At 64.8% G+C, this 53,649-nt stretch carries 60 protein-coding genes, 1 tRNA gene and 1 other RNA gene (2 of these 62 only partly in view); 27 read left to right on the top strand and 35 right to left on the bottom strand.

Annotated elements, in window-relative coordinates; all coding sequences use genetic code 11:
• The 3 genes from RPS27_RS11275 to RPS27_RS11265 all read right to left on the bottom strand — a co-directional run.
• On the bottom strand, positions 1 to 157 hold the 5' end (the start) of the coding sequence (locus RPS27_RS11275; protein WP_212065122.1) for an amino acid ABC transporter ATP-binding protein. 638 nt of this gene lie to the left of the window's left edge; only the first 157 of its 795 coding nucleotides appear in the window; its start codon is at positions 155 to 157; the stop codon falls past the left edge of the window.
• The gene (locus RPS27_RS11270; RefSeq protein ID WP_194404775.1) at positions 154 to 816 is read right to left on the bottom strand and encodes an amino acid ABC transporter permease; all 663 of its coding nucleotides are present in this window, start codon (positions 814 to 816) and stop codon (positions 154 to 156) included. Before RPS27_RS11270 ends, RPS27_RS11275 begins: the two co-directional genes overlap by 4 nt.
• A gap of 135 nt (positions 817 to 951) precedes the next feature.
• On the bottom strand, positions 952 to 1,797 hold the full coding sequence (locus RPS27_RS11265; protein ID WP_212065123.1) for a transporter substrate-binding domain-containing protein: 846 nt from the start codon (positions 1,795 to 1,797) through the stop codon (positions 952 to 954).
• Between the two features lie 181 nt (positions 1,798 to 1,978).
• Between RPS27_RS11265 and ffs the strand changes: the two genes are divergently transcribed.
• From ffs to RPS27_RS11240, 5 genes are all read left to right on the top strand, one after another.
• An RNA gene (gene ffs / locus RPS27_RS11260) (signal recognition particle sRNA small type) lies at positions 1,979 to 2,075 on the top strand.
• Positions 2,076 to 2,170: 95 nt separating this feature from the next.
• Entirely contained in the window at positions 2,171 to 4,009 is a 1,839-nt protein-coding gene (locus RPS27_RS11255; protein ID WP_212065124.1) for a DNA polymerase III subunit gamma/tau, read from the top strand.
• Positions 4,010 to 4,035: 26 nt separating this feature from the next.
• Positions 4,036 to 4,356, top strand: coding sequence for a YbaB/EbfC family nucleoid-associated protein (locus RPS27_RS11250; RefSeq protein ID WP_194404772.1), 321 nt, complete (start codon positions 4,036 to 4,038; stop codon positions 4,354 to 4,356).
• A 1-nt stretch (position 4,357) separates the two neighbouring features.
• Positions 4,358 to 4,960: a recombination mediator RecR gene (gene recR / locus RPS27_RS11245; RefSeq protein WP_194404771.1), complete on the top strand. Its 603-nt coding sequence runs from the start codon at positions 4,358 to 4,360 to the stop codon at positions 4,958 to 4,960.
• 30 nt (positions 4,961 to 4,990) lie between these two features.
• Complete coding sequence (locus RPS27_RS11240; protein WP_194404770.1) at positions 4,991 to 5,428, top strand: hypothetical protein; 438 nt, start codon at positions 4,991 to 4,993, stop codon at positions 5,426 to 5,428.
• 135 nt (positions 5,429 to 5,563) lie between these two features.
• Here RPS27_RS11240 and RPS27_RS11235 read toward each other — a convergent pair whose 3' ends face one another.
• The gene (locus RPS27_RS11235) at positions 5,564 to 6,922 is read right to left on the bottom strand and encodes an AmpG family muropeptide MFS transporter (protein WP_194404769.1); all 1,359 of its coding nucleotides are present in this window, start codon (positions 6,920 to 6,922) and stop codon (positions 5,564 to 5,566) included.
• Between the two features lie 141 nt (positions 6,923 to 7,063).
• Entirely contained in the window at positions 7,064 to 8,263 is a 1,200-nt protein-coding gene (locus tag RPS27_RS11230) for a DNA recombination protein RmuC (RefSeq protein WP_211415611.1), read from the bottom strand.
• Positions 8,264 to 8,433: 170 nt separating this feature from the next.
• Between RPS27_RS11230 and def the strand changes: the two genes are divergently transcribed.
• The 3 genes from def (at position 8,434) to truA (ending at position 10,763) form a co-directional block, all read left to right on the top strand.
• A complete protein-coding gene (def, locus tag RPS27_RS11225) occupies positions 8,434 to 8,958 on the top strand; it encodes a peptide deformylase (protein WP_211415612.1) in 525 nt (174 codons plus the stop codon).
• Positions 8,959 to 9,095: 137 nt separating this feature from the next.
• Entirely contained in the window at positions 9,096 to 10,019 is a 924-nt protein-coding gene (gene fmt / locus RPS27_RS11220) for a methionyl-tRNA formyltransferase (RefSeq protein WP_212065126.1), read from the top strand.
• A 6-nt stretch (positions 10,020 to 10,025) separates the two neighbouring features.
• On the top strand, positions 10,026 to 10,763 hold the full coding sequence (gene truA / locus RPS27_RS11215) for a tRNA pseudouridine(38-40) synthase TruA (protein ID WP_194404765.1): 738 nt from the start codon (positions 10,026 to 10,028) through the stop codon (positions 10,761 to 10,763).
• 75 nt (positions 10,764 to 10,838) lie between these two features.
• Here the strand turns inward: truA and dapE are convergent, their stop codons facing one another.
• The 11 genes from dapE to rpmH form a co-directional block, all read right to left on the bottom strand.
• Positions 10,839 to 12,005 carry a succinyl-diaminopimelate desuccinylase gene (dapE, locus tag RPS27_RS11210; protein ID WP_212065127.1) on the bottom strand — a complete coding sequence of 389 codons (1,167 nt, stop codon included), beginning with the start codon at positions 12,003 to 12,005 and terminating at the stop codon, positions 10,839 to 10,841.
• Positions 12,002 to 12,649 carry a DUF805 domain-containing protein gene (locus RPS27_RS11205; RefSeq protein WP_212065128.1) on the bottom strand — a complete coding sequence of 216 codons (648 nt, stop codon included), beginning with the start codon at positions 12,647 to 12,649 and terminating at the stop codon, positions 12,002 to 12,004. The genes dapE and RPS27_RS11205 overlap by 4 nt, the downstream gene beginning before the upstream one ends.
• Before the next feature lie 152 nt (positions 12,650 to 12,801).
• Positions 12,802 to 13,647, bottom strand: coding sequence for a 2,3,4,5-tetrahydropyridine-2,6-dicarboxylate N-succinyltransferase (gene dapD, locus RPS27_RS11200; protein ID WP_194404762.1), 846 nt, complete (start codon positions 13,645 to 13,647; stop codon positions 12,802 to 12,804).
• 121 nt (positions 13,648 to 13,768) lie between these two features.
• Positions 13,769 to 14,461 (bottom strand): pyrimidine 5'-nucleotidase, encoded by a 693-nt coding sequence (locus tag RPS27_RS11195; protein WP_212065129.1) that lies wholly within the window; start codon positions 14,459 to 14,461, stop codon positions 13,769 to 13,771.
• A 14-nt stretch (positions 14,462 to 14,475) separates the two neighbouring features.
• A complete protein-coding gene (locus tag RPS27_RS11190) occupies positions 14,476 to 15,618 on the bottom strand; it encodes a DUF1036 domain-containing protein (RefSeq protein WP_313754005.1) in 1,143 nt (380 codons plus the stop codon).
• Positions 15,619 to 15,644: 26 nt separating this feature from the next.
• Complete coding sequence (argB, locus tag RPS27_RS11185) at positions 15,645 to 16,532, bottom strand: acetylglutamate kinase (protein WP_194404760.1); 888 nt, start codon at positions 16,530 to 16,532, stop codon at positions 15,645 to 15,647.
• A 203-nt stretch (positions 16,533 to 16,735) separates the two neighbouring features.
• Positions 16,736 to 17,101, bottom strand: a complete 366-nt coding sequence (locus RPS27_RS11180) for a DUF423 domain-containing protein (RefSeq protein WP_212065130.1) — start codon at positions 17,099 to 17,101, stop codon at positions 16,736 to 16,738.
• The gene (gene yihA / locus RPS27_RS11175; RefSeq protein WP_194404758.1) at positions 17,101 to 17,763 is read right to left on the bottom strand and encodes a ribosome biogenesis GTP-binding protein YihA/YsxC; all 663 of its coding nucleotides are present in this window, start codon (positions 17,761 to 17,763) and stop codon (positions 17,101 to 17,103) included. Before yihA ends, RPS27_RS11180 begins: the two co-directional genes overlap by 1 nt.
• A 185-nt stretch (positions 17,764 to 17,948) precedes the next feature.
• The gene (gene yidC / locus RPS27_RS11170; protein ID WP_212065131.1) at positions 17,949 to 19,790 is read right to left on the bottom strand and encodes a membrane protein insertase YidC; all 1,842 of its coding nucleotides are present in this window, start codon (positions 19,788 to 19,790) and stop codon (positions 17,949 to 17,951) included.
• A gap of 13 nt (positions 19,791 to 19,803) precedes the next feature.
• The gene (gene rnpA / locus RPS27_RS11165; RefSeq protein WP_194404756.1) at positions 19,804 to 20,205 is read right to left on the bottom strand and encodes a ribonuclease P protein component; all 402 of its coding nucleotides are present in this window, start codon (positions 20,203 to 20,205) and stop codon (positions 19,804 to 19,806) included.
• A 27-nt stretch (positions 20,206 to 20,232) separates the two neighbouring features.
• Entirely contained in the window at positions 20,233 to 20,367 is a 135-nt protein-coding gene (gene rpmH / locus RPS27_RS11160) for a 50S ribosomal protein L34 (protein WP_008542748.1), read from the bottom strand.
• A gap of 382 nt (positions 20,368 to 20,749) precedes the next feature.
• Between rpmH and RPS27_RS11155 the strand changes: the two genes are divergently transcribed.
• From RPS27_RS11155 to RPS27_RS11140, 4 genes are all read left to right on the top strand, one after another.
• Positions 20,750 to 22,249: a HAMP domain-containing sensor histidine kinase gene (locus RPS27_RS11155; RefSeq protein WP_211415620.1), complete on the top strand. Its 1,500-nt coding sequence runs from the start codon at positions 20,750 to 20,752 to the stop codon at positions 22,247 to 22,249.
• Positions 22,250 to 22,536: 287 nt separating this feature from the next.
• A tRNA-Arg gene (locus tag RPS27_RS11150) sits at positions 22,537 to 22,613 on the top strand.
• 84 nt (positions 22,614 to 22,697) lie between these two features.
• Entirely contained in the window at positions 22,698 to 23,054 is a 357-nt protein-coding gene (queD, locus tag RPS27_RS11145) for a 6-carboxytetrahydropterin synthase QueD (protein WP_212065148.1), read from the top strand.
• 49 nt (positions 23,055 to 23,103) lie between these two features.
• Positions 23,104 to 23,997 (top strand): hypothetical protein, encoded by an 894-nt coding sequence (locus RPS27_RS11140; RefSeq protein WP_212065149.1) that lies wholly within the window; start codon positions 23,104 to 23,106, stop codon positions 23,995 to 23,997.
• Between the two features lie 14 nt (positions 23,998 to 24,011).
• Here the strand turns inward: RPS27_RS11140 and RPS27_RS11135 are convergent, their stop codons facing one another.
• A complete protein-coding gene (locus RPS27_RS11135; protein WP_212065150.1) occupies positions 24,012 to 24,785 on the bottom strand; it encodes an IclR family transcriptional regulator in 774 nt (257 codons plus the stop codon).
• A 206-nt stretch (positions 24,786 to 24,991) separates the two neighbouring features.
• Here RPS27_RS11135 and RPS27_RS11130 point away from each other — a divergent pair, with 206 nt between their 5' ends.
• Genes RPS27_RS11130 through RPS27_RS11120 form a run of 3 tightly spaced genes read left to right on the top strand, consistent with a single transcriptional unit; the run spans position 24,992 to position 28,919 of the window.
• Positions 24,992 to 25,783 carry an enoyl-CoA hydratase/isomerase family protein gene (locus tag RPS27_RS11130; RefSeq protein ID WP_313754089.1) on the top strand — a complete coding sequence of 264 codons (792 nt, stop codon included), beginning with the start codon at positions 24,992 to 24,994 and terminating at the stop codon, positions 25,781 to 25,783.
• 3 nt (positions 25,784 to 25,786) lie between these two features.
• The gene (locus RPS27_RS11125) at positions 25,787 to 27,874 is read left to right on the top strand and encodes an acetate--CoA ligase family protein (RefSeq protein WP_212065151.1); all 2,088 of its coding nucleotides are present in this window, start codon (positions 25,787 to 25,789) and stop codon (positions 27,872 to 27,874) included.
• Positions 27,875 to 27,896: 22 nt separating this feature from the next.
• Positions 27,897 to 28,919, top strand: a complete 1,023-nt coding sequence (locus RPS27_RS11120; RefSeq protein WP_249131383.1) for a tripartite tricarboxylate transporter substrate binding protein — start codon at positions 27,897 to 27,899, stop codon at positions 28,917 to 28,919.
• Between the two features lie 15 nt (positions 28,920 to 28,934).
• Here the strand turns inward: RPS27_RS11120 and RPS27_RS11115 are convergent, their stop codons facing one another.
• The 4 genes from RPS27_RS11115 to RPS27_RS11100 form a co-directional block, all read right to left on the bottom strand.
• Positions 28,935 to 29,198, bottom strand: a complete 264-nt coding sequence (locus RPS27_RS11115; RefSeq protein ID WP_212065152.1) for a hypothetical protein — start codon at positions 29,196 to 29,198, stop codon at positions 28,935 to 28,937.
• 222 nt (positions 29,199 to 29,420) lie between these two features.
• On the bottom strand, positions 29,421 to 29,861 hold the full coding sequence (rnk, locus tag RPS27_RS11110) for a nucleoside diphosphate kinase regulator (protein ID WP_212065153.1): 441 nt from the start codon (positions 29,859 to 29,861) through the stop codon (positions 29,421 to 29,423).
• 10 nt (positions 29,862 to 29,871) lie between these two features.
• Positions 29,872 to 30,357, bottom strand: a complete 486-nt coding sequence (locus RPS27_RS11105) for a hypothetical protein (RefSeq protein ID WP_249131385.1) — start codon at positions 30,355 to 30,357, stop codon at positions 29,872 to 29,874.
• A gap of 274 nt (positions 30,358 to 30,631) precedes the next feature.
• Positions 30,632 to 30,958, bottom strand: a complete 327-nt coding sequence (locus RPS27_RS11100; RefSeq protein ID WP_211415627.1) for a hypothetical protein — start codon at positions 30,956 to 30,958, stop codon at positions 30,632 to 30,634.
• Between the two features lie 278 nt (positions 30,959 to 31,236).
• Between RPS27_RS11100 and RPS27_RS11095 the strand changes: the two genes are divergently transcribed.
• Positions 31,237 to 31,902 (top strand): class I SAM-dependent methyltransferase, encoded by a 666-nt coding sequence (locus RPS27_RS11095; protein ID WP_194404745.1) that lies wholly within the window; start codon positions 31,237 to 31,239, stop codon positions 31,900 to 31,902.
• Positions 31,903 to 31,915: 13 nt separating this feature from the next.
• Positions 31,916 to 32,959: a zinc-binding dehydrogenase gene (locus tag RPS27_RS11090; RefSeq protein WP_212065154.1), complete on the top strand. Its 1,044-nt coding sequence runs from the start codon at positions 31,916 to 31,918 to the stop codon at positions 32,957 to 32,959.
• Here the strand turns inward: RPS27_RS11090 and RPS27_RS11085 are convergent.
• Positions 32,952 to 34,124 carry an MFS transporter gene (locus tag RPS27_RS11085; RefSeq protein WP_212065237.1) on the bottom strand — a complete coding sequence of 391 codons (1,173 nt, stop codon included), beginning with the start codon at positions 34,122 to 34,124 and terminating at the stop codon, positions 32,952 to 32,954. The genes RPS27_RS11090 and RPS27_RS11085 overlap by 8 nt on opposite strands.
• 198 nt (positions 34,125 to 34,322) lie before the next feature.
• Between RPS27_RS11085 and RPS27_RS11080 the strand changes: the two genes are divergently transcribed.
• From RPS27_RS11080 to RPS27_RS11055, 6 genes are all read left to right on the top strand, one after another.
• Positions 34,323 to 34,970, top strand: a complete 648-nt coding sequence (locus RPS27_RS11080) for a LysR family transcriptional regulator (protein ID WP_283818329.1) — start codon at positions 34,323 to 34,325, stop codon at positions 34,968 to 34,970.
• 77 nt (positions 34,971 to 35,047) lie between these two features.
• Positions 35,048 to 37,225: a GumC family protein gene (locus tag RPS27_RS11075; protein WP_211415630.1), complete on the top strand. Its 2,178-nt coding sequence runs from the start codon at positions 35,048 to 35,050 to the stop codon at positions 37,223 to 37,225.
• A gap of 2 nt (positions 37,226 to 37,227) precedes the next feature.
• Entirely contained in the window at positions 37,228 to 38,367 is a 1,140-nt protein-coding gene (locus tag RPS27_RS11070) for a glycoside hydrolase family 5 protein (protein ID WP_212065155.1), read from the top strand.
• Positions 38,368 to 38,451: 84 nt separating this feature from the next.
• The gene (locus tag RPS27_RS11065; RefSeq protein WP_212065156.1) at positions 38,452 to 40,011 is read left to right on the top strand and encodes a hypothetical protein; all 1,560 of its coding nucleotides are present in this window, start codon (positions 38,452 to 38,454) and stop codon (positions 40,009 to 40,011) included.
• A gap of 90 nt (positions 40,012 to 40,101) precedes the next feature.
• A complete protein-coding gene (locus RPS27_RS11060; protein WP_194408475.1) occupies positions 40,102 to 40,320 on the top strand; it encodes a hypothetical protein in 219 nt (72 codons plus the stop codon).
• Positions 40,321 to 40,330: 10 nt separating this feature from the next.
• Entirely contained in the window at positions 40,331 to 40,801 is a 471-nt protein-coding gene (locus RPS27_RS11055; RefSeq protein ID WP_374762363.1) for a hypothetical protein, read from the top strand.
• A 53-nt stretch (positions 40,802 to 40,854) separates the two neighbouring features.
• Here the strand turns inward: RPS27_RS11055 and RPS27_RS11050 are convergent, their stop codons facing one another.
• The 5 genes from RPS27_RS11050 to RPS27_RS11030 form a co-directional block, all read right to left on the bottom strand.
• The gene (locus tag RPS27_RS11050; protein ID WP_212065157.1) at positions 40,855 to 41,283 is read right to left on the bottom strand and encodes a hypothetical protein; all 429 of its coding nucleotides are present in this window, start codon (positions 41,281 to 41,283) and stop codon (positions 40,855 to 40,857) included.
• 22 nt (positions 41,284 to 41,305) lie between these two features.
• The gene (locus RPS27_RS11045) at positions 41,306 to 41,659 is read right to left on the bottom strand and encodes a hypothetical protein (protein ID WP_211415634.1); all 354 of its coding nucleotides are present in this window, start codon (positions 41,657 to 41,659) and stop codon (positions 41,306 to 41,308) included.
• 61 nt (positions 41,660 to 41,720) lie between these two features.
• Positions 41,721 to 42,224: a hypothetical protein gene (locus RPS27_RS11040; protein ID WP_212065158.1), complete on the bottom strand. Its 504-nt coding sequence runs from the start codon at positions 42,222 to 42,224 to the stop codon at positions 41,721 to 41,723.
• Positions 42,225 to 42,445: 221 nt separating this feature from the next.
• Positions 42,446 to 42,856 (bottom strand): hypothetical protein, encoded by a 411-nt coding sequence (locus RPS27_RS11035; RefSeq protein WP_212065159.1) that lies wholly within the window; start codon positions 42,854 to 42,856, stop codon positions 42,446 to 42,448.
• A gap of 77 nt (positions 42,857 to 42,933) precedes the next feature.
• On the bottom strand, positions 42,934 to 43,278 hold the full coding sequence (locus tag RPS27_RS11030; protein ID WP_194404737.1) for a DUF1236 domain-containing protein: 345 nt from the start codon (positions 43,276 to 43,278) through the stop codon (positions 42,934 to 42,936).
• Positions 43,279 to 43,678: 400 nt separating this feature from the next.
• On the opposite strand from RPS27_RS11030, the gene RPS27_RS11025 reads away from it, so the two are divergent.
• From RPS27_RS11025 to RPS27_RS11015, 3 genes are all read left to right on the top strand, one after another.
• Positions 43,679 to 43,882: a hypothetical protein gene (locus RPS27_RS11025; RefSeq protein WP_211416622.1), complete on the top strand. Its 204-nt coding sequence runs from the start codon at positions 43,679 to 43,681 to the stop codon at positions 43,880 to 43,882.
• A 146-nt stretch (positions 43,883 to 44,028) separates the two neighbouring features.
• The gene (locus RPS27_RS11020; RefSeq protein ID WP_212065160.1) at positions 44,029 to 45,348 is read left to right on the top strand and encodes an aminotransferase class V-fold PLP-dependent enzyme; all 1,320 of its coding nucleotides are present in this window, start codon (positions 44,029 to 44,031) and stop codon (positions 45,346 to 45,348) included.
• A gap of 170 nt (positions 45,349 to 45,518) precedes the next feature.
• The gene (locus tag RPS27_RS11015; RefSeq protein WP_212065161.1) at positions 45,519 to 47,282 is read left to right on the top strand and encodes a phospholipase D-like domain-containing protein; all 1,764 of its coding nucleotides are present in this window, start codon (positions 45,519 to 45,521) and stop codon (positions 47,280 to 47,282) included.
• Between the two features lie 66 nt (positions 47,283 to 47,348).
• On the opposite strand, the gene RPS27_RS11010 is transcribed toward RPS27_RS11015, so the two are convergent.
• From RPS27_RS11010 to RPS27_RS10985, 6 genes are all read right to left on the bottom strand, one after another.
• A complete protein-coding gene (locus RPS27_RS11010; protein ID WP_313754003.1) occupies positions 47,349 to 47,795 on the bottom strand; it encodes a hypothetical protein in 447 nt (148 codons plus the stop codon).
• 29 nt (positions 47,796 to 47,824) lie between these two features.
• Positions 47,825 to 48,415 (bottom strand): M48 family metallopeptidase, encoded by a 591-nt coding sequence (locus tag RPS27_RS11005; protein ID WP_313754002.1) that lies wholly within the window; start codon positions 48,413 to 48,415, stop codon positions 47,825 to 47,827.
• A gap of 28 nt (positions 48,416 to 48,443) precedes the next feature.
• Entirely contained in the window at positions 48,444 to 48,905 is a 462-nt protein-coding gene (locus tag RPS27_RS11000; RefSeq protein ID WP_212065162.1) for a DUF2846 domain-containing protein, read from the bottom strand.
• Between the two features lie 99 nt (positions 48,906 to 49,004).
• Positions 49,005 to 50,027: an LLM class flavin-dependent oxidoreductase gene (locus tag RPS27_RS10995; RefSeq protein ID WP_212065163.1), complete on the bottom strand. Its 1,023-nt coding sequence runs from the start codon at positions 50,025 to 50,027 to the stop codon at positions 49,005 to 49,007.
• Positions 50,028 to 50,151: 124 nt separating this feature from the next.
• Positions 50,152 to 50,625: a hypothetical protein gene (locus RPS27_RS10990; protein ID WP_212065239.1), complete on the bottom strand. Its 474-nt coding sequence runs from the start codon at positions 50,623 to 50,625 to the stop codon at positions 50,152 to 50,154.
• Positions 50,626 to 50,864: 239 nt separating this feature from the next.
• Positions 50,865 to 51,023 (bottom strand): hypothetical protein, encoded by a 159-nt coding sequence (locus RPS27_RS10985; RefSeq protein ID WP_212065164.1) that lies wholly within the window; start codon positions 51,021 to 51,023, stop codon positions 50,865 to 50,867.
• A 716-nt stretch (positions 51,024 to 51,739) separates the two neighbouring features.
• Here RPS27_RS10985 and RPS27_RS10980 point away from each other — a divergent pair.
• On the top strand, positions 51,740 to 52,930 hold the full coding sequence (locus RPS27_RS10980; protein ID WP_212065165.1) for an HWE histidine kinase domain-containing protein: 1,191 nt from the start codon (positions 51,740 to 51,742) through the stop codon (positions 52,928 to 52,930).
• A 159-nt stretch (positions 52,931 to 53,089) separates the two neighbouring features.
• On the opposite strand, the gene RPS27_RS10975 is transcribed toward RPS27_RS10980, so the two are convergent.
• Positions 53,090 to 53,395 (bottom strand): hypothetical protein, encoded by a 306-nt coding sequence (locus RPS27_RS10975; RefSeq protein ID WP_194408471.1) that lies wholly within the window; start codon positions 53,393 to 53,395, stop codon positions 53,090 to 53,092.
• A gap of 171 nt (positions 53,396 to 53,566) precedes the next feature.
• Positions 53,567 to 53,649: the 3' portion of a hypothetical protein gene (locus tag RPS27_RS10970; protein WP_212065166.1), read on the bottom strand. 82 nt of this gene lie beyond the right edge of the window; only the last 83 of its 165 coding nucleotides appear in the window; the start codon falls outside the window, past its right edge — the gene reads right to left on this strand; its stop codon occupies positions 53,567 to 53,569.

Below are 53,649 nucleotides of genomic sequence, written 5' to 3'. Positions count from 1 at the left end.
TGATGCAGCGAAGCAGCGTCGATTTGCCTGATCCCGAGGGTCCGATCAGCGCGACGACGCCGCCCTTGGCGACGTCGAGATTGATGTTCTTCAGGACCTCGTTGCTGCCGAAGCTCTTCCGTAAGGCTCGGATCTCTATCTTTTGCGTCTCGCTCATTCGCTCACCGCCAGTCGCTTCTCGCCGCGGCGGACGAGGATGGTGAGCGGGATCAGGATCGCCGCATAGGCGACTGCGACCGCGGTGTAGGTCTCCAGCGGCCGGTAGCTGTCATGGGCGGCGACCTGGCTCTGGTAGACGAGGTCGGGCACTGCCAGCACCGAGACCAGCGAGGTGTTCTTGAACTGGATGATCGACTGATTCATCAGCGCCGGGATCATGCGCTTGATCGCCTGCGGCAGCACGATGCGCCGCATGCTCTGTCCCGGCGTCATGCCGAGCGCGGCACCGGCTTCCGACTGCCCCTTGTCGATCGAGATGATGCCGCCGCGAATGATCTCCGAATAGAACGAGCCGCCATAGAGCGAGAGCGCCAGCGCCGAGGCCGTGATCGGCGTCATCTCGACGCCGGCGAGGATCGGCAGCGCATAATAGAACCAGATCAGCTGCACCAGGAGCGGCGTGCAACGGAACGCTTCGATGAAGGTGAGGGCGAGAAGGCGCACGGGCTTGAAGCGTGACAGGCTGCCGAACGCGCCGAACAGGCCGAACACCAGGCCGAGCACGACGATCACCACGGTAAAGCCGACGGTGACGCCAAGCCCGTTGAGAAAGAGCCAGCGATAGCTCCAGAGGATGCCGAAGTCCCACTGATACATGCGTGCTTAACTCAATCGTGGGTGCCGTTTGCACCGTCATTCCGGGGCGCGACGAAGTCGCGAACCCGGAATCCAGAGATTGTAGCGCGAGATTCCGGGTTCTCGCTTCGCGAGCCCCGGAATGACAGTGGAAACTTACAACGACACGCCCGGCGGAATGTCCGCTTCCGTCACGCCCACCAGCTCCATGTTGGTGATGATCGCATTGCGGATGAAGCCGAGGCCCTTGTTGAAGTCGATCCAGGTGTTGACGTAGTCGCGCCAGGTCTTGTCGGCCTCGCGGCGGAAGCCGGCATTGGACGTCGTCGCGAAGATCGGGGTCGGCAATACGAGCTGGCCGAGCGAGGGGTTCTTCTTCAGCACGGTCAGCGACAGCATCGTGATCAGGCACTGCGCGTCGACGCGGCCGGTCTGCAGCGCGGCGGTGGCGTCGTCGGCGGTCTTCAGCCGCGTGATCTGCGCCTTCGGCGTCAGGCGGCTGACGACCTGGTCGTGCGAGGAGCCCTGGTCGACCGCGATCTTGATGTCGGGCGAGTTCAACTCCGCCCAGCTCTTCAGCTTGAAGTCCTTCTTGCAGAGGATGGCGAAGGCGTTGTTGAAGACCGGCACCGAGAAGTCGATCACCAGCGCGCGCTTCGGTGTCGGGTTGAGGCCGAAGAAGATGTCGATCTTGTTGGCCTGCAGATCGAGCACCGAATTACCCCAGGTGGTCTCGGTGATCTCGAGCTCGGCCTCCATGTCGTCGGCAAGCCCCTTGGCAATGTCGATGTAGAAGCCCTTCCACTGGCCGCTGGACAGATCCTTCATGTAATAGGGCGCGCCGCCGCCGACCGCGCCGATCCGCATCTTCTTGGTCCGGCGGATGCGGGCGAAGGTCGATTCGTTCGGCTCGGCGGTCTGGGCCACGGCGGGCGCGGCCAGCGCAGCCGCGGTCATCGCGCCAAGTCCGACAATCGATGCAACATCACGACGTGTAACCATTGGGATCACTGCTCTTCTGGTTGGACGGGTTCCGTCAGCGTTCTTAGCAAGGTGGTCCCATCGGCGAAAGCACAGCCTATCGGCTGGGCAGGCCGGCAATTGCCCGGATGCTGGGCAGGACCAACCTGATCCGGGCGATACCCGCTTGCTTTCCGGCTCCTTTGGCCCCAAATAGGGACCGGGAGATTGGCGGTGGACGAGCCACTCGCCAACCGGGTCAGGTCCGGAAGGAAGCAGCCCTAACGAGGTCCGGATCGGGTCGCTCGTCAGTCTCCTACCTGTTTTTCGAGCGAACCAGCGCCGGCGGCACCAGCCGCCAGCGCGCTCCTTTCCGCAAAAGCCGGCCACGAGACATTTCATTGCGGATCGACTGATGACCGACGCTGGCGCCCCTCCCAACCCCGATAGCGCCGGCCCGGCCGGCAACGCGCCGTACCGGGTGCTTGCGCGCAAATACCGCCCCTCCAGCTTCGACGATCTGATCGGCCAGGAGGCCGTGGTCCGCACCGTTTCCAATGCGTTCGAAACCGGGCGCATTCCGCAGGCCTGGATCCTTACCGGCGTCCGCGGCGTCGGCAAGACCACCACCGCGCGCATCCTGGCCCGCGCACTCAACTACGAGATGCCGGATGGTTCGGTGAAGGGGCCGACCATCCACATGCCGACGCTGGGCGTGCATTGCCAGGCGATCATGGAAAGCCGGCACATGGACGTGCTGGAGATGGACGCGGCCTCGCACACCGGCGTCGACGACGTCCGCCAGATCAACGACAGCGTGCGCTACGCGCCGGCCAGCGCCCGCTACAAGGTCTACATCATCGACGAAGTCCACATGCTGTCGACGGCGGCGTTCAACGCCTTCCTGAAGACGCTGGAGGAGCCGCCGGAGCACGCCAAATTCGTGTTCGCGACGACCGAGATCCGCAAGGTTCCGGTCACGGTGCTGTCGCGCTGCCAGCGTTTCGACCTGCGCCGCGTCGAGGCCGACGTGCTGATGAAGCACCTTGCCAATATCGCCACCAAGGAAAACGTCGAGATCGAGCCGGAGGCGCTCGGCATCATCGCGCGCGCCGCCGAGGGTTCGGTGCGCGATTCGCTGTCGCTGCTCGACCAGGCGATCGCGCATGCGGCAGGCACCGTGAAGGCCGATGCGGTCAGGCAGATGCTGGGCCTTGCCGACCGCACCCGCGTCATCGACCTCTTCGCGTCGCTGGCACGCGGCGACATCGCGGCTGCTTTCAAGGAGTTCCGTGATCAGTACGATGTCGGCGCCGATCCCATCGTCGTGCTCTCGGACCTCGCCGAATTCGTCAATTTCGTCACCCGCGTGAAGATCGTGCCGGCGACCGCCGACAACGTCGCCTATGGCGAGACCGAGCGCGTGCGCGCCAAGGAGTTCGCCGCGAAGATCTCGATGCGCGTGCTGTCGCGGATGTGGCAGATGCTGCTCAAGGGCATCGCCGAGGTGCAGGCCGCGACGCGTCCCGCCGCCGCCGCGGAGATGGTGCTGGTGCGCATCGCCTATGTCGCCGACCTTCCGACACCCGACGAAGCCATTAGGATGCTGGAGCAGAACGGCGGCGGCTCGCCGGTCGTGAGCGGCGGCAGTGCTGCGCGCAGCAGCGCGCCGGCCGCGCCGATGGCCTCTGCAGCGCCGGTTTCTGCCGCGCCTGTTCGCATGCCGACATCGTCGCCATCAGCGTTCGGCGGTGGCGCCCGGCCGCAGATGGCCGCGCCCGCCCCGGATCCGCAAGGCGCCGCGCCGCAACTGCGCATCACGAGCTTCACCCAGCTCGTTGCGCTCGCGGGCCAGAAGCGCGACCTCATGACCAAGGGCGCGCTCGAAGGCGACATGCGCCTCGTCCGTTTCGAGGAGGGCCGGCTGGAGGTCGCGCTCGAGCCCAACGCCTCCAAGACCATGATCTCCGAGCTCGCAAAGAAGTTCGAGCAGTGGACCGGCCGGCGCTGGACCATCATCGTGTCGAACGAGCAGGGCCAGCCGACGCTGCGCTCGGTGAACCAGGCTGCCAAGCAGGAGCATGCGCGTACCGCTGAGGCCGATCCGCGCGTGCAGGAGGTGCTGTCGCGTTTCCCCGGCGCGAAGGTCGTCGAGGTCCGCAGGCTTGCCTCGGAGACGCCGGAAACCAATATAAACACCGACTATGGCAGTGATGATCCGCCCGACGGTTCCGACGCCGACGACGATCTCTGAGCCGACCTTTTCAAGGACAGACACCGATGGCTGATTTTCTCGGCATGATGAAGCAGGCGGCGCAGCTGCAATCCAAGATGCAGGAGATGCAGGAGCAGCTCGCCAACGTGGAAGTCGAGGGCATCTCCGGCGGCGGCCTCGTTGCCGTGCGCATGACCGCGAAGATGGACGTCAAGGCAGTCAAGATCGATCCCTCGCTGATGAAGCCGGAAGAGCGCGAGGTGTTGGAAGACCTGCTCGTCACCGCCATGGGCGATGCGCGCCGCAGGGCGGAGGCCGCGATGCAGGAGAAGATGCAAGCACTCACCGGTGGGCTCGGCCTGCCGCCGGGGCTGTTCGGCCAATAATATGGGCGCTGTTGCAGGTCCTGAAATCGAGCGGCTGGTCCAGCTGCTCGCGCGGCTGCCGGGCCTCGGTCCGCGCTCGGCGCGGCGCGCGGCGCTGCATCTGATCAAGAAGCGCGAAGCGCTGATGATGCCGCTGTCCTCGGCCCTGCAGGTCGCGCTCGACAAGGTCGAGGTCTGCAAGACCTGCGGCAACATCGACACGCAGAATCCCTGCACGGTCTGCACCGATCCGAAGCGCGATCCATCCATCATCGTCGTCGTCGCCGACGTCGCCGACCTCTGGGCGCTGGAACGGGCCAACGCGACCCAAGGGCGCTATCATGTGCTGGGCGCGACATTGTCGCCGCTCGACGGCGTCGGCCCGCAGGATCTGACCATCGACGCGCTGGTTGCGCGCGCGCATGCGGCCGAGGTGCACGAAATCATCCTGGCGCTGAATGCGACGGTCGACGGCCAGACCACGGCGCATTACATCACCGACCTGCTTCAGGACGCCAATGTGAAGGTGACGCGGCTCGCCCACGGGGTTCCCGTCGGCGGCGAGCTTGATTATCTCGATGAAGGTACGCTATCGGCAGCGATGCGGCAGCGGACCCTGTTCTAGCCATCCCATAGATCTCACGGAACGGACGACATGACGAAACTCTTCGCCACACGATTGGCATTGGTCGCGACGATGGCGATGCTGGTGACCCCGGCCATCGCCGCGCAGCAGGGTGACGACACGCCGCCGCCGTCCAAGCCCGGCAAGCCGATCAATACCGGCGACGTGCTGTCGGGCGAGCTGAACGCGATGAAGGTGCGCGACGTCAAGAAGGCGGGCAAGCGGATCGCGATGTACCAGATCACCTCCGAGCCGCGCCGCCTGCCGGCGCCGAACGGGCTGTGCAATCTGGAGACCGGGCCGGAGACCTTCCAGCTCGTCACCTCCAGCGACGCGCAGGCCACGCAGCTGAAATCGTTCGTCGGCAAGGAAATCTCCGTGAAGGTCGACGAGATCGCCTGCGCCAGCGATGCCGGTCAGATGAGCGAAGCCGTGATCACGAAGTGGAGCATCATCAGGAAGCAATAGGCGGCGTGTCTCTTCGATTCCGGTGTCATCGTCCGCGAAGGCGGGCGATCCAGTACGCCGCAGCTTCTCGGTCAATCACAACTGTCTCAGAGTACTCGATGCCGCGCCTTCGCGGGGCATGACAGCGAGTGGTGGCTACACCCTCACCGGCCCCAGCGCCTCGAAATGCCCGCGCCTCTGCAGCCAGGCCAGCAGAATCAGGCTCGGGATCGCCACCAGCACGCAGATCACGAAGAACAGCGGCCAGCCGGTCGCAGCCGCCACGAATCCGGCACCCGACGAGAGATAGGTCCGCCCCACCGCCGCGAGCGCGGTGAGCAGCGCATATTGCGTCGCCGTGTGCAGCGGGTTCTGACACAGCGCCGAGAGATAGGCGACGAAGATCACGGTGCCGATGGCGCTGGTGAAATTCTCGGCGCAGATGGCGAGCGCCAGCGCCCATTGATTGGTGCCGACGATGGCGAGCCAGGAGAAGGTCAGATTGGCCAGCGCCTGCACCACGCCGCCGATCCAGAGCGATGCCGCAAGCGGATAGCGCCGCGCGACGAAGCCGCCGGCAAATCCGCCGATCAGGGTCGCGGCGAGGCCGACGCCCTTCACGATGGCTGCATAGTCGTTGCGGGTGAAGCCGAGGTCGATCACGAATGGCGCGGTCATCGTGCCGGAGAAAGCGTCGGTGAACTTGAACAGCACGACAAAAGACAGTGCGGCGAGCGCGTCTTTCCTCGACAGGAACTCCGAGAAAGCCCCGATCGCCGCGTGCAGCACGCGCGCGAACGCAGTCTCCGTTTTCGTCGCGGCTTCAGCCCGCTCCGATTGCCCGGGCTCGGTTGCGGCCAGCGCCGTGATCGTGCCGATCAGCACCATCGCCGCCATCACCACATAGCCCCACATCCAGGCCGATTGCCGCGGAATTCCGGTGCCCTCGAAGCCGGAGACGATGAACAGCGCGCCCGCGGTCGAGACCAGCATGCCGATCCGGTAGGCGGCGACGTAAGCCGCCATGCCGGCGGCCTGCTCGCTCTCCGGCAGGCTCTCGACGCGGAAGGCGTCGACCACGATGTCCTGTGTCGAGGACGTGGTCGCCACCAGCAGCGCGCCCAGCGCGACGTAGAACGGCGAGCGCGCGGGGTCGGTCATGGCCAGCAGCAGGATCGCGACGATCAGCAAGAGCTGCGAGAACAGCAGCCAGCCGCGCCGCCGCCCGAACGCGCGGGTGAACAGCGGCACATGCAGCGCGTCCACCAGCGGCGCCCAGAGGAATTTCAGCGTGTAGGGCGTGCCGACCAGCGCGAACAGCCCGATGGTCTTGAGGTCGACCCCTGCCTCGCGCATCCACACCAGCAGCGTCGAGCCCGACAATGCCAGCGGCAGGCCGGAGGAGAAGCCGAGGAACAGCACGATCAGCACCCGCGGCTGCAGGTAAACGGCAAGACTATCGCGCCAGGAGGTCGCAGGAGCGGCGGCGGGGGAGGTCGCGTCGGGTGCGGTCATGGGGCGGTGTTAGCAGATTCTGGCCGTGATGCCTCTGCTACAAAACTCGTCATGCCCGGGCTCGTCCTGGGCATCCACGTTCCTGGTGCGGCTGTAAGGTCGTGGATGGCCGGGACAAGCTTGGCCATGACGGTGTGGGCTCTACTCCCCCGCCTGAAGCTTCCTCGGGAACAGCTCCGGCGCGCCGGTCGTCACCAGCCGCGGGCCTTCCGCCGCATCGCTCTTGCTGAAATCGAGCTCCTCGATCCGCCCGGCGCGCTTTTCGATCTTGTCGGCGGAGATCAGGATCTGGCGGACGTCCTCGTTCGCATCGGAAAAATGCTTCTGCAGTTTGACCACGCGATCCCTGAGACGACCCAGGTCGTCGCCAAGCTTGATCACTTCGGTCTGGATCTGATCGGCGGCATCGCGCATGCGCGCGTCCTTCATGATCTGCTGCATCACCTGGATCGCCAGCATCAGCAGCGAGGGCGACACCAGCACGACGCGGGCGCGGTAGGCCTTCTGGATCACGTCGTCGAAGCCGTCATGGATCTCGGCGTAGACCGATTCCGACGGCACGAACATCAGCGCCATCTCCTGGGTCTCGCCGGTGACGAGATATTTTTCGGCGATGTCGCTGACATGCTTCATCACGTCGCCGCGCAGCCGCTGCGTGGCAACGCGCTTCTCCTCGTCGGTGCGGGCGTCGTGCAGCGCCGTCATCGCCTCCAGCGGAAATTTCGCGTCGATGCAGAGCGGGCGCTGGTCCGGCAGGAACACGACACAGTCGGGCCGCTTGCCGGTCGAGAGCGTGAACTGGAACTCGTAGGCCCCCTTGGGAAGGCCGTCCTGGACGATCGCCTCCATCCGCGCCTGGCCGAAGGCGCCGCGCGACTGCTTGTTGGCGAGCACGTCGCGCAAGGTCGTCACCTGCGTGGTGAGATCGGTGAGGTTCTTGTGCGCGCTGTCGATGATGCCGAGCCGCTCGTGCAGCGCGCGCAGGCTCTCCATGGTGTTGCGGGTCGAGTGTTCCATGGACTGGCCGACGCGATGGGTCACCGAATCCAGCCGCTCGTTGACCGCTCGCGCCATCTCGGCCTGGCGTCCCGCCAGCGCCTGGGTCATGGCGTCGACCCGGCCGGAAGACTCGCTCTGGGCGCGCAGCACCTCGCTCAAGCGCTCCTCGAGCTCGTCGGCCCGGATCGCATGTGCCATCGCGAGTTCCGCGCCGCGCCGGCCGGACCGCGCGATGACGATTGCGATGGCCACCAGCAGGATGAGGACGAGGGCCCCGAAGCCGATCAGCGCATCGATGGTGCGCACTGGCCATTCGCCCAGCATGAAAATGATCTCGTTCATGGCGCCTTGTAGCCGATTCGCCGGGCATTAGCGAACGAAGGGAGAACGTAAGCGGTTAATGGTCCCCTAATTTTTATGGTTAACAAAAGACGAAGTTTTATGGTTAGCGAGGGGTTAACAGAGTTCCTGGCCGCATTGACCGCATCCGGCCTGGGGCTTAAATCGCGGCCATGGCCCTCAGAGAAATCATCATCCTGCCCGACAAGCAGCTGCGTCTGGTCTCCAAGCCGATCGAGAAGGTCACCTCGGAGATCCGCAAGCTTGCCGACGACATGTTCGAGACCATGTACGACGCGCCCGGCATCGGCCTGGCCGCGATCCAGATCGCGCAGCCGCTGCGGCTGATCACCATGGACCTCGCCAAGCGCGACGAGAACGGCGAGACCAAGCCGCTGCCGCGCGTCTTCATCAATCCCGAGATCATCGCCTCGTCCGAGGAGCTGTCGGTTTACGAGGAAGGCTGCCTCTCGATCCCCGAATATTACGAGGAGGTCGAACGCCCCGCGAAAGTGCGCGTGCGCTTCACCGATCTCGACGGCAAGGTGCACGAGGAGGACGCCGAAGGCCTCTACGCCACCTGCATCCAGCACGAGATCGATCATCTCAACGGCGTCCTGTTCGTCGACTATCTGTCGAAGCTCAAGCGCGACCGCGTGATGAAGAAGTTCGAGAAAGCCGCCAAGCGCGCGGAATAAAGCGACACGTCTCCAGCCGTCATGGCCGGGCTTGACCCGGCCATCCACGCCTTGCTTCCTTCTCGGCCAAGAACGCGGATGCCCGGGACAAGCCCGGGCATGACGGAGAACCAGAACTCTCACCCGAACGCTGCCACATGCCCCTTCGCCTGATCTTCATGGGCACGCCCGATTTCTCCGTGCCGACGCTGCTCGAGCTCGTCGCGCACGGCCACGAGATCGCAGCCGTCTATACCCGCGCGCCGAAGCCGGGCGGGCGGCGCGGGCTGCTATTGCAGCCTACCCCGGTCGAGGAAGCCGCGCGAAAACTCGGCGTGCCCGTGCTGACGCCGAAGACGTTGAAGACCGAAGAGGCACTTGCCGAATTCAGCGCGTTCGAGGCTGATGCCGCTGTCGTCGTCGCCTACGGCATGATCCTGCCGCAGGCGATCCTCGATGCGCCGAAGCTCGGCTGCTACAATCTGCACGCCTCGCTGCTGCCGCGCTGGCGTGGCGCGGCGCCGATCAACCGCGCGATCATGGCGGGCGATGCCGAGAGCGGCGTCATGGTGATGAAGATGGATGTCGGCTTGGATACGGGCGACGTCGCCATGGCCGAGCGGCTTGCCATCACCGACGGCATGACCGCGCTCGATCTGCATGATCGCCTGTCGCGGTTAGGCGCCGATCTCATGGTGCGCGCGATGGCCGCGCTCGCCCGCGGCGGGCTCCAGCTCAGGAAGCAGAGCGAGGAAGGCGTCACCTATGCCGCCAAGATCGACAAGGCCGAGGCGCGGATCGACTGGAGCAAGCCGGCGCGCGAGGTGCTGCGTCACATCCACGGCCTCTCGCCGTTCCCCGGCGCCTGGGCGGAGCTGGAGAATTCGCGCGTCAAGATCCTGCGCTGCGAGCTGGGACAAGGCTCTGGCGCGCCGGGCGCGGTGCTCGACGATCAGCTCACCATCGCCTGCGGCGAAGGCGCGATCCGCATCATCGAGCTGCAGCGCGAAGGCAAGGGCCGGATGCAGGCCGCGGACTTCCTGCGCGGCACGCCGTTGAAGGCGGGAGCGAGGTTCAACTAGTCAGCGATGCCCCGCTACAAGCTCACCATCGAATATGACGGCGCGCCGTTCTTCGGCTGGCAGATCCAGGACACGCTGCCCTCGGTGCAGGGCGCGCTGGAGGCCGCCGTGAAGGCGATGACCGGCGCGGATTTGCGCGTGCACGGCGCCGGCCGTACCGATGCCGGCGTGCATGCGCGCGGCCAGGTCGCGCATGTCGACGTCGACAAGCCATTTCCGCCGGGCCGTTTTCGCGACGGGCTCAATGCGCATCTGCGGCCGCATCCGATCGCGGTGCTGGAGGCCGAGGTCGTGCCTGATAGTTTCGAGGCGCGCTTTTCCGCCGTGAAGCGACACTACCGCTACCGCGTCATCAACACCCGCGCCAATCTCGCCCTCGACATCGGCCACGCCTGGCGCGTGCCGCGCAAGCTCGATGCCGACGCGATGCATGCGGCGGCGCAACGCCTGCTCGGCAAGCACGATTTCACGACGTTTCGCGACACCGAATGCCAGGCCAAGTCGCCGGAGAAAACGCTCGACCAGCTCGACGTGACGCGTGATGGCCGCGAGATCATCATCGTTACCTCGGCGCGCTCGTTCCTGCACAGCCAGGTGCGCTCGATGGTGGGCTCGCTCGTCTGGGTCGGCGAGGGCCGCTGGACCGCGGATGATCTCTCCGCAGCGCTTGAAGCCCGCAACCGCGCCGCGTGCGGCATCGTCGCGCCGCCGGACGGGCTGTATCTGATGAAGGTAGATTATTAGGGCCTGACACCGCCACGGCCGTCATGCCCGGGACAAGCCCGGGCATGACGGCGGAGGGCTAGGCGATATAGGGGCCTACCCAAAATACCTTGTCAAAATCCCGCGATACACCTGCGTCAGCTTCTCCAGATCGGCGACCGGCACGCGCTCGTCGACTTGGTGCATGGTCTGGCCGACCAGGCCGAACTCGATCACCGGGCAGTAGCTCGAAATGAAACGCGCATCCGACGTGCCGCCTGACGTCGACAGCTCCGGCTTGCGCCCGGTCACTTCCTCGATGGCGGACACCGCGAGATCGGTGAAGGGGCCCGGCTTGGTCACGAACACGTTCGAGTTCGAGGGCTCCCAGACGATGCGGGCCTTGATGCGGTTGCCGCAGGCCTTAGTGAGGCGCGTCTCGACCAGTTCGCGCAAGCTCGCCTGGGTGTGGTTGTCGTTGTAGCGGATGTTGAATTTGGCGCGGGCTTCGCCCGGAATCACGTTGTTGGCCTTGTTGCCGACGTCGACCGAGGTGAATTCGAGATTGGACGCCTGGAACTGCGCGCTGCCATGGTCGAGAGGCTCGTCGCTGATGGCGACGATCAGCCGCGAAATATCCGGCACCGGATTGGAGGCGCGATGCGGATAGGCGACGTGGCCCTGCACGCCGTCGACATAGAGCGTGCCGGATTGCGAGCCGCGGCGGCCGACCTTGATGGTGTCGCCGAGCGTCTCGACATTGGAGGGCTCGCCCAGCACGCAATGATCGAATTTTTCGCCGCGCTCGGCCGCCCACTTCAGCAGCTTGATGGTGCCGTTGATCGAGACGTCTTCCTCATCGCCGGTGATCAGGAACGAGATCGAGCCCGCCCCGTCGGCGCGCGGCTTGCCGCCGTTGGCGGCCAGATGCTCCAGGACAGCTGCGACCGAGCAGGCGATGCCGCCCTTCATGTCGACCGCGCCGCGGCCGTGCAGGACGCCGTCCTTCACTTCGCCGGAGAACGCGCCGACGCTCCAAGCGCTCTCATCGCCCGGCGGCACCACGTCGGTGTGGCCGGCAAAGGTGATGTGCGGGCCTTCGGTGCCGATCCGCGCATAGAGATTGTCGACGTCGGCGGTGCCTTCCTCGCTGAAGGTCACGCGGTGGCAGGTGAAGCCTGCGTCGCCCAAGGCTTTTTCGAGCACCCCGAGTGCACCGGCATCTTCAGGGGTTACCGAGGGGCAGCGGATGAGATCGCGGGCAATGGAGAGAGCATCGGTCATGCGCCCCGCTTAACATGCATGCCGCCGGGTGGGCTAGCACTGGGCGGGACAATTTCGAGCTCGCGGCTCTGGTCCCAGCCTTTCGCAGCCGGCGTTGCGGGCGTGGAATCGCTCTCGGTTTCGGCCAGCGGATCGGGGCCGAACCGGTTGGTACCCGACGTGCCGGGCACGATGAACATCTCGACGAAGCCCCACAGCCAAAGTGCGTAGCCGGCCCAGTCGAGCGGAGCGAACGCCGGAGGCAGCCGGTTCGAGAGGTGAAGCAGCAGGTTGGGGACGAAAAAGAAAAGCACGATCCACCAGCCGCTCCTGCCGCGGTCGTGGAGCCGCTTGATCGCGGTCGCCAGATAAATCCAGAGGAATAGCGGCGTGCCGAAGCCCTTCAGGATCAGCGTCACGCGGTCGGTCGAGGCCAGCAAATGCCAGGCGCCGGGATCGACCACCCGAAAGAGGTCGTCGAGCCCGAAGTCAAAGTCGAACTCGATGCCGAGCCTGGCTGCGGATCTGGTTCCGTCGAGAAGACCGATGACGGGACTGAGGTTCTCCAGCACCGCCGCCAGCAGCGCGACGATCAGCAGCGCCTGCCACATCAGGGCGCGGTTGATGCGGCCGTCGAAGCGGAAGAGGTACGAGGTCCAGTCCATGGCGAAGGCTCCGGCGGAAAGGGGCCGCCCGGAAATTGGTCGCGATGGAGGCAGAGGGGGTTCGATACGGCATCAGGCCCGTCGCCCTTCGAGGGCCGCCGAAGAGGCGGCCACCCCAGGGGACGGTTGGGGAATAGCGCTCGTGGCGCAGTTCAGTCCCGCAGCAGCTCGTTGATGCTGGTCTTGGAACGCGTGCGCTCGTCGACGCGCTTGACGATGACGGCGCAGGCGGTGCTGGGGCCGATCTGGCCGTTCTTCATCGGCTTGCCGGGCAGCGCGCCGGGCACCACCACCGAATATTCGGGGACTTCGCCCATGAAGATTTCGCCGGTCTCGCGGTCGACGACCTTGGTCGAGGCGCCCAGGAACACGCCCATCGCCAGCACCGCGCCCTTGCGCACGATCACGCCTTCGGCGACCTCGCTGCGCGCGCCGATGAAGCAATCGTCCTCGATGATCACGGGCTCGGCCTGCAGCGGCTCGAGCACGCCACCGATGCCGGCGCCGCCGGAGATGTGCACGCGCTTGCCGATCTGCGCACACGAGCCGACGGTCGCCCAGGTGTCGACCATGGTGCTCTCATCGACATAGGCGCCGAGATTGACGAAGGACGGCATCAAGACGACGTTCTTGGCGATGAAGGCCGAACGGCGGACGACCGCGCCCGGAACCGCGCGAAAGCCGGCGTCGCGAAAGCGGTTCGGGCCCCAGCCTTCGAACTTCGAGGGCACCTTGTCCCACCAGCTCGCCTTGCCGGGACCGCCGCCAATGACGTCCATGTCGTTGAGGCGGAACGAGAGCAGCACGGCCTTCTTCAGCCATTGATTGACCTTCCACTTGCCGTCGGCGCCGCGCTCGGCAACGCGCGCCTCGCCCTTGTCCAAGGTCTCCAGCGCCTGGTCCACGGCCTCGCGCACCTCGCCCTTGGTCGAGGTCGAGATGGTCTCGCGCGCGTCGAAGGCGCTGTTGATGGTGGATTCGAGGGCTGCAAGGGACATCGGGATTTCCTCTGGGAAGCGGGAATTTTGATGGATTGGGGCGCTTTTTCGGGATTTGGAGGAGCGGAGTCAAGGCATACTCCACTGTCGTCCCGGGCTCGCTTCGCGCCCCGGGACGACACTATTCGTGGGACAGCCTGCCCAAAAACCCCGTCAGATCATCCGTGACGTGATCGACATGGGCGGCGTCCCGGCCCTCCAGTTCCCAGTCTTCCCGCACCACCTCCTTCGTTCCATCAGGCACCACCAGCACGGTGGTCATGCCAAGCTGATGCGGGACGGTGAGGTTGCGGGCGAGGTCTTCGAACATCGCGGCCCGGGTCGGGTCGACCGAATGGTCGGCGAGGAATTTCCGGTAGGTCTGCGCCGCCGGCTTCGGTTCGAACTCGGCGGCAATGATGTCGAACACGCCGTCGAAATGCGAGCCGAGCCCAAGTCGTGCCAGCACCGCGTCGACATGGTCGACCGAGCCGTTGGTCAGGATCAGCTTGCGCCCCGACAATTTTGCGATGGCTTCGCCGAGCGCCGGGTTCGGCTCCAGCGGCGAGTGGTCGATCTTGTGGACGTAGGCGAGATAGTCGTCGGCGGAAACGCCATGCAGGGTCATCATGCCGCGCATGGTGGTGCCGAAGCGCCGGTAATAATCCTTCTGGATCGCCCGCGCTTCCTCGGGGCCGACATTCAGCCAGTTGCAGACGAACTCTCCGATCCGCGCATCGACCTGCTGCCACAGATTGACGTGATGCGGATAGAGCGTGTTGTCGAGGTCGAACACCCAGGTGTCGACATGGGTGAAGGCGCGGGGTGAAGTCATCAAAACCCTCTCGATCACGGCACCGCAAAGCGCAGCGTCTTGCCGCCGCTCGACATATCGACCGCGCCAAATCCCGTCGCCGCGAAGCCGCGCGCACCGCAATCGGTCTGCTCGTTGGTTTCGAACTTGGTCTCGCGCGTGCAAAGCTGCCTATCGCCGCCCCAGTTCAGCGGCCGGTCCTTCAACTTGACGGCGCGGTTGTCTGCGTCGACGGCTTCCGCGAAGCTGAAGATCTGCTTCGGGGTGCCGGTCACATCAGGATGCAGGCAGGTCTTGGGATCGATGCGGTACCAGCCGCGGCTGGTCACGGACTTGCCGTCGTCGGTCGCGATCGCCGCCATCACCTTGTGCGGCGTGTCGTTGCACCAGGTGAGGCCGGTTGCAGACGGCGTCTGCACCGCATCGACCATGGTCTTGAAGAAGTTCGGCGAGCCCACGACGTCCGACGACAAGCCGCGGCTCTTCAGGAACGCGGCCAGCGCGCCTTGCGTCTTCGGCCCGTCGACGCCGTCGATCGGCGCGGCATCATAGCCTGCGATCACCAGCAGCCGCTGGATGCCGGCAAGGCGCGCCTGCTCGTCGTCATATTCGGAATCCTCGGCGAGATAGGCAACGAGGTTGCCGTCGGCGCCTTGCGTCGGCGTCACCTGCGTGAACGCGGCGTGGGCCTGGCCGCTGCGGCATTGCCGGGCCGCCGCAATGACGAAATTGTCCTGCGCGACACAGAGCGTATCGCTGCCGCTCTGCGGGATCGGGGAGGCGCCATAGACGCCGAGCGCGCGGGCGTGCAGCAGAATGCGGTCGGCGGTCAGCGTCCCCTGCACCACCACGCGGCAGGTGGCGGGATCGATCCTGAACCAGCCGCGCGTCGCGGTCGCCGCCTTGTCGTCGATACCGATCGCAGCCTCGACCACATAGGACATGCGGTTGCAGATCTTGAGGTCGGCGAAGGCGGGGGCGGAGGAGAAGAAGAACGAGACGGCCGCGGCCGGCAGCGTCGTGAGGAAGCGGGTGAGGGCAGAGCGGCGGCGTTGCTTCGCTCCCGATCCGTCAGGCCCGGGCAAAAGCGCGGAGCGCATCTGGACGGGCAAGTCCCGGGCATCCACGTTCTCGGTGCGGGCCGAAAGATCGTGGATGGCCGGGACAAGCCCGGCCATGACGGCTTTCGTTTTTTGCTTCCGCATCACTTGTGGATCAGCGTGCCCGTGCCCTGGTTGGTGAAGAGCTCGAGCAGCACCGCGTGCTGCATCTTGCCGTCGATGATGACGACGCCCTCGACGCCCTGCTCCAGCGCGTAAATGCAGGTCTCGACCTTCGGGATCATGCCGCCGGAAATGGTGCCGTCGGCGATCAGCTTGCGGGCGTCCTTCACCGACAATTGCGGGATCAGCTTCTTCGACTTGTCGAGCACGCCCGGCACGTCGGTGAGCAGCAACAGGCGCTTGGCCTTCAGCGCGCCCGCGACCGCACCGGCAAAGGTGTCGGCGTTGACGTTCAGCGTCTGGCCATCCTTGGAGGTCGCGAGCGGCGCCAGCACCGGGATCAGCTCATAGCCGATCAGCTGGTTGAGCAGCGTGAGATCGACCTTCTCGGGGTCGCCGACGAAGCCGAGATCGATCGCCTTCTCGATGTTCGAGCCCGGATCGATGATGGTGCGCGTCGTCTTCGACGCCTTCACCATGTTGCCGTCCTTGCCCGACAGCCCCACGGCCTTGCCGCCGGCCTCGTTGATGTAACCGACGATCTGCTTGTTGACGGAGCCGGCGAGCACCATCTCGACGATCTCGATGGTCGCGGCGTCGGTGATGCGCAGGCCCGCTGCGAATTCCGATTGAATGCCGAGGCGCTTGAGCATGGTCGCGATCTGCGGCCCGCCGCCATGCACCACGACGGGATTGATCGCGGTCTGCTCGAGCAACACGATGTCGCGGGCAAAATTCTTCGCGGTCTCCTCGTCGCCCATGGCATGGCCGCCATATTTGATGACGATGGTTTCCTCGTCATACTGCTGCATGTGCGGCAGCGCTTCCGACAGGATGCGGGCCTGGTCGAGCGGGGAGATGTCGGTCATGTCGCGGTCTCGCTGGCGGGACGGTCGGTGCGCGTTCTATCCGATTGGCGGGCGGGGCGCAAAGTGTGGCTGGCATGCGATCTCGTGTCCCGGACGCGGTGCGGCGCGTAGTGCCGCGCCGCTGAGCCGGGACCCAGAAAGCAGTATGGGCCCGGTTCAGCAGCGCACCGCTAAGGCGCTGCGCTGCGTCCGGGGCACGAGACTTATTTTCTTGCCACCACCGCCGCCAGCGTCACCGCCAGCCACCCCGCGATCATCACCGTTCCCCCCGTCGGTGCCGCCATCGGAAACAGCGCATGCCCGGCATATTGCCGCAAGCTGAGATCGCCCGCGAACAGCGCGGCGCCGATCACAAAGCCGAACGCGGCGGTGAGGCCAATTCCGCCGTGCAGAAGGCCGCGCGCGAGCAGGGCGGTGGTCGCAAGTATGGCAGTTGCATGAAACAGCAGCATGGCGCTGGCCGTGGCGAGCCGGCTCGCATCCGCGCCGTGGGCGGAGGCCGCGGCCAGCGCGACGCCGGCGGCGCCCATCAAGCCGGCAAGCCCAATCAGGAGGCGATGGGCCGCCATTACTTGCTCCGCTCTTCCAAGAGCTTCGCCATCGCGGCGCGCAAGCTTTCCATGCCAGTCGAGCTGCGTGACGATGTCGCGAGCACGTTCGGGAACGCGGCGGGATGTTTGGCCAGTGCGGCCTCGGTCTCGGCGATGCGCGCTTGCAACTCGGACGCCTTCACCTGGTCGGCCTTGGTCAGCACGATCTGGTAGCTGACGGCGGAGCGGTCGAGCGTCCCCAGCACTTCGAGGTCGACGTCCTTGATGCCGTGGCGCGCATCGATCAGCACGTAGACGCGGGCGAGCGAGGCACGCCCGAGCAGGAATTTGTGGATCAGCTCGGTCCAGGATGCGACCTGGCTCTTGGGCGCCTTGGCGTAGCCGTAGCCGGGCATGTCGACGAGACGCAGGTCGGTCTTCCCGGGGACCTCGAAGAAGATCAGCTCCTGGGTGCGGCCCGGCGTGTGCGAGGTGCGCGCCAGCGCGTTGCGCCCCGTGAGCGCGTTGATCAGGCTCGACTTGCCGACATTGGAGCGGCCGGCAAAGGCGACCTCCAGCCCCGCCATCGGCGGCAGCGTCTGGATCGAGGGCGAGGCCCAGATGAACTGCCAGTCGCGGGCGAACAGCTTGCGCCCGGCCTCGATCAGCTTCGCATCTTTGTCGTCGTTCTTCTCGTTCATGAGAAGGACCTATCCTCTCGTCATGGCCGGGCAAAAAGCGCGAAGCGCGGCTTTCCAACCAAATGTCCCGGCCATCCACGTCTTGTTACTGGACAAGCTTCCAAAACGTGGATGCCCGGGACAAGCCCGGGCATGACGATGTGGAGGCATTTGCACCCGTATGACGGGGCACACTCGCGTGAGACTTACGTCGCCTTCCTCGCGAACGTCGCCTTGAGATTGTCGAACAGCTCCACCTTCACGCCGTTGCGGCGCATGATGTAGCTCTGCTGGACCACCGAGAGCAGGTTGTTCCAGGCCCAGTAGATCACGAGGCCCGCCGGGAAGCCCGCCAGCATGAAGGTGAAGATCAGCGGCATCCAGTTGAAGATGATCTGCTGCGTCGGATCCGGCGGCGTCGGGTTCAGCTTCATCTGGAACCACATCGTGATGCCCATGATGATCGGCCAGATGCCGAGCGCGAGGTAATGGCCGAACACCGGAATCGTGGTCGGATCGAACGGGATCAGCCCGAACAGGTTGAAGAGGTTGGTCGGATCCGGCGCCGAGAGGTCCTTGATCCAGCCATAGAACGGCGCGTGCCGCATCTCGATGGTGACGAACAGCACCTTGTAGAGCGAGAAGAACACCGGGATCTGGATCACGACGGGAAGACAGCCGGCGACCGGATTGATCTTCTCCTTGCGGTAGATCTCCATCATCTCCTGCTGCTGCTTCACCTTGTCGTCGGGGAAGCGTTCCTTCAGCGCCTGCAGCTGCGGCTGGACCGACTTCATCTTCGCCATCGAGGCGTAGGACTTGTTCGCCAGCGGGAAGAACAACAGCTTCACGATCACGGTCACGAGCAGGATCGAGATGCCGAAATTGCCGAAGAAGCGGAAGAAGAAGTCGAGGCCGATGAACATCGGCTTGGTGATGAAGTAGAACCAGCCCCAGTCGATCAGGAGATCGAAATGGTTCAGGCCCAGCTCCTTGTTGTAGCCGCCGTGGCCGGCCAGCGGGAAATTGAGGCCGACGACGCCCGCTTCCTTGGCGCCGGCGAACAGCCGCGCATTCGCGGTCGCGGTGCCGCCGATCGCGACGGTGACGGGGTCGAGCAGGTAATCGGTCTGGTAGGTGTGAACGTTGCCTGATGGGTTCGACGAGAAGCGCGCCTGAAGCTGCGCGCTGGTGTCGGGCAGCAGCGCCGAGGCCCAATACTTGTCGGTCATGCCGAGCCAGCCATTGGTAGCCTTGAAGTTCACCGACTTGGCTTCGTCGATCTTCTTGTAGGCATACTCCTGCAGGCCATCGAGATAGCCGATCAGGCCTTCATGCAGGATGTAATAGCCGGAGACTTGCGGCGCACCGTGGCGCGAGATCAGCGCGAACGGATAGAGGGTGACGGGCGCGTTGCCGACATTGCTCACCTCGTCCTTGACCGTGAAGAGATAATGGTCGTCGACCGCAATGGTGCGGCGGAAGGTGAGGCCCTCGCCATTGTCCCACTTCAGCACCACCGGCGTCGTCGGCGTCAGGCTGTCGCTGCCGTCCTGCTGCCAGACGGTCTGCGCGTCGGGCAGCTTCGCCGTCACGCCCGTCGCCGGCACCCAGCCGAACTCGGCGTAATAGGGTTCCGCGGTGCCCGAAGGCGAATAGAGAATGATCGGCGGCGATTTCGGGTCGACCGTCTCGCGAAACTGCACCAGCGCGATGTCGTCGATGCGGCCGCCCTTCAATGAAATGCTGCCGGCGATCCGCGGCGTGTCGATCTTCACGCGCGGGCTGGCTGCAATCGCGGCATCGCGCGCAACGACCGGCTGGGCCTGGTTCGCGGCCGGTGTCGCCGGTTGAGCTGCGCCGGGCTGCGGCGCGGCGCCGGGCGTCGCCGACGCGGTCGGCTGCGGGGTGCCCTTCTGAAGCTCGGCCTGGGCCTGCTGCTGGGCGCGCTGCTTCTCCATCGCCGGCACGTTGTAGAAATACTGCCAGGCGATCAGCACCAGGCCCGACAGGATGACGGCGAGGATGGTATTGCGGTTGTCGGTCATCATTCTCTCGTCATCAATCCGGTTTGCGGCTGGTCGCGGGAGTGGGGCCGGGTCTTGAGCCGTCGGTTTTCGGGCCGCGTCCCTTGTGCGTATGCCGCGCGGGCTTCGTGAACGCTATGCGCAGATCGTCGAGCATGGTCGTGAAGTCGCGCGAGAGCGCGTCCCTTCGTCCGACCAGCACATAATCATGATGGGGCTGCATCGACACCGGATCGAGCCGCTTCACGAGTTCGCGAAGCCGGCGCCGGATGCGATTGCGCTCGGGGGCGTTGCCGTTCTTTTTGGTAACGGTGAAGCCGATCCGGATCGGGCCGCCGTCATCGCGGGGACGGCTTTGCAGGACGAACGCGCGGCTGTTCACCCGCGCGCCATTGGCAACGGCGAGGAAATCCGCCCGCTGCCTCAGCCGATCCATGATGAAATCCCAAAAAGGGGGTCTGGCTCAGGCGCTCAGACGCTTGCGACCGCGGGCGCGGCGGGCGGCGAGAACCTTGCGGCCGCCGGCAGTGGCGAGACGGGCACGGAAGCCGTGACGGCGCTTGCGCACCAGTTTGCTGGGTTGATAAGTCCGCTTCACGGGTTTTTCTCCGCTGACCGGGCAATTTGCCTGTAGAATTGATGGTAAAGTCCGGAAGATGCGGCCCACAACGGACCCTTTTCGGCCCCAAGAGAGCCGCTCCCGGCGTCACACCGGGTCATCGCGGACAATTTGCGCGGCTTATAAGCGAGCGCCTTGTTTTCGTCAACGCCGCACAAGCGCGCGATTTTCGTGAATATCGCTGTTTGTGCGGGGTTTTTAACCCTTGAGGTGGCGGGTAGCGATATCAGCGCCTACATCCCACCTTGGCAGATTAGCGATCCGTAATTTGACCGGGGCCAGGGGCGGGCCGCATTCTCATATCCGCTAATCCTTCACCCGGCCCAATTCTTAACCCGGTCTAGGCAGCGAGGGCGATTCCGTGGCAGCGACAGACCTCCAGCCGGTCCAGGATCAGGACCAGCCGGACCAGCCGGCGGCGAGTCCCCGCGGGACGCGCGGGCTCGGGCTGTCGGGCAAGCTGCTGCTGCTGACGGTTCCCCTGGTGATGATCGCGGCCAGCCTGCTTTATGTCCCAGCCATCGCCAACTTCTGGGTCAACCGGCTCAACGATCGCGTCGCGGCGGCGAACACGGCGGCGCTGGTGCTGGATGCGGCACCGCTCGGCATGGTTCCCGATTCGCTGTCGCGCCAGATCCTGAAAAGCATCAATGCCCGCGCCGTCGCCATCAAGATGGGCCAGCAGCGCCGGCTGCTCGCCAGCGACAACATTCCGGCCGCCATCGAGCATGACATCGATTTGCGCGACATGACGGCGTGGGAGGCGATCACCGGCTCGTTCCGGATGATGCTGGAGACCGGCAACCAGGCCATCCGCATCGTCGGGCCCGGCGTCGGCAATGCCCAGTTCATCGAGATCGTCACCGACGAATTGCCGCTGCGGCAGCAGATGTACCGCTTCTCCCGCAACGTCGTGGTGGTGGCGCTGATCATCGCGGTGCTGACCGCCGGCCTCGTCTATCTCGCGCTTCATTATCTCTTCGTGCGCCCGATGCGGCGGCTGACCGCGAGCCTGGTCGGCTTCCACGAGAATCCGGAAAGCTCGGCGGGAATCATCGTGCCGAGCCAGCGCAGCGACGAGATCGGCGTCGCCGAGCGCGAATTGTCGGACATGCAGCGCGATCTGATGTCGATGCTGCATCAGAAGAGCCGGCTCGCCGCCCTCGGCCTCGCCGTGTCCAAGATCAACCACGATCTGCGCAACCTGCTGGCTTCGGCCCAGTTGCTGTCGGATCAGCTCGCCAGCGTGCCGGATCCGCGGGTGCAACGCTTCGCGCCGAAGCTGGTGCGCTCGCTCGAGCGGGCCATCGCCTTCTGCCAGTCGACCCTGTCTTACGGACGCGCCCAGGAGGCCGCGCCCGACCGCCGCATGATCCTGATCGAGCCTGTCGTGCTGGAGGTGCGCGAGACCGCGGGCCTCGCCTCCGATGCCTCGATCGCCTGGGTCGCCGCCATCGAGCGCGGGCTGGCGATCGATGCCGATCCCGATCAGCTGTTCCGGGTGCTGCTCAACCTCGTCCGCAACGCCGCCCAGGCGCTGGAGAGCCACGCCTCCGGCGACAATGGCCCGCAGCAGATCCGGATCACCGGAAAACGCGAAGGCGCCGTCGCGATCGTCGAGGTCTCCGACACCGGTCCCGGCGTGCCCCAGAAGACGCGGGAGCATCTGTTCGAGGCGTTCCAGACCTCCGGGCGTCCCGGCGGCAGCGGTCTCGGCCTGGCCATCGCCGCCGAGCTGGTCCGCGCCCATGGCGGCGATATCCACCTGGTCGAAGGCACCATCGGTGCCACCTTCCGCATCGTGATCCCGGACCGCCCCGTGGAGCTGCTCTCCATCCGCAACGAGCGGCAGAGGGCGTAAGTCGGCCAGCGGCCGAGCGGGCGGCAATTTCATTCCTTCCGTCATTCCGGGATGGCCCGAAGGGCCGGGCCCGGAATCCATAACCCCGGCTGGTGGTTATGGATTCTCGCCGCTTCGCGTCGCCACGGAATGACGGAGAGGAGAGATGAGTAAAAATCCGCGAAAATCTCCCCATCCCGGACCTTGCCAATCGGGACAAGAGCGGTTAGTCAGAGCGCTCTTTCGCACCCCCTCCGGCCCTGCCGGGGGCTGCGTCGCGGGTCCTGCCCGCGCTGTTTGCGAAACACGCGCCCGTAGCTCAGCTGGATAGAGCATCAGACTACGAATCTGAGGGTCGGACGTTCGAATCGTTCCGGGCGCGCCATTCTTCGCCGAAAGGTCAGGACAAAGCAGCATCTGGTCGCCAGACGGGCCCGAGACCGGATGGCTTCGCCGTGTGAGGAGCGGAATGAAGATATCGCAGGCGTTCAAGTTCGAGGCGGCGCATCGGCTGCCGAACGTGCCCGAGACCCATCGATGCCGCCGGCTGCATGGTCATTCCTACCGGGTCGAGGTCCAGCTGGACGGACCGGTCGACCCGCACACCGGCTTCGTCGCCGACTTCTTCGATATCGAAAAATCCTTCGCCGACATCATGGGCGCGCTGGACCACCACTGCCTGAACGACGTCAAAGGCCTCGAGAACCCGACCGCCGAGAATATCGCGATCTGGATCTGGGACCGGTTGAAGCCGAGCCTCTCACAGCTGTCGGCGGTTCGGGTCTATGAAACGGCGGATTGCTGGGCCGAATATAACGGGCAGTGACGGACAGTCGAACGTTTCCGGCACGGCATTTCGATAGTACGTTCATCTGATGCACACCATCGATCGCCTGCTCTCCAGTCTCGTTCTTTTCCTTGCCATCGCGGCTGCCCCTGCGCGCGCGGCCGAAACCTGCCCGTTCATCAGCAGCCAGGAGCTCGCCCGCGCGATGCCGGCGTTCAAATGGTCGCTGATCTCAAATCAGGACGGCCGCGGCTGCATCTATCAGGCCGGGCGCGGCGACACGATGATGCTCACCGTGTTCCGCAATCCCGACAAGGACCGCGCCAGGGAGTTGTACGCGACCTTCGTCAAGACGCTTGGCGAACGCATGAAGCTGAGCGCCGTGGCGGGGATCGGCGAGGAAGGCCAGGGCGGAACGAGCGCGGCCGGCGCGGAGCGCCAGGAGGCCGCGGTCGTCGTCTTGTCCGGCGATTACATTCTCCAGATCACCGTCTATCCGATCGGCCGGCGTGCTGACGATGCGCTGCTCGTGCCGCTCACCGAGGCCTCGCGCATTGCCATTGCCAACGTGAGCAAGAGCAGCGAGCGGTTCGGCGCTTGCGAGTGGCTCACGGCTGCCGATGCCGACGGCTTTCTCGACGCGAGCACGCTGACGGTGCAGCGCACCGGCGCGGGCAGCTGCATGATGTTCGATCGCGAGGCCAACACCATGACGGTCGCGGTGATCGCGACCTCGCGCGACACCGCCGCCGGCATGATGAAGCGCGCAGGCCCTTGCAAGCATGTCGCGATCCCCGATCTCGGCGGCGAAGCGTTCGGCGAACATTCCTGCACCAAGGGCAACGGCAACGCCGTCAACATCTTCGTCTGGAAGAACGGCAGGCAGGCATCGATCCTGTTCGCACCGGTCAAGCCGCACCCCGAGTCCGGATCGGTCGAGCGCCTGAAGGTGGTCGCGGCGCGGGTCTATGGAAAGTTGTAAGGGCGCCGATCGCTTCAGCCCGCCAGCACCTCCTTGCACTTCGCCGCAAACGCCTTGAGGTACGTGCCCATCTCGCTCGCCAGCGCATCGGACCGGTCGACATTCTGCACGCTCATGTTGAGGGCGTAGACCGGGAGCCCGTCCAGCACGATCGGCGTTGCGACGGCGAGAACGGCGGGTTGCCATGACACGGCGCAATAGCCGTCGCGCTCGACGGCGCCGATCGATCTCCTGACCTCTGCCAGCAGCGCCTTGGTGGCGGCTGCGCTGCGCCGCTTGAACTGCTTCAGCAATCGTTCGCGCTCCGTCTCGGCAAGGCCGGCGAGGTAGGCGCGGCCCAGCGACGTCAGCTCCATCGGGACCTGCTGGCCGGCGACCACGTTGCGCAGCGCCGCGCGCGGGCTGTAGCGGATCGACTCCAGGTAAACCATCATGGTTCGATCCGCGGTCGCAAGTCCGACGTTCAGCCGGCGCTTGGCGGATTCAACCCGCATCATCGGTCCGATCGCGTTGAGCACGGGCGATCCCGTCCGCATCGCGTGACCGATGCTGATGACGGATGCGGCAAGCCGGTAGGTCCTCTCGCTGCGGACTTCGTCGAGCATCCCGGAATTGACCAGCGTTCGCGTCAGCCGGCTGACCGTCGATCGCGGCAGGCCTGTTCGCTCCGCGATCTCGCCATTGCCGAGCGTATCGACACCGGGCCGGAACGCCCTGAGAATCTCGATGCCGCGCTCGAGCGACCGGTTGCCGTCAATCCCGCCCGCATATCTGCGCGCCTGCGCCACATCCAGCCTCCGTCGGCATTTCCACTTAGTGGAATTAGGGGGATGTTGCGGCAGGTGCAAGCCGCTATCACGACCGGGAGAAGAATGCCCGGCCGCAACTGGCTCGACGAGGAAACGGCACGGCCCGAACAGGCATTCGACATCCGCGCTGCGTCGCGGTGATCGATCCGACTCCAACCACGGAGCCTGCCATGTCCTATCAGCTCATGCCGTATCAGCTCATCGAATTTTCCGTCGAGGCCGGTGTCGCGACGCTCGCCTTCAACCGGCCGGAACGCCGCAACGCCATGAGCGACGAGATGCGCGCCGAATTCGCCGGCGCGCTCGAAACCGTCGCCCGCGACAAGGCGATCAAGGCCCTGGTGCTGACCGGGCGCGGCCAGGCCTTCTGTGCCGGCGGCGACATCAGCGGCATGAAGCGCCGGCTCGAAGCGCCCCAGGGCGAGGTCGCATTCAACGGATGGAGCCGTCAGCAGGGCGTGCATCACGTGCAGTCGTTGTTGCTGGGCCTTCCGAAGCCGACCATTGCCGCCGTCAACGGCGCCGCCGCGGGGCTTGGTGCGGACACCGCGCTGGCCTGCGACTTCGTCATGGCAACGGAAAGATCGAAATTCACCTGGTCCTACATCAAGCGCGGTTTGATCCCCGACGGCGGCGGGCTGTATTTCCTGCCGCGACGGGTCGGGCTCGCGAAGGCCAAGGAGCTGATCTTCACCGGCCGCGTCGTCGAGGCCGACGAGGCGCTCGCGCTCGGCATCGTCGATCGCAAGGTGGCTTCGGCCGAGCTGCTGCCGGCCGCGCAGGCGTGGGCGGCCGAGCTGGCTCAGGGGTCTCCGACGGCTCTGGCGCTGAGCAAGAAGATCCTGAACGAGACCTTCGAGCATTCCGCGCACGACATCTTCAATCTCGGCAGCCAGGCGCAGGCCATTTGCTACACCAGCACGGAGCATCGCGACGCGGTGGCGGCGTTCCTCGCGCAATCCTCGTCGAAGGACTGAGCGATGAAGGCGATCGAACGCCTGATCCGGCCGCGCAGCATCGCCATCATCGGCGCGTCCGCAGACCCCAGCAAGACGTCGGGGCGACCTGTGTCCTATCTTCAGAAGCACGGCTTTGCGGGCGCGATCTATCCCGTCAATCCCAAGGTCGCAGAGATCGGCGGCATCAAGTGCTACGCCGACGTCGCCTCGTTGCCTGATGTGCCCGACGTCGGCCTTGTCCTCGTCGGCGCCGAGCGCGCGCATATCGCGGTGCGCGAATTGTCCGAGCGGGGAGCCGCCGCCGCGATCGTTCTCGCCAGCGGCTTCACCGAGACCGGAGCGGAAGGTGCCGCGCGCCAGCACCAGCTCATGCAAGCCGCCGGATCGATGCGGGTCCTCGGGCCGAACACGATCGGTCTCGTCAATCTCACCGACAATATCGTGCTGTCGGCGTCGGGCGCGCTGGCGATGGACGACTTCCCGGCCGGGGGCATTGGGCTGATCTCGCAAAGCGGGGGGATTCTCGGCGCCGTGCTGTCGCGCGCAGCGGCGCGCGGAATCGGGCTGTCCAAGCTGGTGTCGACCAGCAACGAGGCCGATCTCGAGCTCTCCGATTTCATCGACTTCCTCGCCGGGGACGATGCGACCAAAGTCATTGCACTCTATATCGAGGCGATCCGCAATCCGCGCCGCTTTCGTGAGGCGGTGCTCAAGGCGCGCCGCGCCGGCAAGCCCATCGTCGCCTTCAAGATCGGGCGATCGGAGGCGGGTGCACAGGCGGCCGTTTCGCACACCGGCGCGCTGGCCGGCTCCGACCGCACGTACGACGCCCTGTTCCGGCAGCTCGGCGTGATCCGCGCCCGGACCTTCGAAGATCTGCTCGACATTCCCGCAGCCCTCAGTGCGGGGCGGAAGCTTTCCGGCCGGCGTGTCGCGATCCTCACCTCGACCGGCGGCGCCGGCACGATCGTATCGGACACTCTCGGCGTCGCAGGCTTTGTCACACCCGCGCCCGATGCGGAGACGGCTGCGCAATTGCGCAGCCTGCAGTCGGGCTCGCATGCCAACCTCGATCGCAATCCGATCGACGTGACCCTCGCCGGCCTGCAGCCGGATCTGCTGCGCGGCGCCATCCGCATCCTGCTCGCAAGTCCGTCCTACGACGCGCTCATCGTCATTGCCGGCTCGTCGGCCGTGGGGTCGCCGGCCCTGATGGCCGATGCCATCCATGACTGCTTGCCGCTCAGCGACAAGCCGGTCATCGCCTATGTCAGTCCCCACGCGCCCGAGGTGGTGGCTGTGCTGACCCGGCGCGGCGTCCCCGCCTACACCTCGGCCGAGAGCTGCACTGCGGCGCTCGACGGGCTGTTGCGAGCCGCAATGCCGGAGCAGGTCCAGACATCCGCTTCGCCCCCGACCGCGGCGGATGCCAGCGGCTTCCCGGCGGGATCGCTCGATGAAGCCCAGGCCAAGGCGCTGTTCGCCCGGTTTGGGATTCCTGTCGTGGCGGAGAAAGTGGTCGCAACAGCGCGCGAAGCCGAGCAGGCGGCGCGCGGCCTCGGGGGCCGTGTCGTGCTCAAGGTCCTCTCGCGCGAGATCGCGCACAAGAGCGATGTCGGCGGCGTCGCGATTAACCTGACCACTGAAGTGATCGGCGATCGCCTGGCTGCGATGGCGGCTGAGGTCGAGGGCAGGGCCGGGAAGCGACCCGAGCAGTTCCTGGTTCAGGAGATGATCTCAGGCGGCGTCGAGATCATTCTCGGCATGCATCGTGATTCCCTGGGAACGGCAATCCTTCTCGGCATGGGCGGCGTCGCGGCCGAATTGTTCAAGGACACGACGATGCGTCTGCTTCCGCCGAATGGCGGCCTCGATCTGTCCGAGGCGCGCGCGATGGCGCGCGATCTCGTCACATGGCCGTTGCTGGATGGCTTTCGGGGCCGGCCGACATGCGACGTCGAAGCGCTCGCAGAAGCGGTGGTCGCGTTCTCGCGCATGGTTGCGCAGCTCGGGGATCGACTTTCCGAGGCGGAGATCAATCCGGTGTTCGTGCTGCCGGCGGGCCAGGGCGTGAAGGCAGCGGACGGATTGGTTGTTCTCAATGTCTAGACAGAGTGGGATGGAGCGCCAGATGACCAGCAGCGGAAGCATCAATCACGACGGCGCGCGGCAGAAGAATTCCGTGCGGCGCCGGCAGAGCCTCGCCATCCTCGCCTGTGCGATCGTCGCGGGGCTCGGACTGACGCCGGCGCGCGCCGAATATCCTGATAAGATCATCAAGATCATCGTGCCCTTCGCAGCCGGCGGCGGCACCGACATCATGGCGCGAACGACGGCGCAGGAACTGCAGACGGATCTCGGCAAGTCCGTCATCATCGAGAACAAGCCGGGCGCCGGCACCATCATCGGAACCCAGACGGCGGCAACCAGCGAGCCCGACGGCTATTCGCTGCTGATGGCGACATTCGCGCACGCGGTCAACCCGAGCCTGTACAACAAGCTGCCGTTCGATCCGCACAAGGACTTTGCGGCGGTCTCGCTGATCGCGCGCTCCTTCAACATCGTCGTGGTCAACCCGGCGTCGAAGATCAACTCGATCTCGGATTTGATCACGGAGGCCAAGGCCAATCCCGGCAAGCTCAACTTCGGCACGTTCGGCACCGGCACCTCGGCGCATCTCGCGGGCGAGCTGTTCAACTCCATGGCGAAGGTCAAGATGACGGCGGTGCCCTACAAGGGCGCGGCGCCCGCGATCAGCGATCTCCTGGGCGGCCAGATCGACGTGATGTTCACCACCGTGGCGAGCGCGGCCTCGCTGGTGGCCGCAGGTCAGCTCCGGGCGCTGGCCGTCACATCCGCCGAGCGCTCGGCGGCGTTTCCGCAGTTGCCGACCGTTGCCGAGGCCGGCGTGCCCGGCTACGCCGCCGAATCCTGGTACGGCTTGTACGCTCCGGCCAAGACGCCGGCGCCGGTGATTGCGCGCCTCAATCAGGCGATCGCAAAGGCGGTTCAGTCCGGTGCTTTCAAGAAGCTGGAGGCGAACGAGGGCCTCATCATGGTCGGCAGCGCGCCGCAAGAGCTCGACCGCTATGTCGGCCAGGAGGAGGCGCGCTGGCGCAAGCTGGTCAAGGACGCGAACATCGAGGTGCAATAGGCGTGTGGCCGCGCTCTAGCGGTCCTCGCCGTCGCGCCGGCGGAAGGGATCGGCGACGTCATCGTGGCCGCTGCGGCTGCTGAAGAACATCAGGGCCATCAGCCCGCAGCCGATCAGCAGGGAGAAGAAGGCTCCGAGGCCCAGCGCGATCCAGCCATGCTTTCCCATCTCGACGCCGCTGCTGGTTTCCCAGACTGAAAATCCCCAGACGCACGTCAGGATCAACAAGGCTCCGAGCGCAACCAACAGGGCGATCTGGCCGGCACTGATGTTCTTCATGATTGTCTTCGTTCCCGTGCCTGACGAGGTCAATTGCGAAGGGCGACGAGGCGGACGACGCCCACCTCCGTGCCGCTCCGTGAGTTCGCCCCCTGGAATAGGCTAGCGATCCCTGGAGGGGAGTTCGTTGTGCTACAGCAAGTTCCATCGCAGGTCGCTCTCAAACCCGTGCGACAGGCGGGGCGCGCATCAAGGAGCGGCGCGCCCGCTAACGCGAAAGAGTCATGCTCGGTCGGATCGGTCGTTCCCTTCCGATTCGGAGACAGCAAGAACGGTCAGCCCTCTGATGTGCTTGTCCGGCGTCTCGAATGCGATGCGCTGTCCGACCGAGAGGCCGATCAGGGCCGCTCCGACGGGCGTCAGGATCGAGATCCGGCTGAGCGCGATGTTGGCCTCGTGCGGATAGACCAGCACGATCTCGCGGCTCGCACCCCTGTCATCGCGATAGGTCACTTTGGAGCCCATCCTGACCACGCCGCACAAGTCGTTCTCTTCCGCGACCGTCGCGCGGTCCAACTCGCGGGCCAGAAACTGGGCGACGCGGGGAAACAGATCCATGGTCGAATTCGCCAGCGAGCTGAGACGCCGCGATTCGTCTTTTGCGAGCTTGATCGGCGGCAACGCGGGCTGGTCCCGCCGAATCTCGGCTTCGAAGTTCTGCATTTGGTTTCTCCTATGCTGCAGTCGGTCCAGGATCATCGTCGAGCGGCCGGCTGCGCCGATTTGCGGGAAAGAGCGGAACGACGTTCGGGCTTGATCGGGTGACGTTCAAAACCCTGACGACATTCAGGCAGCCGGCGACGAAGTACGGCATTTGATCGCCGACCTGCAGGCCGATCAAAGCCGCTCCAAAGGCGTCAGGACCGAAATGCGGGCGGGATCCGACCAACATTTCCTCGGGCCAGACCAATTGCACGATGCGACGCGGAACGCCCCAGTTCGTGCAAAAGGTGACCCATGATCCGACGATCACCCGCGAACCGAGATCGTCCCATTCGTCCGGCACGATGTCGGCGCGATTGATTTCCCCCAGCAGGAAGATTCCGTCCAAATCACCTCGTTGGGCGGCGCGGCGGGCAAGCTGTTCGAGCCGCGGATATTCAGATGCGACGAGCGCAATTTTCGGAAGAGGCAGCACGGCACACTCCTTCTGCTTCAAGACGACCTCTCAGGCAGAGGTCACGAAAGCTGGAAAAGAGCCCGGACGGCGCGAACACCGTCCGGCTAACCGCCTGCTTGGAGGCGGCCGGCGTGAAGACCGAAACGCGCGGTGCGCGCGTCTATGTCGACGACATATGCCATGACATTCTGACTATAGTGATTCATTCCGCTGGAAACATTGCGGCGAAACCGCACAGCCGCGAGCGATCGGATATTTGCAGCAAGCTGCGATTGGGCAGCGAAGCGAGCCTCACGTTCCGTGGCTCGGCCTTTCACCGCAGTCCTTGCTCGTCGATCAGGATGCGGTGAATCTCGATGCGCTGCGGCAGCTCGATCAGGAATTCCGCGTCGCGCGCGAGATGATGGACCTTGGTCGGCTCGCCCCCGGTGAAGGCCGTCATGGCTGCGATGTCCGCCCAATAGGAGATGGTCGTGAACCAGGTCTCCTCGTCGCGGTCCTCGCGTAATTGCTGCACACCGAGCGCGGTCTTGCGCAGCGGCGGAATGCCCTCGGCCTGCAGATAGGCCTGGTAGGCGTCGGCGACATCGCGGCGGGTGCGACCGCGCCAGATGCGGGCGATGGTCGGTTTGGTCGGCATGGTGATCTCCCTTCGCGCCAACGCCGTGCTTCGCATCCGCGTTCCCCGCGTCTTCATGTCACTGCTGCCAGCCGCATAGGAACCTGGCCGGGGCTCCGCGCCCCGCAAAGGCTCTATCGTGCTCGGCGGGCTGCTGCCCAAGCCGTCGCAGGGCTCCCCCTCATTGATCTGTAGCAATGATGATCTCGACCACCAATGCTAGAAGAACTCGCAAGTCGCGACTCACGGCTCCCGGGCCGCTCGCGGCATCGCAACGCGCTTTGGACTCCGAGGGCTGAATGGGACGACTGCTGAATATCGTGACGCCGCTGCATACGGCGACCAAGCGCGATTACATGGGCCGTATGAACGACGACAAGATCGGCTGCTCGCTGAAGGCGCGGGAATATGAGGCCGATTATTGGGACGGCGACCGCCGCTTCGGCTATGGCGGATACCGCTTCATCGAGGGGCGCTGGGCGCCGGTCGCCAAGGCGCTGATCGAGACCTATGGTCTGAAGGACGGCTCCAGCGTGCTCGACGTCGGCTGCGGCAAGGGTTTCCTGCTGTACGAGATGCAGAAGATCCTGCCGGGCTTGAAGGTGGTCGGCTTCGATATCTCCAAGCACGGGCTCGCCAATTCGCACGAACAGGTGAGGCCGTATCTGTTCAACTATCGCGCCCAGGACGTCTATCCCTATGGTGACGACAGTTTCGACCTCGTCATCTCGCTCGGCACCTTGCACAATCTGCGACTGTACGAGCTCGAGGCGGCCCTCAAGGAGGTCGAGCGGGTCGGCAAGAACAAATACGTCATGGTCGAGGGCTACCGGAACGTCGCCGAGTTGCACAATCTCGAATGCTGGGCGCTGACGGCGGAGTCCATCCTGCACACCTCGGAATGGATCTGGCTGTACGGAAAGCTCGGTTACACCGGCGATTACGAATTCATCTATTTCGAGTGATCGGGCACGCCCCATGGACATCAAGACTGCCAAGGCGGCCATTCTCGTCGAATCGGGCAAGCCGCTGATCGTCGACGAGTTCACCTTGCCGGACAGGCTCGAACACGGCCAGGTGCTCGCGCATGTGCACACGTCGAGCATCTGCGGCGCGCAGATCAACGAGATCGACGCCGTCAAGGGCGTCGACAAGTTCCTGCCGCACCTGTTGGGTCACGAGGCGCTGGCCACGATCGTCGAGACCGGACCCGGCGTCGTGTCCTGCAAAGAGGGGGATACCGTCGTCATGCATTGGCGCCCGGGCAAGGGCGTCCAGTCCAACACGCCGGTCTATTCCTGGCGCGGCAAGCGGCTCAACGCCGGCTGGGTCACCACCTTCAATGAATATGCCGTGGTATCGGAGAATCGCGTCACCCCGGTTCCGGCTTCGATCGACCGCACCAGCGCGCCGCTGCTCGGCTGTGCCGTGACGACCGCGCTCGGCGTCGTCAACAACGACGCGCAGATCGCCATCGGCGAAGCCGTCGTCGTGTTCGGCGTCGGCGGCGTCGGATTGAACATCGTGCAATTTGCCGTGATGGTCGGCGCCTATCCCGTGATCGCGATCGATCGCCTCGACAACAAGCTCGAGATGGCCCGGCAGTTCGGCGCGACGCATCTCATCAACTCCGAAGCGGTCAAGGATGTCGCCGCCGAGGTTCGGTCGATCACCGGCGCTGACGGACCCGACAAGGTCGTCGAGACAACCGGCGTCAAGAATCTGATCGAGCTCGCCTACGAGATCACCGCGAAGAAGGGCCGCTGCATCCTCGTCGGTGTTCCCCGCGAGAAGGCCGAGATCTGCACGCTGCCGCTCCATTTCGAGAAGGTGCTGAAGGGTTCGGAAGGCGGGCAATGCCAGCCGGCGCGCGATATCCCGCGGCTGGTTCGCCTGAGCGACGCCGGCAAGGTGAACTACCGTGGGATCGTCACACACGAGTTCGCGCTCGACGGCGTCAACGACGCGCTGGACCTGATGCGCAGCGGCACGTCGGGGCGAATCCTGCTGAACATCAGCTGAGCGCGGCGCAGGCGCCGACGATATGTCGGCGCTGGCGCTGCAGCAGCCAGGCTGCAATCGCGATGTTCACGATATTCCAGGCGATGCCGTTGATCAGCGCCGACGCGTAGGAGCCGGTCGCATCATAGATCGCGCCGGCCATCCAGCCCCCCAGCGCCATGCCCGCGAGCGTGACCGAGATGGCGAGACTGATGCGAAAGCCGGCTTCCCGCGCCGGGAACAGCTCGCGGATGATCACGGCGTAGCTCGGCACGATGCCGCCCTGCGCCAGTCCGAATATAGCCGACACCACATAAAGCGAGACCAGGCCGTTGAACGGCAGATAGAGTGCGAGTGCCGTGGCCTGCATCGCCGAGCCCAGCAGCAGCGTCGGCAGGCCGCCGATGCGGTTCAACAGCCAGCCGAAGAACAGACGGCTTGCCACACTGAAGCCGAGCATGACCGCCAGCATCTCGGCGCCGCGCGCGGAGCCGTAGCCGAGGTCGCCGCAAAAGGCGACCAGATGGACCTGCGGCATCGCCATGGCGACGCAGCAGCATATGCCGGCGAGGGCCAGCAGGCCCTGGGTGACGGAAGGGGACAGGCCGATCGACTGCATCGTGTTGCCGCGGCTCGTCGCTTCGCGCGCAGCCGCCTGGACGGGCGGCCGCCGCAACAGCACCAGCGAGAGCGGCAGCATCGTTGCCAAACAAAACAGGCCGATGCCGACATGGGTCTGCCGCCAGCCGTACGAGGCGATGGTGTGCTGGACGATGGGTGGCCAAACCACGCCGGCAACGGAGCTGCCGGCCGTCGCCAGGGAAATGGCGAGGCCGCGGTGCCTGTCGAACCACAAGGAGACATCGGCCACCAGCGGCGCGAAGCTCGCCGCGCCGCCGAGGCCGATCGTGACGCCCGAGATCAGCGCGAACATTGGCAGGCTCGGCGCGAAGGCGGTGAGGACGTAGCCGAGGCTCATCAGGATCGTGCCGCCGGCCAGCGGCAGCAGGATGCCGAAGCGATCGGCCAGGCGGCCGACGACGATGCCGCCGATCATGAAGCCGATGATGGTGAGCGTGTAGGGCAGGGCCGCCGCGGCACGGGGCGCATTGAAATCGGCCTGCACTGCCGGCAATGCCACCACCAGCGACCACATGCCGACGCAGCCCAGCGTGCTGAGGGCCATGGAGACGGTGAGACGAATCCAGGAGTACGAATTTTCGATCGACGGCTTTTCGAGCGGCACTGGTTTCCTCGGGCTGCGCTAGGGTCGGCCCCGGGGTATCGCTCGCCGTCGCCGGCGACAAAGCAGGATTTCTCTTTTGTCGCGCGAGCGAAACTCATGCATCCTGCCGGTCTCCCCCCGCATCGTCCGGAGCCGGCCATGACGTATCTTCTGCCGCCACTCAATGCCCTGCGCGCCTTCGAGGCCGCCGCCCGTCATCTCAGCTTCAAGCAGGCCTCCCACGAGCTGCATGTCACGGCCGGTGCGGTCAGCCAGCAGGTCCGCCTGCTGGAGGAGCGGCTGGGGGTGCAGCTGTTCGAGCGCCGGACACGGCAGGTCATTCTGACGTCGGCCGGCGAGACCTATCTGGAGCAGGTCCGTCAGGCGTTTCGTTGCCTTGCCGAGGCCACCGCCGAGCTCAAGCCCGAGGGCGTCACTGCTATGCTGCATATCGGGCTTCACGCCAGTTTTGCCGTCGACGGGCTGCGGGCGCGCCTGGCCCGGTTCCGCCGCGCCGAGCCGCAGCTTGCCATCCGCATCAGCCAGCCGGCGGGGCTGCACGAGCTGCTCGAAGGCAAGGTCGATGTCGTGATCGCGGACAGGGTGCAGCGCTGTCCAGGCTACAAATGCGAGCCTCTGGAGCACGGCTTCCTGATCGGCCCGCTCGGAACCGCCGATTGCCCTGAGATCGAGACCCTGCGGTCCTGCCTGCTTGGCGATGTCGAGCTCGAGGGCGCCATACCCAGAGCGCCCCTGGTCGCCGGCCCAGCCAAGCCGCGCACCATGACGGCTTCGCGCCGGCCGTAACCGCCGGTTAACCATGGATATTTACGGTGTGAAAAGCCTTTGAGCTATGACAGTCAGTTGATTTCGAGTCCAACCCCATGGCGTTCGGTAGCCGCGCATCTCCGCGAAGCATCGCCCCGACGGAGCCTGCGGCTTCGTGGGAAGCGCCGCGGGCTGCGAGGCCGAAGGCCGACGCCGCTGCGCCGGCGCTGATCAAGGGGTCGCTGACCGTCTCCGGAGCACTCTCTTTCCTGCGCGAGAACGGCCGGCGCATTCTCACCCTGGCGCTGGCGCTGTTTGCTCTTGGCGTCATCGTTCTCATGGTTCTGCCGGTCCGCTATGCCGCGACGGCGCTGGTCGTGCTCGATCCCCGGGAGCTGCGCGTCACGACGGAGCAGGACGTTCTGCCGGGCATCGGCCAGGACGCCGCGGCGCTGCAGAGCCAGATCGAGATCGCCAAGTCGGACGGATTTCTCCGCCCCCTGATCGAGCAGCTCAAGATCGCCGAGGACGACGACATTGCGGGCGGTCACACCGACATGACGCGCCTGCTCGAAAAATTCCGCAGCCGCCTCGAGATCACGCGCCGCGGGCTCACCTACGTCATCGCGATCTCCTTCACTTCGAACCGCACGGAACGCGCTGCCTATTACGCCAACGCGATCGCCGAGGCGTTCGTCGCGAGCCAGGGCCGCGTCCGCACCGAGGCGACGGACGAGGCCGCCGACTGGCTCAAGGACCGGCTCAAGATATTGAACGAGCGCCTGCGCGCGTCCGAGGACGCCGTCGCCGCCTTCAGGCTCGAGCACAAGATCCTCAATGCCGGCAAGGATTCCACCACGCAGCAATTGCGGGTGACCGATCTCAACCAGCAGGTCTCCGCCGCGCGTCTTCGCACCGAGGAAGCCAAGGCGCGCTACGAGCAGGTGCAGCGCGATCTCAAGGCCAATGTCGAAGGGCCGGTGAAGCAGGATCTCCTCAGCATGCTGCGGGCGCAGCGCTCGACCCTGAACGACCAGATCGCGCAGAAGAAGGCGGTGTATGGCGACCGCCATCCCGACCTCGCGATCTCCTACAGCCAGCTCGCCGACATCAACCGGCAGATCGAGGTCGAGCGGAAGAAGAACATCGAAACCGCCAAGTCCGAATATGAAGCTCAGCTGGAGCAGCAGAACGCGCTGGAAAAGCAGCTCAAGTCGGTCGAGACGCAGATGCTGGTCGATGGCCAGGCCCTGGTGAAGCTGCAGGAGCTGCAGCGCGACGCCGACGCCAACCGCAACATCTACGAGCAGTTCCTGTCGCGGTTCAAGACCACCAACGAGCAGCGTCAGCTGCAGGCGTCGCAGACCAAGATCGCGTCACCCGCCATTCCGCCGCTGCGCTCGACACGCCCGCCGCTGGCGCTGCTGTTGGCGGCGCTGGCGATCGGCTCGCTCTTGACATCGACCGCCGCCGTCGCGGTGATGACGAGTCTGTCCGACCAGTCCGCGCCTGCTGAAGCTCCCATGCAGGCCGCGGCGGAGAACACGCGAGGCCGGCAAGCCCAGCCTCGAGTCCAGCCGCAAGTTCAGCCTCAAGCTCAACCTCCGGCCGCTGACGCAACCCGTCCCGAGGCGATGCCGCGGCTTCCGGTCTGGGCACGCATCCCCGATCTGGCACCGGCGACCGCGACCAATACCGTCTGGCAAAGGCCGATCGCGACCTCTACCGAGCTCGATCTCAGTGCCCATCTGCGGCCGCTGCTCGAGCGGATCGATCGCGTGCCGGTGCGCGGCTGCAAGGTCGCCCTCGTGCTGTCGGTCGGCAAGAGTGCCGGCGGCAACACCGTCGCGCGCTCGCTGAATCGCGCCGCCGTGAACCGCGGCATGATGAGCGTCCTGATCCGCCTGCAGGGCGAATTCGCAGGTCACCAGCCGCCGGTGACCGAATGGAACGACGGCTCGACCACGGCGGGACTTCAGTCGATCGACGAGCTGCTGAGCGCCGGCCGCAAACCCGATGCGGGACCTGAGGACGATATCCGGTCGGAGTTCGATCTGATCATCGTCCACGCCGGCAATCTCGCCTTGCAGCCCGACGCGATCGCGCTGGCGGCTCATGCGGATCTGATCGTGCTGGTGGCGCGCGCCGGCGAGCTGGGATCGGCAGCGATGCGCCGGGTGACCGCAGCATTGTCGCGGTACGAGGCCGTGCCGACGGGGCTCGTCGTCAATCATGCGCCCGCGGGCTCGCAAGCGCCGCACCCCGAGGGCGACGCATTGGGTCTTGCGGTCTAGCGATGACAGGCTCGCGCCGTCGTCTGCTGAGTGCTGCGATGCTGCTGTCGATCTGCTTCAGCCCGCCGGTCTTCGCTGAAACCTGCGTGCCCCTGCCGCAGACTGTCGCACCCGGCAGGCTCGCCGCATTGTCGCGCGGCTTCAATGCCGATGGCTGGATCAACGGCGAGGTGCCGAGCCGCGAATTGCTGCAGCAATTGCGCAAGTCGGGCATGAGCCATGTCCGGTTGCCGGTGCCGGCCGAGCGCGTGATGCCTCGCTTCGCATCGAAGGAAGAGCGCGAGGCGACGCTGCGCGCGCTCGACAAGGCGCTGAAGCAGCTCACCGCGCTCGGCTATGCCACCTCCGTCGATCTTCATCCCGGCGATCGCTTCAATCGCCTGCACAAGGAGGATCCGGACGCGGCGCTGCATCAGATGCAGGAGGCCTGGGCCGGGCTTGCCGGAGTCATTCGATCCTATCCGGCCGAGCGCGTATTCGCCGAGCTGCTCAACGAGCCCGATATCGACGCCGACAGATGGCAGACCGAGGTCGAGACGCTCGCCGCCTTCGTCCGCAAATTGCTTCCCGCGACCACGCTCATCGTCGGTCCGGTCAATTGGCAGCGCGCGGATTCGCTGCCGCGATTTCGTCCCTTGGCGGATCCTGACGTCGTCTACGCCATCCACTTCTACGATCCCATGGTGTTCACCCATCAGGCGCATTGGGATGCACAGGATCCGCTGCACGACATCATCGATCTGCCTTATCCGCTCAACGCCGGCGATCCCAAGGTTCAGGCGATCCGCCAGGATCTGCAGGCGAGGGGCGCGACCAAGGCGCTCGGCATGCTCGATGTCGCGATCACAGCCGCCAAGGACAAGCCGACGGTCGACCGCTGGCTCGCGCCCGCGCTGCAATGGCAGCAGCAATTCGCGCGGCCGATCATCGTCAACGAATTCGGCGTGTTGAAAGCCGGCGCGCCCCGGGAAAGCCGGTTGCGCTGGCTGGCGGAACTCACCGCTTATGCCAGGGAGCATTGCTGGGGCTGGGCGCATTGGGAGCTGGCGCAGGGCTTTGGCCTGGTCGACCGCAGCACCGGCGGGCCCGATCCCGACGTGATGCGGGCGTTGCTCGGCGCGACCCGGCCCGGCCGGCGCTGATCGCCCGGCGCGGGCCGCTATCGTTAACGAATCCTTACACATCGGCCCGCTATCGTCACCTCCGCGCGTTGCAAAGGACGATCGATGAGCGCCGGGGACTTGACCCAGGATCAAAGCGTGCAGGCCGAACCATCGGTGCCGGCCTTGCGCGAGATGATCGCGATGTTCTGCATCGCCACAGCCACGATCGGCTTTGCGCCGGTCCTGCATCTGGCCAATCCGGCGCTGGCCATCGCTGTCGAGGTCCTCGTCGGCATCGCCATCGTTATGACGGTCCCGACCTATGCGCCGGCCATCGCGATCTTCGTGCTGTTCTTCCAGAACCTGTTCGTCTCGATCCTGTCGCCGCTGGTGCCGCTGCCGTCCGATCTCGACTTCATCAAGGGCTACAATTTCCTCGTCTGCTCCGTCATGTGGCTGGCGACGTTCGGCCTCTACGTGCTGGGCCAGAGGAATCAGTCGCCTGAAGTGAACCGGATCATGCGCTGGGGTGTCGTCACTCTCGCCGTGGTGTCGGTGTATTTCGCGATCGGCTTCATTCAGGACGGACAGCCGGCCGCGGTCTATCTGCGCAACATCGTGCTGCCGCTGTTCCTGTTCCAGCTGTCGCTGCTGACGGCCGCCACCTACGAGGTGCGCATCACGCCGTTCCTGGTGACGCTGGCGGCCATGCTCATCCTGTGTGGGTATGTCGAGCTCGTGTTCCGCGATGTCTGGCTGGCCATCACCAACGGCTATACGTTCTGGGGCTTCGACGAGCTCAAGGCGACCCATTCGGGTGTCTGGGAGGCCCAGATGAGGGCCACCGGCAATGTGCCCGTCGATCTCAAGGACCGATTCAGCTTCGACTTTCTGAACACACCCTTGCTCGAAGGGTTCGGCCTGTCGAAGCTGCTGCGCATCAACGGTCCGAACATGCACCCGATCAGCTTCGCTTACGGGATCGGCTTTCTCGCCCTGTTCCTGTTCTCGGTGGGACGACCGCTGCTGGCCCTCGCGGCCTTGCCGCTGCTGGTTCTTTGCAGCGTGAAGGGCGCGATCATCGTGGTGATCTTCGTGGTTGCAGCCTGGATCGCGACCCGGCTGATTGGCGCCGTGCTGACCTTGTTGCTCGGCTTCCTCGGCATGATCGCCTTCGCGGTTCTGGCGATCCGCCTCGGACTGCAGATCGGCGACTATCACGTCATCGGGCTGATGGGTGGTCTGGACGGGTTCGTGCAGAGACCCTTCGGCCGGGGCCTCGGCATCGGCGGCAATTTGTCGGACAGCTATTTCTCCATCGACTGGAGCGCCGCGCAGGCGGCCGGCACGATCGATGGCGCGGTCGAGAGCGCGATCGGCGTTCTCTTGTACCAGATGGGCATCGCCGCCTTCGTGCCGCTGGCCTTCTATTTCGCGGTCGCGCTCAAGGCCTGGCGCCTCTACGCCTCGTCGGGCTATTTGACGCAGGGGCTCGCCGGCTTCGGCGTCATGGTCGTGCTGCTCAATGGATTGTTTCAGGAAGAGGCCCTGTTCGCGCCGCTCGCGCTGGGGCTCATGCTCTCGCTCACGGGCCTCGTCATCGGAAGCCATGTGAGAATGCAGGCCGTCGCCAGCGAGGACGCGGAGCCGGCGCAGCTCGCGGGCTACCAGCCCGTGACGTAAGCCGACCGTTCAGCTCGACGCGCACCGTTCAGGAACTTCCACTTTTTCCTGGCGTTGACCGACGGCCCGCACCAGCGGCCGATGCACGCGATGAAGAACTTTTCCAACGCTGAATTCTCCCCCGAGGTGATCGAGATCATGACGACCGCCCTTGAAGCTGCGGTTGCCACCCTGCCGGAGCCGGTGCACGCCTCGCACGTCAACGCGCTCGCGGAATCCATCCTGCGCACGGCTGGTGCGGGCGAGCGCAATGTCGGGAATTTGCAGCGGATCGCTCTGATGGAGCTGCAACTGGCGCCGCGCAACTGATGAGGCCGATATGAAGACGATGCTTAAGACGATCCTTGCCGCCGCCCTTGCGCTGTCTGCCACCCCCTTCGTTGCCCGGGCCGACAGCTGGAGCAGCTACCGGATTCCGGAGTCGGGGACCTCCGTCGACATTCCCGTCTCGATTTTCACGGAGATGGCCGGCAAGCCCGACGGCTATGGCCAGCAGTTTCGCACGTCCGACGGCAGAGCCGATCTCACCGTCCAGGCCGTTTCCAACCGGCAGGGCCTTTCACCGGCGCAATTTCTGGCCAGGAAGGATCCGCCCTCCGGCATCGTCTATAAGCGGATCACGCCGAATTTCTTCGTGGTCTCCAGCATCAAGCGCGACAAGATCTGGTACGACCGCTGCAATTTTACGCGCGGCTATGTGCACTGTGTGCTGGTCAATTATCCCGCGGCCGAGAAGCGGCAATGGGACCGGGTCGTCACACGGATCAGCCACAGCCTGAGCGGCGGGTGAGCAGGCTCGAAGAAAAAAGCTGCCCGGTCGAGCCGGGCAGCAGGTCGTGAGGATTAGCGCGAGGTCGTTGACGTCGTCGACATGGTCGGCTTCGAGCCCGGCACATGCGACATCGTCTTGGTGGTCGAGCCGACCTGCTCGCCGGCCTTGACCTGGGTGCGCGTATGCGAGCGGCTGAACGTGCCGCCGTCATGGGCCTGCGCCCGTGCGTTGGAGTTCATCACGGGGCCGTTGCCCTTGTTCGTGCTGACGCCGGTCTGCGTCTTGCCGTCGACGGCCGCTGCGCTTCCGCCGGCGGCGATCGACGAGCCGGTATTGCCTGTCGCCGAGGTGGACGTGCCGCCGGTGCCGACCGTGGAGGCGGAGGTGCCGCCCGCCGCGGCCGAGCCGGCGCTTCCGCCGGTGATACTCTTCTGCGCAAGAACCGGTGAAGCGGCGGCGAGCAGCAATGCGACCGCCGAGGTCGTAAGCAAGGTTTTCATGTTTCAATCCTCTCGGTGAATCTTATGGGGATGACGTCGAGATCGTGCATCCGTTGACGGTGATGGTGCTGGCACTGGTGGTGCCAGGACCGCCCGCCGTCGACGAGGAGCTCGAGACGCTGCCGCCGCCCGCCTGCACGTTCACGGACGATCCGCCCGCCGAGCTCGAGCTCGACAGCGAACCGCTCGATGCGGTGGACCCGGTGGTGCCTGAACCTGATGCACCGGCCGCGCTGATGCTGCCGTCGGCGTGCTTCACCACCGTCACTTTGCAGGTCTCGCCGGATGCCGTCTTGCCGGTCTTTTCCATGGTTTCTGCCGATGCCGCGCTGCTCATCAGGGTCAGCGCCATGATCGCAACGATTGATTTGTTCATTGCGTCTCCTCCTCAACATGGACGGAGGGAGCGGCACCTGGCCGCTCCCGGGATGATCGGACTAGTTCTTGTCCTTCTTCCACTCGTCCTTGTTGTGGCCCTTGCCCTTTTCCATGCCCATGTCGCTGGCATGGCTGCCGGACTTGCCGTCGCCCATGCCGGGCGACTTCGACCCGCCGGACTGACCAACGGTCGAGCCGCTGCCCGCCGCCGAGCCACCGGTGCCGACGCTGGACGAGCTCTTGCCGCCGCCGGCCGATGAACCACCGGTGCCGAGTGTCGAAGCCGAGCCGCTGCCTGAGCCGCTACCCGCCGCCGAGCCGCCCGTGCCCACGCTCGAGCTGCTGGTGCCGCCGCCGGCCGACGAGCCGCCGGTGCCGAGCGTCGAGGCCGAGCCCGACCCGCTGCCGCCTGCGGAAGATCCGCCGGTACCGACGGTCGAGCTGCTGGTGCCGCCGCCCGCCGACGAACCGCCGGTGCCGACCGTCGAGCTCGATTGCGCAACGGCGAGCGCCGTGCCGGCGAGCAGCGCGGCCGCAGCCGCAGAAAGCTTCAGGATCCTCATGTCGTTCTCCTCCAGGTTTTCAAAAACCAAATTGCCAAATCAGGCCCGGGATAAACTGGCAATCGCGCAAACGTTCCTGTGTCGGAAGACGCTGACACACAGATTCGTGCTCGTGCTGAGTTCCGCGGGGGCGCGGCCGCGCGCCGCGCTCGCTCATTCATTCGTTGTTCATCCGCGCTGAACGCTCGCGGCAACGAACGCGACGTGCGCCGGGGCAGAGTTCAATTCTCTGAGAATGCGCCGACCATCACCTGACGCTCGTAGGGCCGGCGGGCAGCGGCTGTACGCGCCGTTCGCTTCGCGCGAAAGCTCGTTGCTCGCACGGCGCTCGGCTGAGATGCGGGTGTGATGTTCGTTTCCGGCGTCTGCGGCGCCGCCATCGCAAACGCCTCGCTGGAATCGTCCCGCCGCTCGGTGGCAAGCAGGGGCGATGAGACCATGGTCGCGATCTCTGTGGACGTATCGAAGATGATCTTTTCGGGCCAGGCGCGTGCGGAGTGGATGCGGATGATGCTGCGGTCGACGCCGGGGCCTACGGAACTCTCGGCGAGCGGTGGCAGAGAGCGATCGAGTGCGAACAGCAGCGCGACGACGAATGCGCCTGCAAATAGAAAGTATCGAACGATGGGCATCAGGGAAGACCGCAGGGGGAATGAACAAGGTGCGATAACGCGGCGGGCCGCTCCTCCACGGCCCGCCGCGCGGGGCGTTAGTCGACCTCCTGGACGACCATGCGGGTCTCGGGATCGACCAGCATCACGTGGCTGCCCGAATAGACGTAGCGATACTTGGTGAGCGAAGGACCCCAGTCGCTCGGAACGGTCGCGAGCTCGACGTCGCGCGGCACCGGCGAGCCGATCACGATCTTCTCGCGTGTTTCGACGGGCCGGATCTTGTGCTCGGTGACGTAAGACCGGATTTTGGTGCGATATTCCGGCTCGATCTGCACCGCAGCGCCATGGCCGGCGCCGGTCGTGGTGACGACAGTGGTCTGGGCCATCGCGCTCGTCGACACGAGCAAAGCGGCGGCCGATATCAGTATGAATTTCTTCATCGCATTCTCCCTCGCCGCTGTGTGCGGCGCTGCAATGAACTCGCCATCTACCTGCTCGTTCCGCCGGCGAGGGAACGTTTGCCACTTTTTCCTGTTTTTATCGGTGGGAGCAGCTGATTGGAGGAGAGGAAAATGCCTGTGTTGATTCTCTGGGCCGTGCCCGCCATCCTGGTCGTCGGCGGCGGCATCTATCTCATTGGCCATATGCATTGAACGCGAAGGGCCCCGGTCTGTGACGGAAGAACCGGGGCCCGCGTCATCTGCCTGATTTGAAGTAGCGAGGTTGCACCGACCATCATGCCGGTGGCAGCCTTTTTCGCGATCGAGGGCCGCGGCTCGCCTTCGTAACGCAAGCTCACTTGTAATCTGTTTCACACGCAAACCCCGCCAATGACGTTAGATGAAGCAGGCCCCGCCTGCCGCGCGGCCCGGTTCGGAGCTGGCGATGATGGCTGCACTGGCAAGGGCAATATCCCGCGCGACGCGAACCAATGTCGACGTCGAAACTCTAAAGGTGCTGGTGATTTTTGCAGGCGCGGGCCTGCTGCTCTCCCTCGTTGCCGCGATGATCTACCAGCAGGCCGCGAACGCCGCCTTGTGGTGACATCACGGTCGTCGTGGCGCTTCCGCGAGCGAGCCGGTCAGATCAGGCGCACGAGGGACATCGCCCGGCATCATCGAATTGTCACCGGTTCGTCATTCGCTCTCTAACGATCGCTGGTCCTTTCGCCGCGCGTCGTGGAGGCTGATATGCATTTGACTGAGACAATGTCGTCCGACCGCCGGTCGATCCTCAAGGGCCTTGCGGCCGCAGCTATGCTGCCGCTGGCGACCCCGGCGATGGCAGCCGAGGGGCTCGTTGCGCCGCCGGCCGGTTCGGGCGTCGCGCTCGCGACCGACAAGGCCTATTGGGCGGATGTGAAGCGGCTCTATGCCGTGACGCCCGATGTCGTCAATTTCGAGAACGGCTATTGGGGCATCATGGCCGAGCCGGTGAGGCGCGAGTTCATCCGCCAGTCCGACATGATCAACTATCAGAATACCTATTACGCGCGGCTGCGCGCGGGCGCGGATTTCGATGCCGTGCGCGCCAGGGTGGCGGAGGCGGTCGGCGCCGCGGTGGAGGAGATCGCGCTCACCCGCGGCGCAACCGAAGCGCTGCAGCTCCTCATCGGCGGCTACAACCGGCTGAAGCCCGGCGACGGCGTGCTCTATGCCGATCTCGACTATGATTCGATGCAATATGCGATGAACGCGCTGAAGGCGCGCCGCGGCGCCGACGTGGTCAAGTTCGACGTGCCGGAGCCTGCCTCGCGCCAGGCGGTGCTCGACGCCTATGCCCGCGCCATCGAGGCCAATCCGAAGACGAGACTTCTGCTGTTGACCCATGTCAGCCACCGCACCGGCCTCGTGATGCCGATCGCCGAGATCGCCCGCATGGCGAAGGCCAAGGGCATCGACACCATTGTCGACGCCGCGCATTCCTGGGGGCAGATCGACTTCAAGGTGAGTGAGCTCGAGGCCGATTTCGTCGGCTTCAATCTGCACAAATGGATCGGCGCGCCGCTCGGCGTCGGCTTCCTCTACATCAGGAAGGACCGCCTCGCCGCCATCGACCGCGACATGGGCGACGAGGATTTCGCCGAGAGCGACATCCGCTCGCGGGTCCACACCGGCACGGTCAATTTTGCGACGGTGCTCACGGTGCCGACCGCCCTGGCGCTGCATCAGCAGATCGGCGCCGCGGCAAAGCAGGCCCGCCTGCGCCATTTGCGCGACTATTGGGTGAGCCGCGCCCGCGGCTTCAAGGACATCGAGATCCTGACGCCGGACGAAGCCGGCTCCTACGGCGCGATCACGTCCTTTCGCCTCGCCGGCAAGACCAGCAAGGCCGACAACGAAGCCATCGTGGTGAAGCTCCGCGACAGCCACAAGGTCATGACGGTGCGCCGGGCCGGCGTCGCCAAGGGCCAATGCATCCGCGTGACGCCGTCGCTCTTCACCGACGAGGCCGATCTCGACCGCCTCGTCGAGGCGCTAGCCGTCGTCACCGGGACGAAGACGGGGTGAGCCTGCGCGAGACGGGGAGCGGCCGCGCCCGCGTCAATTGCGTTTGACGGATTGGATCAGGGCCCAGCGGTTGCCGCAGAGATCCTCGAAAACCACCACGACGCCGCATCGCCGGCTTGCAATCAGGAATTGTGTTGATAGGATCTGTCGCTGGGCTTCGGGGGGTATGAATGAAAAATTCCTATCAGGTCACGGGCACCAATGCGAACGCGCCGTTCACCCTGAAGATTCATCGCGGCGACGGGATGCTGCTGCTCGCGATGAACTGGCGACAGGGCAAGCCACCGCGCGACTTCGTCGGCTTTGCGATCGAGTACAAGGAGCCGAAGGCAGACCGGTTCTGGCCGGTGCCCAATCGCATCGGCTTTCCCGGTCAACGCAAGAAGCCGACCGACCCGATGCTCCCGAGCACGGTTGCACCGATACAGAAATTCCGCTGGGTGCATTTCCCCTGGCATGCCGACAAGGACGGAGAATTTCTCTATCGCGTGACACCCATGTTCATGGACAAGTTGGGAACGCTCAGTCGAGGCGAACCGCAGGAGGCCTCGATCGCCCTGATGCGCGAGACCATCCCTGGCAAGCTGAACGTCGCTTTCACGCGTGGTTATGTGTCCTCGCAATCCTTTGTCGAGAAGTTCGCGCCCGACCGCAAGCTCGGCAGCCTCATTCCCGACGATGCGAAGAAGGGCTTGACGTTTAAGCCCACGAACAAGAGGGCAGAGGAGGCCTACACTTGGATGGGCTTCGAAGCGCGTGCCTCGATCCTCGAAGTGTTGGATGAGGCGATTGCCGCCAAGGCCGATGTTCGCCTGATCGCATATGACTTCAACATGCCCGAAATCCTGACCCGCCTTGAAAGGCTCGAAAAGAGGCTCAAGGTCATCATCGACGATTCCAAGGCAAAAGGCGGCGGGCACAACGCCAAGGATTCGCCTGAGAGCGTCTCCGAGAGGCGCTTACGCAAATCGGCGGGGGCCGGCAACGTCAAGCGCCAGCACATGGCGAACTTGCAGCATCACAAATCCATCGCGGTTTCCGGCAAGGGCGTGCATAAGGTCGTCTACGGCTCCACGAACATGAGCTGGCGCGGATTCTACGTGCAGTCGAACAATGCGATCATCGTCAACAGCAAGGATGCGGTCGAGGATTACTTCCAGGTTTTTGACCAGTATTTCTCGGCGGAAGCCGCCGGCGACTTTCGCGAATCCAAGGTCGCGAGGGGCTGGCGCGATCTGGGTGTGAGCGGACTCGCTGGTAAGGTCGCCTTTTCCCCGCATACCGAAGAGAACGGGCTCCTGGCGGACGTGGGCAAGGACATCGCCAAGGCGAAATCCAGTATTCTTTTTTCGTTGGCATTCCTTGGGCAGATGAAGAATGGGCCGATCGGTCCTGCCCTCGGTCGCGCCATCAAGAGCAAGAGCGTCTTCGCGCTGGGCATCGCCGATGCGCGCGTGAAGGAGGGGAATTTGGGCGTCGCCGTATTGACGGCCGACAACAAGAAGCGGGTCGTTCGTTCGGCGGCCCTGACCGGCAATGTGCCGGCTCCGTTCAGTACGGAGCCGTCGGGGCTTTCCGGCAGTGACGGTCAGCACCGGGGCACCCGGATGCATCACAAATTCGTCGTGCTCGATTTCAATACCGCGGATGCGCGCGTTTATCTGGGCTCATACAATTTCTCCGAGCCCGCCGATACCGATAACGGCGAGAACCTGGTGCTGATCAAGGATCGGACGGTCGCGACCAGCTACATGATTGAAGCATTGCGCATCTACGATCACTACCGTTTCCGCTCCGCGAGGGAAGACGCAAAAGGCAAGAGCAGGAAGGTGCTCGAGCTTCAGTTGCCACCCCAAAAGTCTTCAGAGAAGCCGTGGTGGCAGAAGGACTGGGACGATCCGACCAGCAGGAGGGACCGCGAGCTGTTCGCCTGAGGCGCGATGGATATCGATGAATCGTCATCGCGCATTGGGTTGTCGTTTGCACGTGATCCCGCACGTTCATCTGCCGACGCTGACCCAATCCTGGACCTTCTTCCGCCATTCCTCATCGAATCGCAAGGCGAGTTCGTTGGCAGCGTTTGGTGAGAGAAGCTGGTCAATTGCGGATGCTTGGACCTCGCCGACGTCGGATATGTCGGTGTATCCGAGGCTCGCCAGCCGCTGGCCCAAAGGCGGATGCGTGGAGTCGGGATCGTGCTCGCGGCCCAGACTGGCGGCGGTCATGGGGCCGGGCGCTCTTATGGCTGCGAGCTGATCCGAGATTCGCGCGAACGGCGGTGATGGCGCCTTGATTGCGCCGAGCACCTCCTTCTGCAGCGGGGCGAATATGAGATCGGTTAGACGTGTTCCAAAAACCTCCACCATCACCAGCGCGCGTGCCATCTCCCCGCGTCCAACCTGCTCGGCTGCTTCGAGATCGGCGGCAAGCTCGTTCTCCCGTGACAATGCGCGGTATTCCTTCTCGAGCCTTTCGATCAGGGAATGAGGAGGATGCGGACAATATATCCGGTAACGGTCTGCTCCGGATCGGCGTAGAAGAAAACGTTCTCCGCTGCAGTCATGAAGTCCGCAAGGTTGGTGCCTCCCGAAGTGTGCCGAAGCCGGGCGTGCGCCACTTCATGAGCGATAACGGCACGTACCGACCGCTGATCCAGGATCATCAACAATGGCAGACCAACGGTCATCGTGACGTGCTGCCCGAACAATCCGGCATACCGGCTTGCTTCCGAGATCGAAGCGTTGAAATCGGTGTCGACCAACAGAGTGCGGTTCGATCGGACAAAGCCGCGATCGAGCTCCTTCCATACGGCCCATAGCCCCGGGGCAGTCTCCTGGTCGGCCTCGAAGCTGCGATGCTTGCGCGAAGGCAGGAACAGGAGCCCGATGGCGAGAGCCATCGCGGCCATGAAGATTGTGAACACGATCGGTGCCGTGGCCAGCGCCGCAATCGTGTACCGGTCCATGATCATCAGCCAGCTGGCGAGGATCGTGCAGGCCAGCGCGACGACGGGAAGGACCGCATAGCGGCCAAGGCGCAGGATGATTTGCAGGACGAGGCGTTTCATCCGCGTGTCGGCAGCGCAGCGCCTCAGATCATGCCTTGCCGCACGAGCTGTTGCTCTGATGCAAGCTGGCGACGTCGGCGCGGCCCTGGCTTTCCGTGACCTGAATCAACGTGATTGCACCGGGCGTGATGATTCCCATCTGCGGCTGGGCGGAGAGATAGGTGGTGCTGCCGGCGCGCAGATCGACGCTCACCTTCTCGCTTCCCTGCCCGAACAGATTGCTGCTCAGCGGAAGATTATTGACCGCAACCTCGTGGCGGCCCGGAGGCAGGTCGCAGGCCAGGAAACCCGCAGCCTGACTGCCTCCAACGGAGCGTCCGTCGACCGAATAGCTTGGCTGGATCGCGAAACCCAGGGCGGATGAGCGATAGACCACCAGCCGCGCATGATTTGCCTTGACGTTATCTGTCAGAGCCGTACTGCCCATCGGCCCTGACGCACACCCCGCAAGCAAGAAAGCCGCAACGAAGATCCCCGGACGCAAGCCCATTCCAACCCCCTGATTCAGTCCAACAGTCCCCGGGGGATCATTGGCGGGGGTGGTGCGCGAAGTCAATCGCGACTTCTGGTCGTGCCGCGCCAGCTCATGTCACCGCCACCCCAACGCCGGCGCGACGTGCTTCAAAATCGACTCGATCGCATGCGCGCAGTAATCGACGCCGAGCTGGTTCGGGATCGTCAGCAGCAACGTATCGGCCTCGGCGATGGCTTCGTCCTGCTTGAGCTGCTCGATCAGCACCTCAGGCTCCGCCGCATAGCTCCGGCCGAAGATCGCGCGGGTCTGCGGGTCGATGAAGCCGATCTGGTCTTCGCCGCCGCGCTCTCCGCCGAAATAGGCGCGGTCGCGATCGTTCATCAGTGCGAAGATGCTGCGGCTGACGGACACGCGGGGCTCGCGGGCGTGGCCGGCTTCCTTCCATGCCGCACGGTAGGTGCGGATTTGTGCGGCCTGCTGCACATGAAAGGCCTCGCCGGTCTCGTCGTTCTTCAACGTCGAGCTCTGCAAATTCATGCCGAGCTTGGCTGCCCACATGGCGGTCGCATTCGAGCCGGCGCCCCACCAGATCCGCTCGCGCAGGCCTTGCGCATGCGGTTCGAGGCGCAAGAGGCCCGGCGGATTGGGAAACATCGGCCGCGGATTGGGCTCGGCAAAGCCTTCGCCGCGCAAGAGGTCGAGAAAGACTTCGGCGTGCCGCCGGCCCATGTCGGCATCGCTCTGGCCTTCGGCCGGCTGATATCCGAAATAGCGCCAGCCATCGATCACCTGCTCGGGCGAGCCGCGGCTGATGCCGAGCTGCAGCCGCCCGCCGGCGATGAGGTCGGCGCTGCCGGCGTCCTCCACCATGTAGAGCGGGTTCTCGTAGCGCATGTCGATCACGGCCGTGCCGATCTCGATCGTGCTGGTCCTGGCGCCGACGGCCGCGAGCAGCGGAAAGGGCGAAGCCAGCTGCCGCGCGAAATGATGCACGCGGAAATAGGCGCCGTCGGCCCCGAGCTGCTCGGCCGCAACCGCAAGCTCGATCGATTGCAGCAGCGTGTCGCCGGCGGAGCGGGTCTGCGATTGCGGCGAGGGCGTCCAGTGCCCAAAAGACAGGAATCCGATCTTCTTCATGCGGGCAATTTAGGGATGATCGGAACAGTTTGCGAGACGTTGGCCGAGGGAAAGATGGCGACAATGCGTGTCGCCCGTAAGTGCCTCTTGAAGCAGCAGGTCGGCTCGGCTGCTCGCGGAGTCCTCAGATTTCGCAGCGGGCCAAGTTCAGCGCTTTGAGCAAGCCGCCGAACGCCTTGAGCCGGCAGGACTCGCTCTCGCTGGCGGCCTTTGCACGCTGAACATTGGCTGTCCGCTTGACGACAGCTGCTGTTGGCTTTGGCTTTGGCTTGGACTTGGGACGTTCGGCGGTGGCAACCGGCTTCGGCTTGTTTCGCTGACGGACGATCGGCGCCGGCGCGGACGAACCGACGTGGACGTCCTGCGGAGCAACGGGGGTGCCGACCGAAGTTGGCGCCATCGGCACCGCGCTGCTTACGGCGGCAACTTCGAGGCGATCCGCCTTCTCTAGCGCATCATGCGCAGCAGAGATGCCTATGCTTTCAGCAGGCGGCTGGACGATCGCGGCGGCGCGTCGCGGTGGGGCGCTCAGCTCCATGGCCGACAGCATTCCCACACTCAACAGGATGAGGAGGCCCAACAGCGCCATTCTCAGCATCACGCGCCTCTAACCCAAGTTAGCCCCCGCGGAAAATTCTCCGCGCCAATAAGGCAACTTTGCCGGCGGCCGCCGACCTGCGGCGGATCATTTGCCGACAGGGTTAACGGCGGCAGTGATGATAGCTGGCGGGTCTTTCAGTTCGGCGAGTGGGAGCCGCGACCCATCGCTAGCGTTGACGCCGTGACGCTCCATGCCGGCGCAAGCCTGACCCGGGGGGCCGTGGCCGCGAGCGGGGATTATTTTTCGTTTTCTTCCGCTTGCTCCCGCTCCAGGGCACTGATCAGCTTCCCAATGCGCTGCGTGGTCGTGGGGCTTTTCGCAGCCCGCAGCAGGCGCTTGGATTGCTCTAAACGAGAAGCGATCTGCTCCTGGCGCGCCAATTGGTCTTCCATCATCTGTTGTCCTCCATAGAGGATGACGATTAGCAGGGCCAATGGTTCAGATCTGTTGCGTCAGCGCGCGTCGCTCCGCAGGATACCCGAGGCGCAGCAGCCACAGGAATGAGCAAGACCAAACGGCAAAGTTGAGAAAGAGGAACAATATCTCGTTATGGTTGTTGTCATGCCGGATCCTCAGACGTGGCAGGGTCGACGACAAAAAGTCAGCAGAACAAAATGGTAGGATCTCTGTCATCCCTCGCGGCTTTCGTGCTCCTCGGAGCGTCGGTGATCGCTTTGCCGGCTTTTGCTCCAAAAGTGCAGGCGGATGAGCTTCAGGCACTGGCCAAAGGGGACCGGCTCGCAATCCAAGCCGCTTCATCGGATTGCTCAGCACAGGTCTGGCCGGACCTTACCACGTCCTGCTTGCGACACGCCGGTGCTGGAACGAAGATCCAGGAAGCGCGCCTCGTGACTGCCCGGCGATAGATCGGTCGTCCGTCAATCCGCTCGCCTGAGGGATCAGCCCAACCCTCCAGTGCTTCCGTCCGATCGACCTGGTCGTGATCGGACCGTCGCGCCGAGACGAGATACCGCTGACGCAGGCGAATTGGCTGGCCTTCTCCGCTCGAGAAGCGCAGCAATGGGTGCGGACGTCGGTCAAGGGCAATCAGCCTAGAGCATTGCGCGGGTGCCGAGACCGCTCGGGCCCGCCGAGAGAGAGCGAGATCACCATGTCGACAGATCCAATCCAGGTGCCGAACGTTCTCGTCGTGGAGGACGAGATGATCCTGCGGATGCGTGCGGTCGACATCGTGGAGGATGCCGGGTTCTGTCCCATAGAGGCGATCAATGCCGACGAGGCAATCTCGGTTCTGGAGTCCCGCTCGGACATCTCGCTGCTGCTGACCGACATTCAGATGCCCGGCAGCATCGATGGCCTCAAGCTCGCCCATGCGGTGCACGAGCGCTGGCCCTCGATCAAGATCATTCTGGTGTCCGGCCAAGTGAAGCCGTCCGAGGCGGAACGGCCAGTGGACAGCAGGTTTTTCGGTAAACCGCTCAGTGTCGAGCAAATGATCACCGAGTTGCAGGCCATGGTCGGCGCGGGTGCTTTGCAGATCGTTCCGACGGCAGGCGACTGGACGCCAAGCAGGATATTTGACGCCGCGCGGACCGCTGCGCCCACCTCCCGGTCGGAGCAGGAGGCTTCCCTGTCTGCCGAGAACGACAGCCTTCGCTTGCTGCTCGAACAGGCCGAAATCGACGCACAGGCTATGATCGTTCAGGCCGGTATCGATGCCGAGCAGCGAAGCGCCGCAGACAAGTTGCAGAAGCTGATTCTCGGAGAGCTTCATCATCGCGTCAAGAATACGCTTGCCATGGTGAGTGCGATCGCGTCCCAGAGCTTTCGCGGAGCGCCGAGTATCGAGCATGGACAGAAGGCCATGGAGGGCAGGTTGCTCGCATTGGGGCGAGCCCATGATCTCTTGATGCAGGTCAGTTGGGCCGATGCGAGCCTGACCCACACGCTGAGCAGCGCAACGGAGCCCTACGACAGTCAGGGAGACCGACGCTTCCACTTCAATGGACCGGATATCCGGATTACCTCCGTCGCTGTCATTGCGCTTGCGATGACGTTCAACGAACTGTGCACCAACACCACCAAGTTCGGCGCGCTGTCGGTCCCGACAGGCCGCGTCGAGATTTCGTGGGCGATTGATGAGGCGAAGCAAAGGCTTCGCCTCGTCTGGACCGAAAGGGGCGGTCCCCCGGTCGAGCCGCCAACACGGCGGAGTTTCGGCACCCGGATGATGGGGTCTCTCGGTCAGCAACTGACCGGGCAGGTAAGCCTCGCATATGAACGGGACGGATTCGTTTACGCTTTGGACGTGCCACTCGGCTCGATCGCCACGGTCGCGTGAGCTGGCTTTTGTTCGAGCCGTGCGCGAGCTCTGTCGAAAGCGTCCGATACCCTGGCTTCCTCAGCTGGGCCGGCGCTGCTTGGCTCGCCGATCGCCTGAGAATCCAACAAAAAGGCCGCGGTTTGCACCGCGGCCTGTTGAATCCACTCGCCTCGCCGCTCAGTAGGTGCCGATTCCGACACTTACGCCCGGAGCACGGAAGCCAACGCCGCTGCGTTCCTCATAGCCGCGCCGCTCGATGTAGCGCTCACGCGGTGCATATCCGTAGGCATCGCGGCCTTCGCGGATGATGACGCGTCTTTCGCTGCGCTCGCGCCAGCACCGTCCGTCTTCGTTGCAGACCATGCGAACGTTTTGAAGGTTGCTCTCCGGCGCGGATGACGTGCTGAGGGTAAGCGGAGCTGCCGAAGCAGCCGTTACCATGAGGGTGCCGGCTGCGGCGGCCAAGACTGTGAATATTCTCATGAAGTATCTCCTGAATGAAGCTTGTGTCAGTGAGCCAATGGGCTCGAGGAACAATGGTTCCGTGAAACGTAAGGAGAAACTCTTCCACGTGCGGGTAAGCGGGAAACGGACGTGATTGCTCCGGAACGGAACTCGGAGCGAATTGGATTGCGTCGCCTACGGCGGTCCAGATCAGATGGTCGGCCAGTCGTCCGGCCGCGCGTCCTTGGCTTTTTCCTCGGCTAGGAGGCGCAACAGCGTCTGATGCCGTGCTT

The organism is Bradyrhizobium sp. WYCCWR 12699 (assembly GCF_032144035.1).
Classification (GTDB): domain Bacteria; phylum Pseudomonadota; class Alphaproteobacteria; order Rhizobiales; family Xanthobacteraceae; genus Bradyrhizobium.
This window is presented reverse-complemented; position numbering and strand designations above follow the sequence as displayed.

What these genes read in the sequence shown, in the direction of transcription:
- RPS27_RS11270 (WP_194404775.1), bottom strand. Translation starts at nt 816, where the DNA reads ATGTATCAGTGGGACTTCGGCATCCTCTGGAGCTATCGCTGGCTCTTT.
- RPS27_RS11265 (WP_212065123.1), bottom strand. Translation starts at nt 1,797, where the DNA reads ATGGTTACACGTCGTGATGTTGCATCGATTGTCGGACTTGGCGCGATG.
- RPS27_RS11255 (WP_212065124.1), top strand. Translation starts at nt 2,171, where the DNA reads ATGACCGACGCTGGCGCCCCTCCCAACCCCGATAGCGCCGGCCCGGCC.
- RPS27_RS11250 (WP_194404772.1), top strand. Translation starts at nt 4,036, where the DNA reads ATGGCTGATTTTCTCGGCATGATGAAGCAGGCGGCGCAGCTGCAATCC.
- recR (WP_194404771.1), top strand. Translation starts at nt 4,358, where the DNA reads ATGGGCGCTGTTGCAGGTCCTGAAATCGAGCGGCTGGTCCAGCTGCTC.
- RPS27_RS11240 (WP_194404770.1), top strand. Translation starts at nt 4,991, where the DNA reads ATGACGAAACTCTTCGCCACACGATTGGCATTGGTCGCGACGATGGCG.
- RPS27_RS11235 (WP_194404769.1), bottom strand. Translation starts at nt 6,922, where the DNA reads ATGACCGCACCCGACGCGACCTCCCCCGCCGCCGCTCCTGCGACCTCC.
- RPS27_RS11230 (WP_211415611.1), bottom strand. Translation starts at nt 8,263, where the DNA reads ATGAACGAGATCATTTTCATGCTGGGCGAATGGCCAGTGCGCACCATC.
- def (WP_211415612.1), top strand. Translation starts at nt 8,434, where the DNA reads ATGGCCCTCAGAGAAATCATCATCCTGCCCGACAAGCAGCTGCGTCTG.
- fmt (WP_212065126.1), top strand. Translation starts at nt 9,096, where the DNA reads ATGCCCCTTCGCCTGATCTTCATGGGCACGCCCGATTTCTCCGTGCCG.
- truA (WP_194404765.1), top strand. Translation starts at nt 10,026, where the DNA reads ATGCCCCGCTACAAGCTCACCATCGAATATGACGGCGCGCCGTTCTTC.
- dapE (WP_212065127.1), bottom strand. Translation starts at nt 12,005, where the DNA reads ATGACCGATGCTCTCTCCATTGCCCGCGATCTCATCCGCTGCCCCTCG.
- RPS27_RS11205 (WP_212065128.1), bottom strand. Translation starts at nt 12,649, where the DNA reads ATGGACTGGACCTCGTACCTCTTCCGCTTCGACGGCCGCATCAACCGC.
- dapD (WP_194404762.1), bottom strand. Translation starts at nt 13,647, where the DNA reads ATGTCCCTTGCAGCCCTCGAATCCACCATCAACAGCGCCTTCGACGCG.
- RPS27_RS11195 (WP_212065129.1), bottom strand. Translation starts at nt 14,461, where the DNA reads ATGACTTCACCCCGCGCCTTCACCCATGTCGACACCTGGGTGTTCGAC.
- RPS27_RS11190 (WP_313754005.1), bottom strand. Translation starts at nt 15,618, where the DNA reads ATGGCCGGGCTTGTCCCGGCCATCCACGATCTTTCGGCCCGCACCGAG.
- argB (WP_194404760.1), bottom strand. Translation starts at nt 16,532, where the DNA reads ATGACCGACATCTCCCCGCTCGACCAGGCCCGCATCCTGTCGGAAGCG.
- RPS27_RS11180 (WP_212065130.1), bottom strand. Translation starts at nt 17,101, where the DNA reads ATGGCGGCCCATCGCCTCCTGATTGGGCTTGCCGGCTTGATGGGCGCC.
- yihA (WP_194404758.1), bottom strand. Translation starts at nt 17,763, where the DNA reads ATGAACGAGAAGAACGACGACAAAGATGCGAAGCTGATCGAGGCCGGG.
- yidC (WP_212065131.1), bottom strand. Translation starts at nt 19,790, where the DNA reads ATGACCGACAACCGCAATACCATCCTCGCCGTCATCCTGTCGGGCCTG.
- rnpA (WP_194404756.1), bottom strand. Translation starts at nt 20,205, where the DNA reads ATGGATCGGCTGAGGCAGCGGGCGGATTTCCTCGCCGTTGCCAATGGC.
- queD (WP_212065148.1), top strand. Translation starts at nt 22,698, where the DNA reads ATGAAGATATCGCAGGCGTTCAAGTTCGAGGCGGCGCATCGGCTGCCG.
- RPS27_RS11140 (WP_212065149.1), top strand. Translation starts at nt 23,104, where the DNA reads ATGCACACCATCGATCGCCTGCTCTCCAGTCTCGTTCTTTTCCTTGCC.
- RPS27_RS11130 (WP_313754089.1), top strand. Translation starts at nt 24,992, where the DNA reads ATGCCGTATCAGCTCATCGAATTTTCCGTCGAGGCCGGTGTCGCGACG.
- RPS27_RS11125 (WP_212065151.1), top strand. Translation starts at nt 25,787, where the DNA reads ATGAAGGCGATCGAACGCCTGATCCGGCCGCGCAGCATCGCCATCATC.
- RPS27_RS11120 (WP_249131383.1), top strand. Translation starts at nt 27,897, where the DNA reads ATGACCAGCAGCGGAAGCATCAATCACGACGGCGCGCGGCAGAAGAAT.
- RPS27_RS11115 (WP_212065152.1), bottom strand. Translation starts at nt 29,198, where the DNA reads ATGAAGAACATCAGTGCCGGCCAGATCGCCCTGTTGGTTGCGCTCGGA.
- rnk (WP_212065153.1), bottom strand. Translation starts at nt 29,861, where the DNA reads ATGCAGAACTTCGAAGCCGAGATTCGGCGGGACCAGCCCGCGTTGCCG.
- RPS27_RS11100 (WP_211415627.1), bottom strand. Translation starts at nt 30,958, where the DNA reads ATGCCGACCAAACCGACCATCGCCCGCATCTGGCGCGGTCGCACCCGC.
- RPS27_RS11095 (WP_194404745.1), top strand. Translation starts at nt 31,237, where the DNA reads ATGGGACGACTGCTGAATATCGTGACGCCGCTGCATACGGCGACCAAG.
- RPS27_RS11090 (WP_212065154.1), top strand. Translation starts at nt 31,916, where the DNA reads ATGGACATCAAGACTGCCAAGGCGGCCATTCTCGTCGAATCGGGCAAG.
- RPS27_RS11085 (WP_212065237.1), bottom strand. Translation starts at nt 34,124, where the DNA reads ATGGCCCTCAGCACGCTGGGCTGCGTCGGCATGTGGTCGCTGGTGGTG.
- RPS27_RS11080 (WP_283818329.1), top strand. Translation starts at nt 34,323, where the DNA reads ATGACGTATCTTCTGCCGCCACTCAATGCCCTGCGCGCCTTCGAGGCC.
- RPS27_RS11075 (WP_211415630.1), top strand. Translation starts at nt 35,048, where the DNA reads ATGGCGTTCGGTAGCCGCGCATCTCCGCGAAGCATCGCCCCGACGGAG.
- RPS27_RS11070 (WP_212065155.1), top strand. Translation starts at nt 37,228, where the DNA reads ATGACAGGCTCGCGCCGTCGTCTGCTGAGTGCTGCGATGCTGCTGTCG.
- RPS27_RS11065 (WP_212065156.1), top strand. Translation starts at nt 38,452, where the DNA reads ATGAGCGCCGGGGACTTGACCCAGGATCAAAGCGTGCAGGCCGAACCA.
- RPS27_RS11060 (WP_194408475.1), top strand. Translation starts at nt 40,102, where the DNA reads ATGAAGAACTTTTCCAACGCTGAATTCTCCCCCGAGGTGATCGAGATC.
- RPS27_RS11055 (WP_374762363.1), top strand. Translation starts at nt 40,331, where the DNA reads ATGAAGACGATGCTTAAGACGATCCTTGCCGCCGCCCTTGCGCTGTCT.
- RPS27_RS11050 (WP_212065157.1), bottom strand. Translation starts at nt 41,283, where the DNA reads ATGAAAACCTTGCTTACGACCTCGGCGGTCGCATTGCTGCTCGCCGCC.
- RPS27_RS11045 (WP_211415634.1), bottom strand. Translation starts at nt 41,659, where the DNA reads ATGAACAAATCAATCGTTGCGATCATGGCGCTGACCCTGATGAGCAGC.
- RPS27_RS11040 (WP_212065158.1), bottom strand. Translation starts at nt 42,224, where the DNA reads ATGAGGATCCTGAAGCTTTCTGCGGCTGCGGCCGCGCTGCTCGCCGGC.
- RPS27_RS11035 (WP_212065159.1), bottom strand. Translation starts at nt 42,856, where the DNA reads ATGCCCATCGTTCGATACTTTCTATTTGCAGGCGCATTCGTCGTCGCG.
- RPS27_RS11030 (WP_194404737.1), bottom strand. Translation starts at nt 43,278, where the DNA reads ATGAAGAAATTCATACTGATATCGGCCGCCGCTTTGCTCGTGTCGACG.
- RPS27_RS11025 (WP_211416622.1), top strand. Translation starts at nt 43,679, where the DNA reads ATGAAGCAGGCCCCGCCTGCCGCGCGGCCCGGTTCGGAGCTGGCGATG.
- RPS27_RS11020 (WP_212065160.1), top strand. Translation starts at nt 44,029, where the DNA reads ATGCATTTGACTGAGACAATGTCGTCCGACCGCCGGTCGATCCTCAAG.
- RPS27_RS11015 (WP_212065161.1), top strand. Translation starts at nt 45,519, where the DNA reads ATGAAAAATTCCTATCAGGTCACGGGCACCAATGCGAACGCGCCGTTC.
- RPS27_RS11005 (WP_313754002.1), bottom strand. Translation starts at nt 48,415, where the DNA reads ATGAAACGCCTCGTCCTGCAAATCATCCTGCGCCTTGGCCGCTATGCG.
- RPS27_RS11000 (WP_212065162.1), bottom strand. Translation starts at nt 48,905, where the DNA reads ATGGGCTTGCGTCCGGGGATCTTCGTTGCGGCTTTCTTGCTTGCGGGG.
- RPS27_RS10995 (WP_212065163.1), bottom strand. Translation starts at nt 50,027, where the DNA reads ATGAAGAAGATCGGATTCCTGTCTTTTGGGCACTGGACGCCCTCGCCG.
- RPS27_RS10990 (WP_212065239.1), bottom strand. Translation starts at nt 50,625, where the DNA reads ATGCTGAGAATGGCGCTGTTGGGCCTCCTCATCCTGTTGAGTGTGGGA.
- RPS27_RS10985 (WP_212065164.1), bottom strand. Translation starts at nt 51,023, where the DNA reads ATGATGGAAGACCAATTGGCGCGCCAGGAGCAGATCGCTTCTCGTTTA.
- RPS27_RS10980 (WP_212065165.1), top strand. Translation starts at nt 51,740, where the DNA reads ATGTCGACAGATCCAATCCAGGTGCCGAACGTTCTCGTCGTGGAGGAC.
- RPS27_RS10975 (WP_194408471.1), bottom strand. Translation starts at nt 53,395, where the DNA reads ATGAGAATATTCACAGTCTTGGCCGCCGCAGCCGGCACCCTCATGGTA.